The organism is Pseudomonas sp. Marseille-Q7302 (genome assembly GCF_965111925.1).
Genome location: NZ_CBCOPK010000002.1, coordinates 167225 through 210775 on the forward strand (window position 1 = coordinate 167225; position 43551 = coordinate 210775).

The 43551-nt window shown below is 63.8% G+C and carries 39 protein-coding genes and 1 pseudogene (1 of these 40 running past the window's edge); 17 read left to right on the forward strand and 23 right to left on the reverse strand.

Translation table 11 applies throughout. From position 1 onward, the window contains the following. Positions 1-931, reverse strand: the 5' portion of a protein-coding gene (locus ACWPW1_RS21845; RefSeq protein WP_231357402.1) for a TolC family protein. The gene continues 317 nt to the left of window position 1, outside the view; only the first 931 of its 1248 coding nucleotides appear in the window; it begins with the start codon at positions 929-931; its stop codon lies off the left edge, out of view. A 220-nt stretch (positions 932-1151) separates the two neighbouring features. On the opposite strand from ACWPW1_RS21845, the gene ACWPW1_RS21850 reads away from it, so the two are divergent. The 6 genes from ACWPW1_RS21850 (at position 1152) to tcuC (ending at position 8650) form a co-directional block, all read left to right on the forward strand. Beyond that, entirely contained in the window at positions 1152-1826 is a 675-nt protein-coding gene (locus ACWPW1_RS21850) for a heavy metal response regulator transcription factor (RefSeq protein ID WP_026083573.1), read from the forward strand. Positions 1827-1831: 5 nt separating this feature from the next. Further along, a complete protein-coding gene (locus ACWPW1_RS21855; RefSeq protein ID WP_169854974.1) occupies positions 1832-3238 on the forward strand; it encodes a heavy metal sensor histidine kinase in 1407 nt (468 codons plus the stop codon). Positions 3239-3639: 401 nt separating this feature from the next. Then, complete coding sequence (locus ACWPW1_RS21860) at positions 3640-4581, forward strand: LysR family transcriptional regulator (RefSeq protein WP_377711152.1); 942 nt, start codon at positions 3640-3642, stop codon at positions 4579-4581. A gap of 105 nt (positions 4582-4686) precedes the next feature. After that, on the forward strand, positions 4687-6141 hold the full coding sequence (gene tcuA, locus ACWPW1_RS21865) for an FAD-dependent tricarballylate dehydrogenase TcuA (RefSeq protein ID WP_454254044.1): 1455 nt from the start codon (positions 4687-4689) through the stop codon (positions 6139-6141). Next, positions 6122-7303 carry a tricarballylate utilization 4Fe-4S protein TcuB gene (gene tcuB / locus ACWPW1_RS21870; RefSeq protein WP_454254010.1) on the forward strand — a complete coding sequence of 394 codons (1182 nt, stop codon included), beginning with the start codon at positions 6122-6124 and terminating at the stop codon, positions 7301-7303. The genes tcuA and tcuB overlap by 20 nt, the downstream gene beginning before the upstream one ends. Positions 7304-7342: 39 nt before the next feature. Next, the gene (gene tcuC / locus ACWPW1_RS21875) at positions 7343-8650 is read left to right on the forward strand and encodes a tricarballylate/proton symporter TcuC (protein WP_454254011.1); all 1308 of its coding nucleotides are present in this window, start codon (positions 7343-7345) and stop codon (positions 8648-8650) included. Between the two features lie 236 nt (positions 8651-8886). Here tcuC and ACWPW1_RS21880 read toward each other — a convergent pair whose 3' ends face one another. Genes ACWPW1_RS21880 through ACWPW1_RS21890 form a run of 3 tightly spaced genes read right to left on the reverse strand, consistent with a single transcriptional unit; the run spans position 8887 to position 10345 of the window. Continuing rightward, the gene (locus ACWPW1_RS21880) at positions 8887-9300 is read right to left on the reverse strand and encodes a CopD family protein (protein ID WP_454254012.1); all 414 of its coding nucleotides are present in this window, start codon (positions 9298-9300) and stop codon (positions 8887-8889) included. Next, the gene (locus tag ACWPW1_RS21885) at positions 9297-9608 is read right to left on the reverse strand and encodes a DUF3817 domain-containing protein (RefSeq protein ID WP_454254013.1); all 312 of its coding nucleotides are present in this window, start codon (positions 9606-9608) and stop codon (positions 9297-9299) included. Before ACWPW1_RS21885 ends, ACWPW1_RS21880 begins: the two co-directional genes overlap by 4 nt. A gap of 23 nt (positions 9609-9631) precedes the next feature. Beyond that, entirely contained in the window at positions 9632-10345 is a 714-nt protein-coding gene (locus ACWPW1_RS21890; RefSeq protein ID WP_454254014.1) for a DJ-1/PfpI family protein, read from the reverse strand. 92 nt (positions 10346-10437) lie between these two features. Here ACWPW1_RS21890 and ACWPW1_RS21895 point away from each other — a divergent pair, with 92 nt between their 5' ends. The 8 genes from ACWPW1_RS21895 (at position 10438) to ACWPW1_RS21930 (ending at position 17518) form a co-directional block, all read left to right on the forward strand. After that, on the forward strand, positions 10438-11409 hold the full coding sequence (locus tag ACWPW1_RS21895) for a GlxA family transcriptional regulator (protein ID WP_454254015.1): 972 nt from the start codon (positions 10438-10440) through the stop codon (positions 11407-11409). Positions 11410-12175: 766 nt separating this feature from the next. After that, the gene (locus ACWPW1_RS21900) at positions 12176-12541 is read left to right on the forward strand and encodes a hypothetical protein (protein WP_454254016.1); all 366 of its coding nucleotides are present in this window, start codon (positions 12176-12178) and stop codon (positions 12539-12541) included. 40 nt (positions 12542-12581) lie between these two features. After that, complete coding sequence (locus ACWPW1_RS21905) at positions 12582-12815, forward strand: hypothetical protein (RefSeq protein ID WP_414206506.1); 234 nt, start codon at positions 12582-12584, stop codon at positions 12813-12815. 321 nt (positions 12816-13136) lie between these two features. Then, positions 13137-13562 (forward strand): VOC family protein, encoded by a 426-nt coding sequence (locus ACWPW1_RS21910; RefSeq protein WP_074584882.1) that lies wholly within the window; start codon positions 13137-13139, stop codon positions 13560-13562. 96 nt (positions 13563-13658) lie between these two features. Next, positions 13659-14420, forward strand: coding sequence for a 5-oxoprolinase subunit PxpB (pxpB, locus tag ACWPW1_RS21915; protein ID WP_454254017.1), 762 nt, complete (start codon positions 13659-13661; stop codon positions 14418-14420). Further along, positions 14417-15358 (forward strand): 5-oxoprolinase subunit C family protein, encoded by a 942-nt coding sequence (locus ACWPW1_RS21920; protein ID WP_454254018.1) that lies wholly within the window; start codon positions 14417-14419, stop codon positions 15356-15358. The genes pxpB and ACWPW1_RS21920 overlap by 4 nt, the downstream gene beginning before the upstream one ends. 88 nt (positions 15359-15446) lie before the next feature. Then, the gene (locus ACWPW1_RS21925) at positions 15447-16766 is read left to right on the forward strand and encodes an MFS transporter (RefSeq protein ID WP_454254019.1); all 1320 of its coding nucleotides are present in this window, start codon (positions 15447-15449) and stop codon (positions 16764-16766) included. Between the two features lie 17 nt (positions 16767-16783). Continuing rightward, the gene (locus ACWPW1_RS21930) at positions 16784-17518 is read left to right on the forward strand and encodes a D-glutamate cyclase family protein (RefSeq protein WP_454254020.1); all 735 of its coding nucleotides are present in this window, start codon (positions 16784-16786) and stop codon (positions 17516-17518) included. A gap of 194 nt (positions 17519-17712) precedes the next feature. Here the strand turns inward: ACWPW1_RS21930 and ACWPW1_RS21935 are convergent, their stop codons facing one another. The 15 genes and pseudogenes from ACWPW1_RS21935 to ACWPW1_RS22005 all read right to left on the reverse strand — a co-directional run bounded on the left by ACWPW1_RS21935 (position 17713) and on the right by ACWPW1_RS22005 (position 35894). Further along, positions 17713-18123 (reverse strand): type II toxin-antitoxin system VapC family toxin, encoded by a 411-nt coding sequence (locus ACWPW1_RS21935; protein ID WP_454254021.1) that lies wholly within the window; start codon positions 18121-18123, stop codon positions 17713-17715. Next, positions 18120-18350, reverse strand: a complete 231-nt coding sequence (gene vapB, locus ACWPW1_RS21940; RefSeq protein ID WP_454254022.1) for a type II toxin-antitoxin system VapB family antitoxin — start codon at positions 18348-18350, stop codon at positions 18120-18122. Before vapB ends, ACWPW1_RS21935 begins: the two co-directional genes overlap by 4 nt. Before the next feature lie 242 nt (positions 18351-18592). Beyond that, positions 18593-19679: pseudogene (locus tag ACWPW1_RS21945) on the reverse strand (Gfo/Idh/MocA family protein). 174 nt (positions 19680-19853) lie between these two features. Next, positions 19854-20867 carry an ABC transporter permease gene (locus tag ACWPW1_RS21950; RefSeq protein WP_454254023.1) on the reverse strand — a complete coding sequence of 338 codons (1014 nt, stop codon included), beginning with the start codon at positions 20865-20867 and terminating at the stop codon, positions 19854-19856. A 62-nt stretch (positions 20868-20929) separates the two neighbouring features. Continuing rightward, complete coding sequence (locus tag ACWPW1_RS21955; protein ID WP_454254024.1) at positions 20930-22483, reverse strand: sugar ABC transporter ATP-binding protein; 1554 nt, start codon at positions 22481-22483, stop codon at positions 20930-20932. Positions 22484-22530: 47 nt separating this feature from the next. Continuing rightward, positions 22531-23478, reverse strand: coding sequence for a sugar ABC transporter substrate-binding protein (locus ACWPW1_RS21960; protein ID WP_454254025.1), 948 nt, complete (start codon positions 23476-23478; stop codon positions 22531-22533). A 295-nt stretch (positions 23479-23773) separates the two neighbouring features. Then, positions 23774-25000: a carbohydrate porin gene (locus ACWPW1_RS21965; protein WP_454254045.1), complete on the reverse strand. Its 1227-nt coding sequence runs from the start codon at positions 24998-25000 to the stop codon at positions 23774-23776. Between the two features lie 171 nt (positions 25001-25171). Next, positions 25172-26098 (reverse strand): sugar ABC transporter substrate-binding protein, encoded by a 927-nt coding sequence (locus ACWPW1_RS21970; protein WP_454254026.1) that lies wholly within the window; start codon positions 26096-26098, stop codon positions 25172-25174. 652 nt (positions 26099-26750) lie between these two features. Next, positions 26751-27761 (reverse strand): Gfo/Idh/MocA family protein, encoded by a 1011-nt coding sequence (locus tag ACWPW1_RS21975; RefSeq protein ID WP_454254027.1) that lies wholly within the window; start codon positions 27759-27761, stop codon positions 26751-26753. Between the two features lie 43 nt (positions 27762-27804). After that, on the reverse strand, positions 27805-29742 hold the full coding sequence (iolD, locus tag ACWPW1_RS21980; protein WP_454254028.1) for a 3D-(3,5/4)-trihydroxycyclohexane-1,2-dione acylhydrolase (decyclizing): 1938 nt from the start codon (positions 29740-29742) through the stop codon (positions 27805-27807). Between the two features lie 49 nt (positions 29743-29791). Further along, positions 29792-30628, reverse strand: coding sequence for a TIM barrel protein (locus tag ACWPW1_RS21985; protein WP_454254029.1), 837 nt, complete (start codon positions 30626-30628; stop codon positions 29792-29794). A 25-nt stretch (positions 30629-30653) separates the two neighbouring features. Beyond that, positions 30654-32153 (reverse strand): CoA-acylating methylmalonate-semialdehyde dehydrogenase, encoded by a 1500-nt coding sequence (locus tag ACWPW1_RS21990; protein WP_454254030.1) that lies wholly within the window; start codon positions 32151-32153, stop codon positions 30654-30656. Positions 32154-32204: 51 nt separating this feature from the next. After that, positions 32205-33020: a 5-deoxy-glucuronate isomerase gene (gene iolB, locus ACWPW1_RS21995; RefSeq protein WP_454254031.1), complete on the reverse strand. Its 816-nt coding sequence runs from the start codon at positions 33018-33020 to the stop codon at positions 32205-32207. Between the two features lie 11 nt (positions 33021-33031). Beyond that, positions 33032-33931: a myo-inosose-2 dehydratase gene (gene iolE, locus ACWPW1_RS22000; protein WP_454254032.1), complete on the reverse strand. Its 900-nt coding sequence runs from the start codon at positions 33929-33931 to the stop codon at positions 33032-33034. Positions 33932-33956: 25 nt separating this feature from the next. Beyond that, positions 33957-35894, reverse strand: a complete 1938-nt coding sequence (locus ACWPW1_RS22005) for a bifunctional 5-dehydro-2-deoxygluconokinase/5-dehydro-2-deoxyphosphogluconate aldolase (RefSeq protein WP_454254033.1) — start codon at positions 35892-35894, stop codon at positions 33957-33959. A 232-nt stretch (positions 35895-36126) separates the two neighbouring features. Here ACWPW1_RS22005 and ACWPW1_RS22010 point away from each other — a divergent pair, with 232 nt between their 5' ends. Together ACWPW1_RS22010 and ACWPW1_RS22015 are read left to right on the forward strand one after the other, a co-directional pair. Further along, positions 36127-37041, forward strand: coding sequence for a MurR/RpiR family transcriptional regulator (locus tag ACWPW1_RS22010; protein ID WP_454254034.1), 915 nt, complete (start codon positions 36127-36129; stop codon positions 37039-37041). A 150-nt stretch (positions 37042-37191) separates the two neighbouring features. Next, positions 37192-38604, forward strand: a complete 1413-nt coding sequence (locus tag ACWPW1_RS22015; RefSeq protein WP_454254035.1) for a sugar porter family MFS transporter — start codon at positions 37192-37194, stop codon at positions 38602-38604. A 67-nt stretch (positions 38605-38671) separates the two neighbouring features. Here the strand turns inward: ACWPW1_RS22015 and ACWPW1_RS22020 are convergent, their stop codons facing one another. The 3 genes from ACWPW1_RS22020 to ACWPW1_RS22030 all read right to left on the reverse strand — a co-directional run bounded on the left by ACWPW1_RS22020 (position 38672) and on the right by ACWPW1_RS22030 (position 41801). Next, positions 38672-39577, reverse strand: a complete 906-nt coding sequence (locus ACWPW1_RS22020; RefSeq protein ID WP_454254036.1) for a sugar phosphate isomerase/epimerase family protein — start codon at positions 39575-39577, stop codon at positions 38672-38674. Between the two features lie 112 nt (positions 39578-39689). Next, positions 39690-40859, reverse strand: coding sequence for a Gfo/Idh/MocA family protein (locus ACWPW1_RS22025; protein ID WP_454254037.1), 1170 nt, complete (start codon positions 40857-40859; stop codon positions 39690-39692). Between the two features lie 15 nt (positions 40860-40874). Continuing rightward, a complete protein-coding gene (locus ACWPW1_RS22030) occupies positions 40875-41801 on the reverse strand; it encodes a sugar phosphate isomerase/epimerase family protein (RefSeq protein WP_454254038.1) in 927 nt (308 codons plus the stop codon). Positions 41802-41968: 167 nt separating this feature from the next. On the opposite strand from ACWPW1_RS22030, the gene ACWPW1_RS22035 reads away from it, so the two are divergent. Then, on the forward strand, positions 41969-42982 hold the full coding sequence (locus ACWPW1_RS22035; protein WP_454254039.1) for a LacI family DNA-binding transcriptional regulator: 1014 nt from the start codon (positions 41969-41971) through the stop codon (positions 42980-42982). 268 nt (positions 42983-43250) lie between these two features. Here the strand turns inward: ACWPW1_RS22035 and ACWPW1_RS22040 are convergent. After that, a partial coding sequence (locus ACWPW1_RS22040) for a CopD family protein (protein ID WP_454254040.1) occupies positions 43251-43551 on the reverse strand: 301 nt, incomplete at its 5' end.

The following is a 43551-nucleotide window of genomic DNA, read 5'->3' on the forward strand; positions in this document are numbered from 1 at the left end:
GGCTGGAGGCGGCGAGCAGGTTGCCCTGGTTGCGATCGAAGAGCGGTAGCGGGAGCGAGAAGCCCACCAGATTCACCCGCTCCCCCTCGAGCTCGTCGTATTGGCTGCCCAGGCTCACCCGCACGTCCGGATAGCGCTGGCTGCGCTGCAGATCGACGTCGGCATCCCCGGCGGCTACCTGCTGCCGCGCCTTGAGCATCGCCGGTGTCTGGCGGATCGCCTGCAGCAGCCGGGCTTCGCCGGGAGGTTCGGGCAGACGATCCAGGTCACCGACCGGCTCACCGAGTTCGATCACTGAGACACCCAGTTGGCGGGCAAGACTTACCCGCGCGTTGTCACGCTGCTGCAGTGCGCGTCTCAGCTCCAGCCGCTGGGTGACCTGTTCCACCTCCGCGCGGGTACCCGATACCGGTGAAAGCTTGCCCGCTCGAATCTGCGCCCCCGAGCTGTCCAGGCTGCGCTGGGCCAGCGCCTGCGATTGCTTGGCGAGCCGCACCGCTTCTTCTGCCAAGAGCAACTCGTAAAAGCCCTGGATGATGTCCGCACGGAGGGCATAACGGCGCGCCTCGAGGTCCGCGTCGACCACGCCAGCGTTGGCCTCGGCCACCGCCACCCGTGCGGCGCGCTTGCCGCCCAGCTCAAAGGGCTGGGTGAGCGTGATGCTACGGGTCTGACTGGCAGAGCGAGTGTCCTCGACCTCGAAGGCGAGTTCCGGGTTGGGCAGGAGGCCTGCCTGCTGCCGTGCACCTGCGGCCGCGGCGGTCTCCTGGCGGGCCGCCAGGTAGTCGGGATTGTCGCGCAGGGCCTGGGCCAGCGCCTGCTCCAGGGTCAGCGCTGAGGCCTGGGCCGATCCGCCGGCGAGCAGCAGGCCCAGCCCCAGCACCATCAGGTGCCATAGGGCGGGATGTCGACAAGAAAAGAATAGCGGCACGACAGCGGCTCCTGTGCAGAAGGCGCGACGCTCGAAGGGAGCGACGCTCGATAGCGAAGCCGACTCTAGGGAGCGCCACCTATCGCTCCGGTGACACCAACATTACAAAGCTGCAAGGAAGTTGCCGCCGGGCAAGGATAGCGGCAGGCTTGGTCGCTTGACCCTCTACTGGCTACAGGCTGCAGCCTGCGTCGCCCTCTCGACACGACCGACACCGACGATGCGCTTACTGATAGTGGAAGACGAAGCCCGGGCTGCGGATTATCTGCAGCAGGGCCTCACGGAGAATGGCTATGTGGTCGATCGGGCCGCGACCGGAATCGATGGCTTGCATCTGGCCCTCCAGCAGGACTACGACCTGATCCTGCTGGACATCAATCTGCCGACGATGGATGGCCTGGAAGTCCTGGAATTGCTGCGCCGACGCAAGCAGACCCGGGTGATGCTGCTGACGGGGCAGAGCCGCACCAGCGAACGCGTCCGTGGACTGGACGCCGGCGCTGACGACTATCTGACCAAGCCTTTCGAATTTCCGGAGTTGCTCGCCCGCATCCGCGCGCTGCTCAGGCGCGGCGAGACGCGAGTGCTCAGCGAGACCCTGCAACTGGCCGACCTCGAACTGCATCCCTTTCGCCATCGGGCCTTTCGCGGCGACCAACGCATCGACCTGACCAGCAAGGAATTTGCGCTGCTTCATCTGCTCATGCAGCGCCAGGGCGAAGTGCTCTCCCGCACCGAGATCATCTCGCGGGTCTGGGACATGAATTTCGACTGCGACACCAACGTGGTGGAGGTTGCGATTCGACGCTTGCGGATGAAGGTCGATGAGCCCTTCGGGGAAGCCCTTATCCATACCGTAAGAGGCGTTGGCTACGTGATGGAGCGTCGTTCGTGAGGCCCATGAGCCTGGCCCTGCGCCTGGGGCTGATGGTCACGGGCGTGGGCTTGCTGTTGGCCATCCTGCTGGTCGTCATGGTGTACAGCGTTCTGGATCGAGAGCTGGGCAGGCGCGCTGCCGACCAGCTGCAAGCCAAATTGGGTCAGATCCAGCACAGCCTGGAAGAGCGTCCCACGGATCCAAAGGCGCCCTGGCAGCACAGCTTGGCTGATACGCTGCTCGGCCACGAGGAGCTGTCAGTCACGGTGCTGTCGGCCACCGGGGACACTCCCCTGTACGGGCTGGGCTCCCATGCCTATGCCGACGAGCTCCGGCCAGAACGCTGGCCGGATGCCCAGACCTTGGCCTGGCACTCCGATGACGGTCATGACCTTTTGACTGCCCGAGCCAACCTGACCATTCCAGGGCTACCGCCACTGCAGCTACTGCTGAGCCAGGATCGCAGCAACGACAGCTTCCTCCTGGACGCCTTCCTCCGCGCGGCCCTAATCAGTCTGCCGATTCTGCTGCTGCTGATCGGCGCCGCAGCGTGGTGGACGGGCTATCAGGGCCTTGCACCCTTGCGGCGCTTCCGCCGTACCGCACGGTCGATCACTACCCGACAGCTCACCTTGCGGGTCGACGACACCAACCTGCCTGCAGAAGTGGCTGAGCTGGCCACTGCGCTGAATACCATGCTGGAGCGCCTCAACGCCGGGGTGCAGTTGCTCGACCGCTTCGCCGACGACGTTGCCCACGAGTTGCGTACGCCGCTCGGGATCCTCATTGGGCGTACGCAGATGATACTCAGCCGGAAGCGTGACGAGACCGCGTATCAACAGGCCCTGGAGGAATCCCTGGACGAGTTGGATCGCCTGAGCCGAATCGTCACGGACATGCTGCTGCTGGCCCGCCTGGACAGTCACGAACCGCTGAGTTCATTGGGCAAGGTGGCTGTCGAGCACGAGGCGCTCAGGGTCTGCAGCCTGTTCGAAGCCTATGCCGAGGCGCGCGAACTCGAGCTGGCCGTCGAGGGGCAGCTGCTGGTCGAGGGCGACACGCTAATGATCCAGCGTGCCATCTCGAACGTGCTATCGAACGCCATTCGACATGCTTATCCCGGGACTGAGGTGACGGTGACGTTGTTTAGGCGAGAAGACGGCGTCGGGTGCGTGGCGGTTACCAACCAAGGCCCCCCGATCGCTACCGAGGAGCTGCCCAGGCTCTTCGAGCGCTTCTACCGTGGCAGTGACCGCCATACCGCCGGCAATGGGTTGGGGCTGGCGATCGTACGCGCGATCATGGCTTATCATGGAGGTGGGGCATGCGTGGAATGTTCAGAAGGGCAGACACGCTTTCTACTAAAGTTTCCACCTTCGTCTTATCTGCTGCCGCCATTGGCAGTCAACGGCAGTAACGGTGCTCAATAGCTCAAGTAGATTAGGTTTGTAGTGCGTAAAGTAGTGCTCAGCGGCACAAAATAGCAGAGCGCGGTAGAAATTTGTCAATGTCGCAGTAGACGAAATGAGCAAGGCTTTTTTCTCACTATATTCCCCTTCCCTTCTGCCGCGCTGAGGTGGACGTCAGTTCAAATATGGGGCTAGTAGCTCGCTCCCTTCCTGCTTTTCCTTCTATCGCGCGCGGGGCGCGGGCGGATAGAGGGTGGAGCCCGGGCGGAGGGGGTGCAGGGGGTGGGTTGGAGTGAGGGGCTTGTGCAGGGGTGGTATAGTTTTAAACGTGGTGCACTTAGACGGGGTCGTAGGGTGTCCTGCTGAGTGCTGATATCGGAGCACAATGGAGCCTTTGAACTGTACTCAGCGGTGACGCCAATATGGAACTTCGTCAGCTACGCTACTTCGCCAAGGTCGTCGAAATGGGCAGCCTCGGGCGCGCCGCGCTGGAGCTGGGCGTCGGCGCCTCGGCTCTGAGTCAGCAGCTCACCCGATTGGAGCAGGAACTGAGCATCCGCCTGCTCAACCGGACCTCCCTGGGCGCTACGCCCACGCCAGCCGGCCTGGCTTTCCTTCATCATGCCCAGCTCACTCTGCGCCAGGCTGACTATGCCGTGCAGGCCGCTCAGCGCGACCGGCTGCGCGGCTATGTCAGCGTCGGATTGCCGCCGACCGTGGCCAGCGTGCTGGCCTTGCCTCTGATCGAGACGCTGCAGCAGCGCTATCCTGATATCCAGCTGCACCTGGTGGAGATGCTGTCAGGCTATCTGGGGGCTCAGCTCAATGCCCGGCAACTGGATCTCGCCGTCGTCTTTCAGCCGGATCCGGGCAGGCGCTGGACGTTGCATCCCTTGCTCGATGAGGCCCTGATCCTGCTGCATGCGCCAGGCCTGCCGGGCGTTCCAGCGACCGCCAGCCTGTCGCTCGCCGCCCTGGGCCGACTGCCGTTGGTGCTCCCGAGCATGCAGCACGGCCTGCGCAGCGGTCTGGCAGCCGCCATGGAGACCCTCGGACTGGACATCAATGTGGTCATGGAGATCGATGGCCTGGCGACCCTGATGAAGGTGGTCCGCCAGGGTCTCGCCGCGACCATCCAGCCCGGCTCGGCCGCGGCCCACGCCTACGCCGAAGGCCTGGGCACCATTCCCTTGCGCGATCACCCGCTGCAGCGCCGCAACTTGCTCGCCAGCCTGGCGGATGACGAACTTTCCCCGGCCGCCCTGGCGACGCGGGTGGTGATCCTCGAGGTGGTCCGCCGACTGGTCGGCGAAGGCCGCTGGCCGGGCGCCAGCCTGCTGGATGCCAGCGCCCCGACCCTTTAGCAAAGCTAAAGCCCTACCCCCGGTCGGCCCCTGTCGGCCACCTCCCCCTCTTGGCTAAGGTCCGCGGCAAACAAGGCCGCTGTGGCCAGCCAATGAGGATTTATGATGATCGATGTCCTGGTGGTCGGGGGTGGCAACGCCGCTCTCTGCGCCGCGCTGATGGCCAGGGAAGCCGGAGCCAGCGTCCTGCTGCTGGAAGGCTCGCCACGCGCCTGGCGCGGTGGAAATTCCCAGCACACTCGTAACCTGCGGTGCATGCACGAAGCGCCGCAGGACGTGCTGGTGGAGGCCTATCCCGAAGAGGAATACTGGCAGGATCTGCTCAAGGTCACTGGGGGTCTCACCAACGAAGCCCTGGCCCGCCTGGTGATCCGTGCCTCCGCCACCTGTCGCGACTGGATGCGCCGCCACGGCGTGCATTTCCAGCCTCCGCTTTCGGGTGCACTCCATGTCGCCCGCACCAACGCCTTCTTCATGGGCGGCGGCAAGGCGCTGGTGAATGCCTACTACCGCAGCGCGGCCCGGCTGGGGGTTGCCATCCGCTACGACGCCCCGGTGTCCCACATCGAACTGCAGGACGGCCGCTTCGTCGCCGCCCATTTAGCTGCCCGCGAAGTGAGCGGCGTCACCCTACCGGCCGAACGCATCGAGGCCCGGACCTGCGTGCTGGCGGCCGGCGGCTTCGAATCCAATCGCGACTGGCTACGCGAAGCCTGGGGGCAAAACGCGCGTGGTGAATGGCCGGCGGACAACTTCCTGATCCGGGGCACCCGCTTCAACCAGGGGGTACTGCTCAAGCAGTTGCTGGCCGAGGGCGCCGATGCCATCGGCGATCCCACCCAGGCGCACATGGTCGCCATCGATGCACGAGCGCCGCTCTACGACGGCGGCATCTGCACCCGCATCGACTGCGTGTCCTTGGGCGTGGTGGTCAACCGTGAGGGCGAGCGCTTCTATGACGAGGGCGAGGATTTCTGGCCTAAGCGCTATGCCATCTGGGGTCGGCTGGTGGCCGGGCAACCCGGGCAGGTCGCCTACTCCATCATCGACCGCAAGGCCATCGGTCGCTTCATGCCGCCAGTCTTTCCCGGCACCCTGGCCGGTAGCCTGGAAGAACTCGCCAGCAAGCTCGAACTACCGGTCGAGGCCTTTCTCGCCACAGTTTCCGGCTACAACAACGCCTGCCAGCCTGGTCACTTCGATCACACCACACTCGACGACTGCCATACCCAAGGCATCAGCCCAGGCAAGAGCCATTGGGCGCTTCCCCTGGATACGCCGCCCTACTACGCCTATGCCCTGCGCCCTGGAGTGACTTTCACGTATCTGGGACTCAAGACCGACGCCAGTACCGCAGTGCATTTCGCCGGGCAGCCCAGCCCCAACTTGTTCGTCGCCGGCGAGATGATGGCTGGCAACGTGCTGGGCAAGGGCTACACCGCTGGCGTGGGCATGAGCATTGGCACCGCCTTCGGCCGCATCGCCGGCGCGCGCGCTGCTGCCGCCGCCGGCCATCCCTCCAACTTCGTCGAACGGGGCTATGACCATGCAGCCGCTTGATACCCGCCCACTCGAGGACCAGGCTCCGCAACTCATTGACCTCCTTACCCTCGAGGAGAGCGAGGTCGATCGGCAGCTGCACATCTGCAATGCCTGCCGTTATTGCGAGGGCTTCTGCGCCGTGTTTCCGGCCATGACGCGGCGCCTGGAATTCGCCCGTGCGGACGTTCATTACCTGGCCAACCTCTGCCATAACTGCGGCGCCTGCCTGCACGCCTGCCAATATGCGCCGCCCCACGAATTCGCCGTGAACATCCCCCAGGCCATGGCCAAGGTACGCGGCCAGACCTACGCCCACTTCGCCTGGCCGGCGGCCTTCGGTCGGCTCTACCAGCGCAACGGCCTGACCCTGGCCAGTGCCACGGCCGGCGGGCTGGCGCTGTTCCTGCTGCTCGCCCTGGCGGTCCGCGGCACCCTATTCCCCGGTCCGCTGGCGGGCAACTTCTATGCGATCTTTCCCCACAACCTGCTGGCCCTGATGTTCGGTGGCGTCTTCGCCCTGGTGGTCCTGGCCCTGGCGATCGGAGTTGGCCGCTTCTGGCGCGGCATCAGTCCGCCTACGGCGCCACGCGATCCCGTGTCGCCGCTGGCAGCGGGTGCGGAGACAGTGGATGCGGTGCTGCGCCTGAAATACCTCGACGGAGGCCATGGCCAGGGCTGCAACAACGAAAGCGACAGGTTCACGCTGTGGCGCCGGCGCTGCCACCACCTGACCTTCTACGGCTTTCTGCTGTGCTTCGCCGCCACCTCGGTGGCCACGCTCTATCACTACCTGCTGGCATGGGAGGCCCCCTACCCGCTGTTCAGCGCGCCGGTCCTGCTTGGTACCGTCGGTGGTCTCGGCCTGGTGATAGGCCCGCTCGGCCTGCTGTGGCTCGGCCTGCGGCGCGATCCGCAGCAGGGCGACGTGGCCCAGCGCCCCATGGATCGGGCCTTCATCCTGCTCCTGCTGCTGGTCAGCCTCAGTGGCCTGGCCCTGCTGGCCGGGCGCGACAGTGGCGCCATGGCCGCCCTGCTGGCCATCCACCTGGGCGCCGTCATGGCGTTCTTCCTCACCATGCCCTACGGCAAATTCGCCCACGGTATCTTCCGCAGCGCGGCGCTGCTCAAGCACGCCATCGAGAAACGCCAGCCCGATCGCCTGCGCCTCGGCGCTGACTGATCCGCTCGTCCCCACGACAACAACAAAGATGGAGCACCGATGAAGCCCTCAGATACCTCACCCAACCCCTCGAAGGTCGGCGCCATCCTGCGCGTCACCAGCGGCAACTTCCTAGAGCAGTTCGATTTCTTCTTGTTCGGCTTCTATGCCACCTACGTCGCCCGGGTGTTCTTTCCGTCCGACAGCGAATTCGCCTCGCTGATGATGACCTTCGCCGTCTTCGGTTCGGGCTTTCTGATGCGACCGTTGGGTGCCATCGTCCTGGGCGCCTACATCGACCAGGTGGGTCGGCGCCGCGGCCTGATCGTTACCCTGGCGATCATGGCCAGCGGCACCGTCCTCATCGCGCTGGTGCCAGGCTATGCCCAGATCGGCCTCTGGGCGCCCGCCCTGGTGCTGCTCGGCAGACTGCTGCAGGGCTTCTCGGCCGGCGCCGAACTCGGCGGCGTCTCGGTATACCTCTCGGAGATCGCCACACCCGGACGGCGCGGCTTCTATACCAGTTGGCAATCAGCCAGCCAGCAGGTAGCCATCGTGGTCGCTGCGGGGCTGGGTTATGCCCTCAATGCCAGTCTCAGCGCTGAGCAGCTTACCGCCTGGGGCTGGCGACTGCCCTTCGTGGTCGGCTGCCTGATCGTTCCCTTCATCTTTTTCATCCGGCGCTCGCTGGCGGAAACCGAGGATTTCAAGAAACGCCGGCATCACCCCAGCGCCCGCGAGGTGTTTCGCTCGATGCGGCAGAACTGGGTGCTGGTCGTGGCCGGTGGTCTGCTGGCCTCCATGACCACCACCACCTTCTACCTCATCACCGTCTACACACCGACCTTCGGTCGCACCGTGCTGCACCTGAGCGCAAGCGACAGCCTGATCGTCACCCTGTTCGTCGGGGTCTCCAACTTCATCTGGCTACCCATCGGCGGAAGCGTTTCCGATCGCATCGGTCGCAGGCCGCTGCTGCTGGGTATCGCCAGCCTGGCCCTGCTCACGGCCTATCCGGCCATGGCCTGGCTGGCCGCCGCGCCCAGCTTCGAGCGGATGCTGGCGGTGCTGCTGTACTTCTCGATGTTCTTCGGCTGCTACAACGGCGCAATGGTAGCGGCGCTGACCGAGGTCATGCCCGCGGAAGTGCGCGTCGCCGGCTTCTCGCTATCCTTCAGCCTGGCCACGGCGCTGTTTGGCGGCTTCACCCCGGCGGTCTCGACCTTCCTGGTCAACGCAACCGGCGACAAAGCCTCGCCGGCCTACTGGCTGATGTTCGCAGCGCTCTGCGGGCTGGGTGCGACCCTAGTCCTTTACCGGCGTCGCCAGACCCAGGCCGGACTGCAAGAGGCGCCAGCCGCTCCCTGAACCGGGACTTACCACCAGGTCCCTGCAGGTCGACTGCCGGGACCTGGCAAGAGCTCGCAAAGTGCCCCACCTTCGCGCTAGCGGCGTGCTCAAGATTGCCGCCGCCAGCAGACGCCTGCGCCGACTGCGCTACCAGCGCAGCGGGGAGGCGGAAATGGGCGTACTGATGATCGGTGCGTACGACGAGCTCGCTCAGCCTACTTCCGACCTCATCAAGGGATTTGCATCCGCGTTTTCTACTTCCATGGCTTCAGCACCGCCAGGACAGCAATCATGATGGCAATCGCAAGGACTATAGGTGCCAGGGACCTGCTAGCCCCTGAAGTCTGATTTTCAGCCCGTCTTAGTCGCCCTGACTGAACGCCATGTAAGCCCGACAAAATGACGACGAGCACCAGCTTGGCCTGGAGCCAGTGGTCGGCAAGCCAATGAGCCGTCATGGCGAGCATGAAGCCCAATACCCAGACCAGCAGCATCGCCGGAGTGGTGACTGCCCGATCCCAGCGCCGCACCCTGGCAATGGCGACCGTGCCGGGTGCGATCCGAATCGCATCGAGCACGATCGTGAGGGCCAGCACCCCACCCACAAACATTAGGGCGGCAGCTATGTGCAGTGCTTTGAACCAGAGGTACAGTTCGGCGAGGCTCATTCGGGCTCCCCAACACGTAACTCGGCAGCCTTGAGGGCCAAGAAAGGTCTATTAAGAAAGCCGCCGAGCGGGACGAACGCGACCGCGATCATTCGGGCGACCTCGATAGGGCGCCACCGCCCACCCGAGACGGTCTGGAGCGTCGCCCAGACATAGGCGATGAACGCAATACCGTGTACCGGTCCCATCAGTTGAACCCCAAGCCGCCATTCGCCAAGGTGCTTCAGCGGTACGGCTATGCCGACAAGCACCAGCAGCGTGGTCGCCTCGATCATGGAGATGATTTCGAGGCGACGGAGCTGCGCCAATTCCTCTCGCTGGTATCGATCCATCAGGCTGGCGAAGGCACCCGGCGCTCTTGTGCCAACTGCACCCCCTCACGGATTGCGTCATGTCCCATGAGGTTTAGGGCCAGTTCAGTCAGCTCGAGGCCGGCTGTACGTGGATGCCCAGTATCGAAGGGCGGCTGTGGGTCATATTCCATCATTAGCTGCGTCAGCTTGGCGACGTGCTCGCCGCGGAGTTCAGCCAGCAACGTAAGGCCGAAATCGATACCTGCCGTCACACCTCCACCGGTGAGTCGATTGCGATCGGCAACGACGCGCTCGCGCCCCGCGTCGATCCCAAGCGCTTCCAGTACGTCATACAGCGCCCAATGAGTGGCAGCGCGATAGCCATCGAGCAGACCAGCCATCCCGAGCAGCAGGGATCCCGAACAAACCGAGGTTATGTAGCGTGCACGTCGGCCGGCAGTCATCAGAAAGTCGATGATCGCCTCGTCCTTCATGGCCTCGTTGGTGCCGAAGCCGCCTGGCACGAACAGCACATCCAGATCTTGGAGTACGTCTGCGAAGGTGTGCGTCGGATTCAGTGAAATACCGCTGTCCGTCGGTACCGCTTCCATGGTCTTCCAGAACAGCCGGGTCTCACTGTGCATCCCCAGCGCGGATTGAGGACCTGCGAGATCGAGGAGGGTGAATCCGGGATACAGGAGCATGCCGATCTTGAGCGGCTTTAGGGAGGAAGCGGGCATATGAGTGGTCATGAGGTATCTCTGCGGTGAGGAAGTGCCAAGGTTATTAACAACGGCGGTCGTGCGTGAGTGGCAGAAATGCCAGGTAGCGGTTATAAACGGCCATGCTCAAAAAAATTCCTGCCGTACATGACATCGCCGTTCTCGTCTTGAATGGCGCGACGCCGTTCGATCTCGGCATCGCCTGCGAGGTGTTCACCCATGTGCGCCTGGAGGACGGGACGGCTCCCTACCGTGTCCGGGTCTGCGGCGAGACGGCTCAGGTGGACGCCGGGGCGTTCATCCTCACCGCGCCCTACGCGCTCGACAGCCTGCTGGAGGCCGACACGGTGGTGGTGGTCGGCATCGCCAACCCGTCGATGGAGGTGGCCGCTCCGGTGACGACGGCAATCCGCCGTGCATGGGAAAACGGGGCGCGACTGGCGTCGATCTGCACCGGTGCCTTCGTGCTCGGGGCGACCGGACTACTGGACGGGCGGCGGGCGACGACCCATTGGCGGGCCGCTTCCGCCCTGGCGAAACGCTATCCGGCGCTTACTGTCGAGCCAGACGTCCTGTTCGTTGACGAAGGCCGGATCCTCACCTCGGCTGGAGCCTCGGCAGGGTTGGACATGTGCCTGCACCTGGTCGCGCGTGATCACGGACAGGCCGTCGCCGCCGAAGCTGCACGCCTCGCCGTTACCCCCCTTTTCCGTGACGGCGGCCAGGCCCAGTTCGTTCGGCAAGAGGCCCCCGTTTCTCCGACCAGCCTTACGTCACTCATTGACTGGGCGCTGGATAACCTTCATCAACCACTGTGCATCGGCACTCTCGCCGAACGTGCCAACATGAGCCCGCGCACCTTTGCCCGGCGGTTCCGCGAACAACTGGGGGTGACCCCGATCCAGTGGCTCCTTACGGCGCGCATTCGCCGGGCGCAGGAGCTGCTTGAAACCAGCACTATCGCTATCGAAGGTATCGCGGCCGCGGTCGGCTTCGATGCACCCGTCACCTTCCGCGCCCGTTTCAAGCGGATCGTGGGTGTAAATCCAACCACTTATCGGCAGCGCTTTGCCTCTGTTGAATTTGGAGCTTGATGGAGGAAGGGCCTACAGCAGTCACAAGCTTCGCTGTTGCATCACGCGTTATTGAGGTGCTGTAAGAAATCTTCATGAACCTCCCCTGCGGCTACGCCAAGGCGCATACGCATCTCTGGACTCTCTCAACAGCACTGCTGCTGGCTGCGGGGGTTGGCACTAGCTAATGCGTCGGCTGACCCTACCTACCAAGTCCTATTTTGCGAACTGAGCGGACCTACCAAAGCTTTGACTAGCACTTTTGCCGGATTGCTAGTTCAGCTATGGGGGCCGGTCGCTCTTTTCTTTCCTTCCTTTCCCTTCTGACGCGCGGTGGCGCGGTCGGATAGGGGATGGAATCTGGGCGGAGGGGGCAGAGGATTGTGGAGGTGAAGGGTTATGTGCAGGGGTTATATATTTTTCATGCCGGCTGGCTGGCCTTGCATTTCACCAGCAGCGCATACGCTACAGCTAGATCTCTCGCCTGGGCCCCGGGCACGGCGACGATAGGAAATTCCGCTGCGTGCGGACCGCATGCTCGCCCGGCTATCAGCCATCTGCCCCATGGAAGTGATCCCGACCTAACTCAAACTGCCCTGCTGCTGTAGTTGAGATTGCTCGAATGACAGACCGACCGCCAAATGTGCGCAAGCAGTACCGGGCTATCGCGGAGGTAGTCCGCTAATACACGGAAAAGCAAATCAAAGAGGCGCCCGAGATAATCGGCGCCGTCGTCGACCACCACCTGATCAGATACGACAGCATCGACCATAACGCCCTCAAGAAAATGGAGGAGTGGTCAAGCAGTGACTTTCGCAAGCAGTGGCGCGATGTGCCAAGACGAGGTAGAGGGCATCCAAAGGCGATCAGCCTATCGCTCTGGCACGATCAGACGTTGTGCGGCCTGTGCTTTGCCACTCCGAAAAAGAGCAAGGTCCGCATCAAGCTGATGTTGCTTGAGGGGCACCCTGATGAGCAGCATCCGCTCAAGGGGCTGGTGGCTTCCCTGATGCTCGTGGCGGTCGAAAACTATGCCAGGCTCATCGGTCTGGAGAAGATCCTGATACCAGAACCGCTGCCCGGCGCCGTGCCGCTCTACAAGGAGCTTGGCTTCGACTACGATGCGGACAATCAACTTGTCAAGGCTGTCTAACCGTCTTAGCATGAATGACAACGCCCCCTTGGAGGTGCAAATGTCCAAATCCGATAAAGTCGAATCCGGCAACGCTGCTCACGACAAGCGCTTGTCTGCGATTTGGGAGCTGGCCAGTTCGCGTCTTGGCTCCAAGCTCTCGGTCTCGCAGCGTCGGATGCTCGCTGTCGCCGTCACCCGTGGTGCTGAACTCGAGCCCAGTGGCGCCCTGGCTGGCCCGGTGAACGCAAAAAAGAAAAAAGCGCCAGCAAGTGAGCGTAGGCACTCAGCCTGAGCATTCCCATCAGAAAAGCCGCCTTCGGGCGGTTTTTTTGTGCCTGTCTTCCGTGGAAGCGATCAGGTCCCTCCCGTCGACGCCAATGGCCAGTGGTAAACGACGCTCGAGCCCGGTGGCCAGCCCAGGGCACCGGCGTCAGCGCCGCGGGGTGGTGATTGAGAACTCCCACCACCAGGTCGAGCTGATTTGAGTCCCCGGCATTGGTCAGCGGGCAGCGAAGCAACAAAATTTCTGTCGCTCGCGGGCAAGAATATACGCTTTTGATGAAAGAAAACATGGGGTGAGATGAGGGCGCACCTTCTCACGAGGATTCCACCCATGGCGCTGTCCCCTTTTCACCTGGCGATTCCGGTCTACGACCTGGCGGCCGCACGGCACTTCTACGGTGATGTCTTTGGCCTTGCCGAGGGACGCTCCAGTGAGCACTGGGTCGACTTCGACTTCTACGGCCACCAGCTGGTGATCCACGAGCATCCCAAGACCACCTCGCAGGAAGCGGCCCACACCAACGCGGTCGACGGCCACGATGTGCCGGTACCGCACTTCGGCATAATCCTGGGCTGGGACGAGTGGGAAGCCCTGGCCGATCGCCTGCGAGCGCGTGAAACCAAGTTCGTCATCGAGCCCTATATCCGCTTCCAGGGCCAGGTGGGCGAGCAGGCCACCATGTTTCTCTTCGACCCCTGCGGCAATGCCCTGGAGTTCAAGGCCTTCAAGGACATGAGCCAGCTGTTCGCCAAATAATGCCGGGCGGCCCTGGCCGCTCGTGATGTCCCCGCGACCGGAGCCTCGAGAATTCCGGCGCGCCCTCCGTGATGTCTTCGCCTGCCGGTAACTCCTGTGAAAACTGCGAGCACTACTGCGCCCCTCTCTTCTGCGACATTCGAATGGCGGATCCGTCCGGTCGGCGAGCGTCTGCTGGTGATCGAAGCCGGCGCAGCCCCGTCCGCAGCGCTGAGCCGTCGCCTCGGCGCACTCGCCGCCTACTTGGGCGAACGCCAAACCCAAGGCGCCCTATCCGGAGTGAGTGATATCGTGCCGGCGCTGGCCAGCGTCGGCGTGCACTATCGCCCCTGGCAGGTAGTGGAGCATCTGAGGTACCCGACGCCGTTCGCGGCCCTGGCCGCCCAGCTGCAGCTCCTGCTCGACGACAGCGACAAGGTCGAATCCCACCCGGCGCGGCTGATCGAGATCCCCGTCTGCTACGGCGGCGAATTCGGCCCGGACCTCGCCGGAGCCGCCGCGGACTGCGGCATCTCTGAAGAGGAGCTCATCGCGCTGCATGGCGCCGAGGTCACGGTGCTGATGCTTGGGTTCGCACCTGGACATCCTTACCTCGGCCACTATGACGAGCGCCTCGCGCTGCCACGCCGCCGCATGCCCCGTACCCGGGTGCCGGCCGGCAGCCTGGGCCTGGCCAATCGGCAGAGCGTCATCTACCCCCAGACGCTCCCGGGCGGCTGGTCGCTGATTGGCCGTACGCCTTGGCGTCTGTTCGATCCCCATGCAGAACAGGCCTGCCGGCTGCGCGCCGGCGATCGGGTCCGCTGCGTGCCGATTGATGCGGCCACCTTTGCCAGCCTGCAGGAGGTACGGCCATGACCCTGGAAGTCCTGACTCCCGGCTTGGCCACCACCTTCCAGGACCTCGGCCGCCATGGCCACCAGCAATGGGGCGTGCCGGTGGGCGGCCCAATGGATGAGGTATCCCATCGCCTAGCCAACGCCCTGCTCGGCAATGCGCCGGACGCACCGGTGCTCGAGATCACCCTGCTCGGGCCAACGCTGCATTGCCATGGTCGCTGCCGTCTTGCCCTGACCGGTGCGGACCTCGGCGCGTCGCTGAATGGCCAGCCTTGGCCACCCGGCCAGATGCGGACCTTGCGAGAGGGCGACCAGGTCAGCTTCGGTCGCCGTCGCAGCGGTGCCCGGGCCTACCTGGCCGTGGTCGGCGGCTTCCGCCTGGAACAGGTGCTGGGCAGTCGCACCACCAACCTGCGCGCCGGCTTTGGTGGCTGGCATGGCCGCCGGCTGGAGAAGGGTGATCTGCTGCCCCTGATGGGCAGCTTTGCCAATCCCCCGCGCCTGCTAATACCGGACAGCCTAGCGCACGTGATCGGCGCCGCCCCACTGCGGCTATTACCAGGTCGCGACTGGACCGCCTTTACCGGTGCTGCCCAGGCCACCCTGCGTGAAAGCCCCTTCACCGTCACTCCACAGTCGGATCGCATGGGCTATCGCCTGCAGGGCCCAACCCTGCAACTGACAGCGCCCCATGAATGCCTGTCCGAAGCGGTCGCGTTCGGCACTGTGCAGGTACCCCCGGATGGCCAGCCCATCGTGCTCATGGCCGACCGCCAGACCACGGGCGGCTATCCCTGCATCGCCCAGGTCGCCCACGTCGACCTTCCACGCCTGGCGCAGTGTATGCCCGGCGATGTTCTCGCCTTCACCTTCATCGACCTGGCTGAAGCGCAGCGCCTGGATCTTGCCCGCGAGCGTCTGCTGGCGGCGCTGGAACGTAACGCCAGCGTTGCCTGACGCCACCCGGATCGGCGCGACAGACGCCGACCGTTCTCACCTTGCCCCACCCTGCTGAGCAACGTTCCCATCACAGAAGGATACGTCCATGTCTCGCGTGCTCTCTTCCACTCCTCTCACGGCTTCCGCATCCCGGGCCGACACCGAACGCCTGGCGCGCCGCGCGGCCACTGCTGCGGCCACTGGTACCGCCATCGAGTACTACGAATTTGGCGTCTACGGCTTCATGGCCGCCTTCCTAGGACCGCTGTTCTTTCCCGGTGACGATCCCACTGCGGCGCTGCTTGCGGTGCTGGCGGTCTTCGGCAGTGCTTTCTTGGTTCGCCCCTTGGGCGGGGTGCTCCTCGGACGTCTGGGGGACCGGCACGGCCGGCGCCTGGTGCTGCTGGTCACCGTGATCGGCATGGGGCTGGCCACTGCCGGTATCGGACTACTACCGACTACCGCCCAAGCTGGCTTTCTGGCGCCGGTGCTGCTGGTCGCATTGCGCCTGGTGCAGGGCTTCTTCGCCGGCGGCGAGGTGATCGGCGCCGCTGCCTTCGTCGCCGAGTCGGCACCTGAAGGCCGGCGGGGCTTCTTCGGCGCCTTCACCCCAGTGGGCGTTGCCCTAGGCGGCTCGCTGGCCGCTATCGTCTGTGGCGTCACCACCACCCTCGCCGGCGCGGAAGCGATGCAGGCCTGGGGCTGGCGTGTGCCCTTCCTGCTGGCTCTGCCGCTGGTGGCACTGTCCGCTGTGCTACGGCACAACGTCGAGGAGACGCCAGCGTTCCAGCGCTTCCTGGCCCAATCTCAGCCACCCAAGGCGCCGGTGCGTGAAGTGCTGGCCGAGCAGCGCCCGGCGGTCTTCAAGGTCATGCTGCTGGCCCTGGGGCAGAATGCCGGCTACTGGGTCGGCCTGATCTTCATGAACCTCTATCTGACCACTCACCTTGGCTATCCTAAGGCGCAGGTGTACTGGATCATGGCCGGCGTCAGCCTGTGCGCTGCGCTGATGATGCCGTTCTGGGGTGGGCTGTCGGATCGACTCGGCCGGCGGCGGGTGCTGACCCTGGGCTTCACCGCCTATGTGGTTCTGGTGATCCCCATGATGCTACTCATGGCCCAGGGCAACATCTGGCTCGCGGCCCTGGCGGTGCTGGTGGCCGCGCTACCGATGCCCATCGTGCAGTCGGTGGGCTATCCCACCTATGCCGAGCAGTTTCCCACCCGGGTGCGCTATACCGGCATGGCGATCGCCATCAACCTGGGCGCCATCCTCGGCGGGGGGCTCACGCCTTATCTGGCAACCTGGCTCATGGCCAAGAGCGGCAACCTGCTGATGCCGGGTTTCCTGCTGGTCACCGCTGCAGTCATCGCCCTGGTGACGCTGCGCCTGGTACGCGAAACCTCGAAGGAGGCACTGCAGTGACGCCGGCCGAGTTGCGTTTGCAGATTGCCCGGGACGAATGGACCACGCCCACCGCCGGCGTGCTCGATGATTACCAGCAGGCCAACCTGGTGATCGTGCCGCAGGCCCAGGCCTATGCGCTGCTGCTGTTCTGTCTGCGCAACCCTAAGACCTGTCCGATTCTGGCGGTGGGCGATGCCGGGGATCCTTGGGTGCCCTTACCCGGGGCGGCCATCGACATCCGGACCATGCTGCCGCGGTATCGCGTTTGGCAGCATGGCCACCTGGTGGCGGAGCCGACGGACATCGAAGCCTATTGGCGGGAGGATTCCGTGCTCATCTTGCTGGGCTGCAGCCACACCTTCGACGCGCCATTGCGCCGCGCCGGCATCGCGGTCAGCAGCGCAGCACCGCCGGTCTACACCACCACGGTACTCAACGCGCCGGCCGGCGCCATGGGCGGGACGCTGGTGGTGAGCATGCGACCGGTCCCCCGCTCGCTAGTCAGTCAGGCAGTGCTGGTGACCGCGCGCTATCCCAGCGGGCATGGTGCGCCTGTCCATATCGGCGATCCTGAGGCGCTCGGCATCACTGACCTGCAGGCGCCAGACTTTGGCGTGGTGCCGCCTATGGGCCCAGACGACGTGCCGCTGTTCTGGGCGTGCGGGGTGACGCCACAGCAAGTCCTGCCTCAGCTGCGAAGCGCCTACTGCATATCCCACTATCCCGGGCACATGTTGGTGTTGGACCAACGGCCGGAGGTGTTCGGATAGGCTTGACGCCGCAGCGCGCTATGTTGGCGCTCTGGGTGCGTTGCAGGTCCCTTATCGTTGTGCTGTGCGACGGTGACGATCTCCGCCAGGCTGCAGGAGATGTCTTCAGCAACCGGGATCTGTCCATCAATTGCGTTGGCAAGCTGCCAGTTCAAGTGACGACAACCATCGCCAATTGCATTACGTCACACCTATCAGGCCCAGTCTTCGTACACGAGGCCGGGGGCCCGGCTGAACTCACGCACGTTATTGGTCACCAGGGTGCAGCCGATGGCAATTGCATGCCCAGCAATGGCCGTGTCGTTCGGCCCGATTGGTGTACCCGCGGCATTGAGCTGGCGCATGACCTCAACCGTCGCATCGACCGCGCACAAGTCCCAGGCGATCACCGCGTCCAGTCGCCGAACGAACTCGTCCACCAGAACCTTGTGCTTGGGTGAGGCCCTCTTGCCGATCTGGCCGTAACGCATTTCCGCGTAGGTGATAGCCGAAATTACGATGCGGTTACCGCGCTCAACCTCAGCAGCAAGGCGTCTGATCACAGCATCTGGATGCTCCCGCATGATGAACGAACAAATGCAGGTATCGAGCATGTAGATGGTCACAGAGTGAACCTGCCTTCATCACTGGCCACTGCGGTGCGCTCCTGCAGGAAGTCAGCGTCCGCCTTAGGCAATTCCGCCAGAGAAGTCCAGGATGGACGAGCAGGCCGCAGGGTGATGACGTCACCCTCCTTCGAGATTTCAAGCTCGCCAATGCCAACAAAAGCCATGTCCTGGGGCAGCCGGACTGCTTGATTCCTGCCATTCATGAAAATCGATACGGTACGCATGATTCGCTCCTTTGGCATATGCATGACATAGGCCAAAGTAGCGCACTTTTAAGGGATATACAACGCATATGCCTTAAAGCAATGGGGGTGCCTACCTAGGCCAGACAGTAGAGCACCGCCGCCAGGAACAGCAGCAGCGCGATGAGCTTCATGCGCCGGACCGGGGTGAGGCCGTCGCCGGAGAGTGTGTCATGGAAAAGGGACAATCCTCGCGCGGGATGATCCCGGCATCCTACCCCAGACTAGAGTCTGACCCAGCGCTCCTCCCATGCCGATTGCCGCGCGGCCTGGGCCAGGCGTTCCACTTCCCAGGCTTCCTGGAAGTCGACGCCGGTATGGCCGGGGTTGCCGCCCAGGGCTTCCAGCAGCGAGCGGACCTCCAGGGTCTTGAGTTCGTTGTAGCCGAGCTGGTGACCGGGCGCCGGGCAGAAGGCGGCGTAGTCCGCCAGGTGCGGACCAGCCAGCAGGGTACGGAAACCGCCCAGGCCCGGACGATCGCCGACCTGGTAGAGGCGCAGTTCGTTGAGGCGCTCCTGGTCGAAGCTGAGGGTGCCGCGGGTGCCGCAGACCTCGAAGGCCAGGCGATTCTTGCGCCCGTGCTTGAGCCAGCTGGTGGTCAGGGTGCCACGGGCGCCATTAGCGAAGCGCAGCAGCAGATGGGCCTGGTCGTCGATCTCCACCGCGCGGGTGCCGCCCTGGTGGGGGCGCTGGCCATGGGCGGTGTGCAGATCGGCGCACAGGGCCGCCACCGGGCCGAGCAGGAAGCGCGCCAGCGACAGGATATGGCTGCCCAGGTCGGCCAGGGCGTCGCCGGCCTGGCGGGTCTCGCAGCGCCAGGTGAAGGGCCCCTGGGGATCGCCCATGAAGTCTTCGCTGAATTCGCCGCTGAAGCTGACGATCTCGCCCAGCTCGCCGCTCTGGATCAATTCGCGCGCCTGCTTGAGTATAGGATTCTGCAGGTAGTTGTAGCCGACCCGGTTGACCACCCCGGCCTGGCGCGCGGCGTCGCGCTTCCGCGTCGCCTCCTCCAGGCTCACCGCCAGGGGCTTCTCGCAGTAGACCGCCTTGCCCGCCGCCAGAGCGGCCAGGGCCATGGGCGCGTGCAGCAGGTGGGCGTGGTGATGGCCACCAGCTCGACCTGGCGATCAGGCGCTCCCAGTCGCAGCTGCGGACGAAGCCCCAGGCGTCGGCGCAGCGGGCGGCGCGCTCCGGATCGGCGTCGGCCAGGGCCACCAGCCGCGCACGGACCGGCAGGCTGAAACTGCTCGCCGCGTGATGGAAGGCCTGGGCATGGGCATGTCCCATGAAGCCGGTGCCGATGTCGCGCATGTCGTTCTCCGTGAGGGTTGTAGAAAGACCCGGCCGGCCAAGCCAGTAGCCGGCCGGGTAAAAGGAAGGGTGGGTGCAGGCTCGCCCTCACCCCAGCCCTCTCCCAAAGGGAGAGGGAGAAAAGCGCTCGGATATTGGGTCGCCCTCTTTAGGGAAAGGGGGAACGCGCCAGCCCTAGCGCTTGGCCTTGCGCTTGTTGCGGTACTGGTCGATGACCACTGCGACCACGATGATCAGGCCCTTGATGATGTCCTGGACGTAGGCGTCCACCCCGAGAAAGGTGAAGCCGCTGGCCATGGTGCCGAGGATCAGGGCGCCGATCACGGTGCCGGTGATGCGCCCTACCCCGCCTGCCAGGCTGGTGCCGCCGATCACCGCCGCGGCGATGGCGTCCAGTTCGTAGGACATGCCCATGCCCGCCTGGCCGGTGGCGGCGCGGGCCGAGGCCACGACCCCGGCCAGGCCCGCCAGCAGGCCGGCGATGCTGTAGACGATGATCAGGTGCTTCTTGACGTTGATGCCGGAGATGCGCGCGGCCTGCATGTTGCCGCCGATGGCATAGGTGTACTTGCCGTACTTGGTGTAGCGCAGGGCGACGTGGAAGATCACCGCCACCACCAGGAAGATGATCACCGGCATGGCCCCGGCGCCGATGGCGGTGTAGTTGTCGGACAGCATGCTGATCGGCTGGCCTTCGGTGTAGTAGCGCGCCAGGCCGCGGGCCGAGACCATCATGCCGAGGGTGGCGATGAAGGGCGGGATGCCGGTGACGGCGATGATGCTGCCGTTGATGGCGCCGGCCAGCAGCCCGACCCCGAGGCCGGCCATGACCGGCACCCAGACCGGCAGGTCGGTCAGCGAGGGAAACACCGCCCGGCCGAAGTCCGAGCCCTGGGCCAGACTCGCCGCCACCATGGCCGACAGCGCCAGCACCGAACCGGAGGAGAGGTCGATGCCGGTGGTGATGATCACCTGGGTCACGGCGATGGCCAGCAGGCCGATGATCGAGACCTGCAGGATCATCAGCACCAGACGCTGGGAATTCATCAGGAAGCTCTGGTCGCGCAGCATCCAGCCGAAGGCCTCAAAAACCAGACCGATGCCCAGCAGCACCAGCAGAATGCCCAGCTCGGTGGGGATACGGTGCCGCGGGCGAGCGGCTGAAGGTTCTGTAATTTTTTTGTCCAAGAGAGCACTCACTTTGTTCTACCTCGTTATAAGCGAAGGCAGCGGGGAATACCCGCGGCATGCTAGTGCAATACTGGATTACCAGAAGCCAGGTGCATGACCCGCTCCTGGGTGGCTTCGCCGCGATCGAGAAAGCCGGTGACAGTACCTTCGTGCATCACCATCACCCGGTCGCTCATGCCCAGGACCTCGGGCAGTTCGGAAGAAATCATGATCACCGCCAGGCCCTCGGCGGCCAGCTTGGCGATCAGCCGGTAGATCTCGGCCTTGGCGCCGACGTCGATGCCGCGGGTGGGCTCGTCGAGGATGAGGATGCGCGGGCGGGTCATCAGCCAGCGGGCGATCAGCGCCTTCTGCTGGTTGCCGCCGGAGAGGTTGGCGATGCACTGGTCCAGCGAGGGGGTCTTCACCCGCAGTTGCTGACGCATCTCCTCGCAGAGCTGGTCGAGGCGCTGCTGCTGCACGAAGCCGCCGCTGGCGAAGCCGTTCAGCACCGCCACCTCCATGTTTTCCCCCACCGACAGGCAGGGAAAGATGCCGGTGTCCTTGCGGTCTTCGGTGAGCAGCGCCAGGCCTTTCTGGATCGCCAGATGAGGATCGCTCATGCGTATCGGTTGACCGTCGATGCGGATCTCGCCGGCGGTGGCCGGGGTCACCCCGAACAGCGTCTCGGCGACATTGGTACGCCCCGAGCCCATCAGTCCGGCGATGCCCAGCACCTCGCCGGCGCGCAGGTCGAAGGAGACGCCGGAGAACACCCCGTCCAGGCCCAGGTCGCGTACCGACAGCAGCACCTCGGCGCGCGGCGCGGTGCGCTCCGGGAACAGCTGGGTCAGTTCGCGCCCCACCATCATGGCGATCAGGCCGTCGCCGTTCAGGCTGTCGGCGGGCTGCAGACCGATGTACTGGCCGTCGCGGAACACCGCGACCTCGTCGGCGATCTGGAATACCTCGTCCATCTTGTGGGTGATGTAGACGATGCCCTTACCCTGGGCCTTGAGGTCGGCGATGATGGAAAACAGATGCGCCACCTCGGTCTCGGTGATGGCCGAGGTGGGTTCGTCCATGATCAGCACATCGCTGTCGTAGGACACCGCCTTGGCGATCTCCACCATCTGCCGCCCGGCGATGGACAGACTGCCCACGCTGTCTTCCGGGTCCAGGGCGATGCGCAGCCGGTCCAGCAATGCCTGGGTCTGGCGCCGCATCTTGCCGTGGTCCACCAGATGCAGGGCATTGAGCGGTTCGCGACCCAGCCAGATGTTCTCGGCGATGGTCATGAAGGGCATCAGGTTGAGTTCCTGGTGGATCATGGCGATCCCCGACTGCAGCGCCTGCAGCGGCGTCTCGAAGCGCACCGGCACCCCGCGCAGCCGCACCTCGCCAGCGTCGGGCTGGTAGATGCCGGCGATGATCTTCATCAGTGTTGACTTGCCCGCGCCGTTCTCGCCCATCAGCGCCAGCACGGTGCCGGGACGCACCCGCAGCTGCACGTGGGACAACGCCTTGACGCCGGGAAACTCCTTGGTGACATCGACGATTTCCAGCAGGTATTCGCTGGGTGCAACCGTGGCCGCAGGGGCGGGAGCTGTGGCAGGGGTGGCGGAACTGAGCATGATCACGATCTCCTCGCCGGCCGTGCTGAGCCGGCCGGCGGTTTAGGTCATTGATGCTGGAACTGCTGATAGTTGTCCGGGGTAACGAGATGCACCGGGATCCAGAGATCACCCTGTAGCGCCTGGTGCTGGGCAAGCTTGACGGCAGCGTCCACGGCGCCGTTGCCCATGGCCACAGGATCACGCAGCACCGTCACGGTAAGCTGCTTGCGCGCGATGGCGGCGAGACCATCGGGAGTGCCGTCGATACCGCCCACGGGAATGTCCTGACGGCCAGCGCGTTGTAGGGCCATGGCCGCGCCAATGCCCATCTCGTCGTTGTTGGCCGCCACGGCGTCGATCTCGCGTCCGCCCAGCAGCCAATTGTTCATCAGGTCCAGCCCCTTCTCGCGCTGCCAGTCGCCGGATTGCTCCTCCACCACCTTGATATCCGGGTACTTGGCCAGTACGTCCTTGACGCCGGCAGTGCGCTTGCGGGTGTCGTCATGGGCCAGGCGGCCAAGAAGGATGGCGAGGTGACCCTTGCCGCCCATCAGCTTGGCCAGATACTCCATCTGCAGCTGGCCAATGGCGCGCTCGTCGGTGCCGACGAACACCACCCCGGCGGGGAAGTTCTCCACCTCCGGGCGGCTGTTGAGGTAGACCAGGGGGATGCCGGCGGCGGTGGCACGCTGGGTGATCTTGCGGGTAGCGGCGGTATCGGCCGGATTGACGATGAGCACATCAACCTTCTGGGCGATGAAATTTTCGACATGGCCCAGCTGCCGGACCACATCACTGGCGGAGTCTTCGATCTGCAGGGTGGCGCCGCCCTCTACCTGTTTGGCCCGGTCCTGCATGGCGCGGACCAGGTAGGCGATGTAATTGTCGAGATTGCCGACGGTGACGCCGATGCGCAACTCGGCCGCGGCGACACCGCTGTAGGTCAATAGCAGGCCAAAGCAGCAGGCGAGAGGAATGCGGACAAGCAGTGACGCCAGCGAAGCGAACGACATGATCACACCTTCTTATTCTTGTAGAGGCGAGTGCAGACGACCGCCTCATGGCTCTAGCCAGTGACCCGACTTTGATTGGAATATATTTTCCAGTCAATATATTTTTGGAATTTTTTACCGTAAGAGCCAATCAAAAAAAAAGCGTATCTCGTCGGACTAGAGCCGTCTGCGGCTACTTTATTGCCAGCTCCCTTTCATTTCGCGATCTCTAAGCAAAAAACGCCACGTTCTCTACCCGAGAACGTGGCGTTTCTGTCAGACGCCCGGGTTATGACCCGGTGGTACTCGACCAGGCCTACCACCACTGCTCGATCTGGAAGCCAACGTTGGATCCATGCAGATCGTTGCCGAAGCTACCGGTGCTCGACAGCGCGGAGCCGGCGTCGAATTCATCGGCTGCCTGCTGAGCTGCCCGGTTCCAGGCGGCATAGGTGTAGAACAAGCGGAATTCGGGACGCGACTTGAATTCCGGACCTTTAGGCGACCAGGTCGGTGCCAGGGTCAGCTTAGTCAGCTTGCGGGTGCCGCCGGGAGCCTGCACCTGGTCATGACCCAGTTCGGTGGAGAACTTGAACTGGTCGGTGATACCGTAGACCACGCGGCCGCCCAGCGAGGTCCAGCGCAGGTCGTTGCCATTGGGACGCTCGTCCTTCTGGTACACCGCGGCGATCTGGCCACCCCAGTAACGGCTGATCTGCCAGTCGAAGTAGTCAACGACACGATAGGAGACGTCGGCACTGCTCAAGGTGGGGTCGCCTGTGCTGCCCAGGGCAGTGCCCGGACCCTGGCCGCGCTGTACGGCAAAGGTGTTCACGCCACCCCAGCCCATGAAGTTGGCCTGCTTGTGCTGCAGCGTCACCGCGACACCACTGTTGGCGTTGGGCTGGTTGCTTGGCTTGTCTAGATAGCTGACGCCAATCTCCAGGGAGCCACTGGGGTTGGTGTTGAAGCCCGCGACGTTGAAGTCAATGCGGTTTTGGAAGTCCTTCTGGTTCTGGTTGTCCTTGCGGGAGAAGGCAAGGCTGTACTTGAGACCGCCGATATTAACGTCCTCGATACCGCCGCCGGTGGCGCTCTGGTTCCAGTAGAAGAAGTCGTTGATATGGATGTCGTTCCGTTTGTAGTAACGACGGCCGGCCCAGAGGCTGCCGCCGTTTAGGGCAGCGATGTTGTTCCAGTAGGCATAGGCCTGGGGCAGTCTGATTTCGCCGTTGTCGCCATTGAAAGTCGGCGTGCGGTCGTAACGGTTATTAAAACTGACCATGCCGTAGGCCCCTATCGCCGAGCCGTCATCAAGGGTCAAGAAGTCCTGCTTGGCCGAAAATTCGCCATACTGTTCGCATTCATTGCCCAATCGGTACTTGGCTTGTGCGCCTTGCAGTTTGAAACACCGCATGGAATCGGAACCGCTAGAGTCACCGAAACCTCCCCGTAGATATCCAGTGGTTTCCACAGCGTAGGCAGAGGTCTGTATGACCGCTATGACCCCGGCCAGACTGATAACCTTCTTCGCAAAGCTCATATTTTTCGCTCCATGATCGATATTGTTTTTATGGCGGGTGCAGCGCGGCGTAACGGCCACGCGCACGCTCGCCGCAACCAAGGCGGTTGCGACCGAACGGCGGGTGTAGAGATCTAGGGGACTGCGAGGATATTTCTGAGGCCGATAGCCCGGCCTCAGAGGTGCGGGGTACTACTTGAGCATGGCCTGAAATTCGGCCACGTTTTCCGGAGTAATGAGGCGGTAGGGAATGGTCACGTTCTGCTCAACGCTTTCCTTCTTCGCTAATTTCTCGGCCGCGTTAATCGCACCTTCTGCCTGACCGCGAGCATCTTGGTACACCGAGACACTCATCAAGCCACGCTTGATCGCTGCAAGTGCATCGGGCGTGCCATCCACGCCGCCGACCAGTACGCCCTTCTTGCCGGCCTGCTTAAGCGCCATGGCTGCACCAATAGCCATTTCATCGTTGTTCGACAGGATGCCATCGATCTCCTTGCCTGCCAGCAGCCAGTTGCTGGTCAGATCCATGCCCTTGTCGCGCAACCACAGGCCGGTCTGCTCTTCGATAATCTTGATACCAGGGTACTTACCGAGGATTTCCTTGAAGCCGGCGGTCCGCACCTGGGTCGAGTTGTTGGACAGCTCACCGAGTAGAATGGTGACCTGACCCTTACCACCCAATTTATCGGCGATATATTGGGCCTGGAGATGCCCCGCTTCCCGATCATTGGATGTCACCGTCACCACGCCGGCGGGTAGCTTGGGATCGTCCGGCTTTCGGTTGACGAAGACGAGGGGAATGCCGGCCTTAGTCGCCGACTCGATCAAATTACGGGTGGCCGCTGTATCCACCGGGTTTACGATCACCGCATCGACGTTCTGGCTGATGAAGCTCTGTACTTGGTTGAGCTGCTTGACCACATCGTTACGGGCATCCTCAAACTGCAAGGAAATCCCGTCCTGCTTGGCTTTCTTGCTCATGTTCTCGCGCAGGTAGGTGAGATAGTTATCGTCGAAGGTGGGCATGCTCACGCCAATCTTCATATCGGCGAGCACAGAGGTGCTGGCCAGGAGCAAAGACACGGCTAGGGCGGCGAGGCGAGGTTTGCAAGGCATGGACAACACTCCGTTCTGGGGCTGGATGAAAGAAAGATTGCGCTGGACCGTAGCAAGGCTCTCCGACTGTCCAGGCCGACCGAAGTCGGTATCGCCGGGCGGAGTGAGCTCACAGTCGAATCAGCCGCGGGTCACTTGAGTCGATAGAGGACAGGTGCGCCGGGCATGGCGCCAATCACTGCATCCGCTTGCTCGTGGCTGCACAGCCGGAGCAGCCAACCCAGGATGGCCGGGAGGGGCGGGGATGATTGGACCGCAGAGGGGGAACTGACCGCAGGAGATAGGGACGTTTTCATAAGAAGGCACCTGATCTTGTTCTTGTTGGTGACGCCTTGGCCAAGCGGCTTAAGGTCGTATTCGTACAGCTACCTGGGAGCACTCTATTGGAATTTTATTTCCAATACAAACCATTTAGAAAATATATACAGATTGGCTTGATAGGGTTAGATAACCGTCCCAGAGGCGTTCTTCCAGATATGGGCCGCGCTCGTTTGGCGTCTGACCGCCAACTGCCGAGCGCCACGCTGGAACGTACCTGGACCACTTACTTTAGGGCACGTCTTGGCGCTAGCACGCAGAAGCACTTCTGACGGTGATGGCCGATTTCAGTGTCCGAAGTACCCTGCCCCGGTAGGATCGCCATCGGTTTCGCTCAGCTATAGAACACCGGCCGGCTGGGCAGACTGATGGGCTCGATGGCGCCGCTGTCCTGGGCCCGGATACAGGCATCGGCGGTTACCGCGGCGATGTAGCCGTCCCAGGACGACGGGCCGGTCAGCTGGCCGGCGGCGAGGTCGTCGATGAAGGCCTGCAGCTCCACGTCGTAGGCGGCGATGAATCTGTCCTTCCAGTCCATGAGGATCTCGTTGGACAGCCGCGCCTCGCTGCGCAACTGCACCGAAGTCGGCTCCGGCAGGCGGGCGATGCCGCGCTCGCCGACGATCTCGCACTGGATGTCGTAGCCGTACTGGCAATTGACGAACACCTCGACGTCGATGCGCACGCCCTTGGCCGTTTCCAGCAGCACCACCTGGGGATCGCGCAGGTGCTCGCGCGCGGCGGGCGCCTTGCGCGGAAAGACCACCTGGGCGGAGACGTAGTGATCGTCCAGCAGCCAGGCCAGCACGTTGATCTCGTGGATCAGGGTGTCGGTGATGGCCATGTCGGTGCTGTAGTGCTCGCTCACCGTGGGATTGCGGTGAGCGGCGTGGATCATCAGCGGCGCGCCGATGCGATCGGCGTCGACCACCGCCTTGAGCCGGCGATAGCCGGCGTCGTAGGGCCGCATGAAGCCAACCTGCACCAGGCGCCTGCCGTGGGCCTGCTCGGCTTCGACGATGCGCCGGCAGCCCTCGGCGGTGGTCGCCAGGGGCTTTTCGCAGAACACCGGCTTGCCGGCGGCGATGGCCGCCAACACGTATTCCTCGTGGGTCGGGCCCCAGGAAGCGACCAGCACCGCCTGGACGTCCGCCGCGGCGATCAGCGCATGGCCGTCGGCATAGACCTCCGCGGTGATGCCCAGCTCCTGGACCACCCGGGCGGCCTGTTCGGCGTTGATATCGGTCACCGCCACCACGCGACTGCCCAGCAGGGTGTGGCTCAGGCGGCGGATGTGTTCGCGGCCGATGGCGCCGGTCCCGATGACACCGATGTTCAAGGTCATGACTTCATTCTCCGATTTGGACTTGTTGTGGAGTGAGCGGCGATCAGTACTGGCGGGCCTGGGCGGTCTTCTCCTTGAGCATCCGCGAGACGGCGGCGATCTTTTCGCTGGTGGAGACCTCGGCGCCCCCCACCCGCCACCAGGACAGGTACTTGTGGATCATGGTCTTAGGCAGCACCTTGATGTCGATCAGGGTGGAGACGGTCTGCTGGCGGGCATCGGCCAGGGCGGCATCGAGTTCCTCCAGGGTCTTCACGCGATAGGTCTTGCAGCCGTAGGCGGCGGCGCTCATGGCGAAGTCCACCGGCACGAAGTCGCCGTCGAGCCGGCCGGTCTCCGGATTGCGGTAGCGGAATTCGGTGCCGAAGCTGCCCATGCCGTGTTCCATCTGCAGGTTGTTGATGCAACCAAAGGTCATGTTGTCGAGCAGCACCACGTTGATCTTGCGCCGCTCCTGGATGGAGGTGGCCAGCTCCGAGTGCAGCATCTGGTAGGAGCCGTCGCCGACCAGGGCATAGACCTCGAGCTCCGGCTCGGCCAGCTTCACGCCCAAGGCGGCGTTGATCTCGTAGCCCATGCAGGAATAGCCGTATTCCAGGTGGTAGGTGTTGACCCCCTTGCTGTGCCAGGCGCGCTGCAGGTCACCCGGCAGGCTGCCGGCGGCGGCGACGATGATGGCGTCGTCGGCCAGGCGCTCGTTGAGCCGGCCCAGCACCTGGCTCTGGGTGAGGCAGGAACCGGTCAGGCGGACGAATTCCTCCAGCACCGCGCGCGGCAGGTCGTCGTCGATCTCCGGGACGAAGTCGGCGCCGGTGTAGCCGGCCGCATAGACCCGCGCCACCTCCTGGTGGTACTGCTCGCGGGCATCGCCCACCTGCATCCCCCAGCCGGCGCGATAACCCGTGGCGCCCAGCGCCTCGGTCAGGGCAGTGAGCGCCTCGCGGGCATCGGCTACCACGGCCAGGCCGTCGAGCTTGCCAGCGTCGAAGGCGGCCACGTTGAGGTTGAGGAATTCCACCTCGGGATGCTGGTAGAGCCATTTCGAGGAGGTGGTGAAATCGGTGTAGCGGGTGCCGACGCCGATGATCAGATCCGCCTCCTTGGCCAGCAGGTTGGCGGCCAGGCAGCCGGTCTCGCCGATGCCGCCGACATTGAGTTCGTGGCTGGAGACGACCGCGCTCTTGCCCGCCTGGGTCTCGGCGAAGGGAATCTCGAAGCGCTCGGCGAAGCGCTGCAGGGCCTCGGCGGCGCCGGAGTACTTCACGCCACCGCCGCAGATCAGCAGCGGCTTGCGCTTGCGCCCGAGCAACTGCACCGCCTCTTCGATGGCGGCGGCCACCGGCGGTCGGCGATCCAGGCGGTGCACTCGCTTGGCGAAGAAGTAGTCGGGATAGTCGTAGGCCTCGCCCTGCACATCCTGGGGCAGCGCCAGGGTCACGGCGCCGGTCTCGGCCGGATCGGTCAGCACGCGCATGGCGTTGATCGCCGCGCTCATCAGTTGCTCGGGGCGGTTGATGCGATCCCAGTACTTGCTTACCGCGCGGAAGGCATCGTTGGTGCTGATCGACAGGTCGTGGAATTGCTCGATCTGCTGCAGCACCGGATCGGGCTGGCGACTGGCATAGACGTCGCCGGGCAACAGCAGCAGCGGGATGCGGTTAGCGGTGGCGGTGGCCGCGGCGGTCAGCATGTTGGCCGCGCCCGGACCCACCGAGGAGGTGCAGGCGTATATCTGCCGGCGCAGCTTCTGCTTGGCAAAACCGGTGGCGGCGTGGGCCATGCCCTGCTCGTTGCGGCCCTGGTGCACCACCAGGTCACCGGCGTCCTGCTCCAGCGCCTGGCCCAGGCCGAGCACATTGCCGTGGCCGAAGATGGTGAAGACGCCGGCGACGAACTTGGTCTCGACGCCATCGACGCTGAGGTACTGGTTGTCGAGAAATTTCACCAGGGCCTGGGCCATGGTCAGACGTTGGGTGCTCATGGATTCACCTTTTGTTATGAGAGTCGCGGGCGGTGGCGGTGCGGCAGGCTCACGCCGACGCCGCGGTGCAGCTTAGCCGCTCCTGCAACAGGCGCATGCTCTGCGCCAGCGCCGGCGCGACATCGGGTAGCGCGTGGACACTGGCGGCGAAGGGTTCGAAGGACAGCGCACCGCGATAGCCATCGTCCAGCAGGCGCTCGAGCTGGGCCGCATTGCCCAGGCGGTCGACCGCCTCGACCAGCACCCGATGCGCATCGCGCAGTTGCGCGACCGGCACCTGGGCGGCTACCCCGGAAAGATGCACCAGTCCGGTCAGCTCGGCGAAGTACTCGGTCTCGCCGGCCAGGTGGTGATGGAAGGTATCGTGTACCAGGCGGAAGACGTCGAGTCCGCCGATGGCGCGGATGGCCTCCACCGCCTGGCGCTTGAGGCGCAATGCGCTCTCCGGAAAACCCAGCGGCTCGACGAAGCCCAGCACGCCGTGGTCGCGCAGGATCGGCGCCAACTCGCTCAGGGCGGTGCGCAGCTCGCGGGCGCGCTGGGCGGCGTCGCGGTGATCACCACTATCGTTGAGCGGGCAGAGCACCAGTCCCTCAGCGCCGCAGTCCCGGGCATAGGCGGCCAGCCGCAGCGCCTGGGCGCGGCGTTCGTCGTTCCAGACGTCGAAGGGATAGAGCGCATTGATCGACAGGATGCGCAGGCCCGCGGCCTGGCACAGCGCCCGCACCTCGGTCGCCGGGGTGCCATCTTCCAACTCGACGCCGGGGAGATCGTTGCGGATCTCCACGGCATCGCAGCCCAGCTGCCGCGCCAGTTGGAGGAAGGCCGGCAGCGCGAGGGACGGCGCCACCATGCGGTTGAGGGCGAAACGCAGGGGTCGATTCATGGCAGCTCCGGCAGTGTGGATGGAATTACTTGGCAGTGGGCATGCTGAATTCGGCGCCCTTGGCGATGCTGTCGGGCCAGCGCTGCATTACGCTCTTGTAGCGGGTGTAGAAGCGCAGGCCTTCCTCGCCATAGGCGTGGTGATCGCCGAACAGCGATCGCTTCCAGCCACCGAAGGAATGCCAGGCCATGGGCACCGGGATGGGCACGTTGATGCCGACCATGCCCACCTTGATGGTGCGGGCGAAGGCGCGGGCGATGCCGCCGTCACGGGTGAAGCAGGAGACGCCGTTGCCGAATTCGTGGGCGTTGATCAGTTCCACCGCGCTGGCGAAGTCCGGTACCCGCACGATGCCCAGCACCGGGCCGAAGATCTCTTCCTTATAGATGGTCATGTCCGGGGTCACGCCGTCGAACAGGGTGGCGCCGACGAAAAAGCCATTCTCGGCGCCGGGCACCTTGAAGTTGCGGCCATCGACCAGCAGCCTGGCGCCCTCTTCCACGCCCTTGGTGATGTAGCCCTCGACCTTGGCCTTGTGCTGGCCGGTCACCAGCGGGCCCATGTCGGCATCGGCGTCCACGCCGTTGCGTACCCGCAGGGCGTCGATGCGCGGCAGCAGTTTCTCGATCAGGGCATCGCCCACCTCACCCACCGCCACGGCGATGGAGATGGCCATGCAGCGCTCGCCGGCCGAGCCGAAACCGGCACCGATCAGGGCGTCGGCGGCCTGGTCCAGGTCGGCGTCGGGCATCACGATCATATGGTTCTTGGCACCGCCAAGGGCCTGGACGCGCTTGCCGCGGCGGGTGCCTTCCTGGTGGATGTATTCGGCGATGGGGGTGGAGCCGACAAAGGAGATGGCCTCCACGTCCGGGTGCTGCAACAACGCATCCACCGCCACCTTGTCACCCTGGACCACGTTGAACACGCCATCGGGCAAACCGGCCTGCTTGAGCAGCTCGGCCAGCAGCAGGCTGGCGGAGGGATCGCGCTCGGAGGGCTTGAGGATGAAGGTGTTGCCGGTGGCCAGCGCCATGGGAATCATCCACAGCGGCACCATCACCGGGAAGTTGAAGGGGGTGATGCCGGCGCACACGCCCAGCGGCTGGCGCAGGTTCCAGTTGTCGATGCCGCCGCCGATGTTGTCGCTGTAGCTGGTCTTGGCCAGGTGTGGCGCGCCGCAGGCGAATTCCACCACCTCGATGCCGCGCGTCACCTCGCCCATGGCGTCGGACAGCACCTTGCCGTGCTCGCGGGTGATCAGCGCCGCCAGTTCCCGGTGGTGCTGGTCGAGCAGCTCCTTGAAGCGGAACAGGATGCGCGCCCGGCGCAGCGCCGATTGCTCGGACCACTCGGGAAAGGCCGCCTTGGCCGCCGCCACCGCCTGGTCCACGGTCTGCGCCGTGGCCTGGGCGACCCGCCCCTGGACCACGCCCTCGGCCGGGTTGAAGACGTCGCTGAAACGCTCGGCCCGGGTCGAGACCGCGCCGTTGATGTAGTGCCCGATGACGGGGGTGTCGCTCATGTCCTGAATCCTCGTGTCCTGGGGTCGCCGCCACGGCGAATGCGAAAGGGGTTAGCGAGTCAGCAGCCACTCGTGCTGCGGATCGTTGTGGAATTTCCAGACGCGCCGGGGGCCGGCCATCACGTTGAGGTAATAGGACTCGTAGCCATAGGGCACGCTGACCGGGTGATAGCCGCGCGGCACCAGCACCACGTCGTGGTCTTCCACCGCCATGGCCTGGTCCAGGTCACGCTCGTCGGTGTAGACGCGCTGGAAGACGAAGCCCTGGCCCGGATCGATGCGGTGGTAGTAGGACTCCTCCAGCAGACTCTCCGCCGGCAGGTTGTCGCGGTCATGGCGATGGGGTGGATAGCTGGAGGAGTGCCCGGACGGGGTGCGCACCTCCACCACCAGCAGCGAATGGGCCGCCGCCGTGTCCGGCAGGATGTCGCAGACATAGCGGGTATTGGCACCCTTGCCGCGGGTGGATCGCTGCATGCTCGCCGGCTCGATCAGCCGCGGTGGCAGCCGGTCCGCCACCAGCGGATTGCCGGGCGAGGTGCAGATGGCGATTTCGGCGGTGCTGTCGGCGGTCACCCGCGCCTCGCTGCCGGGCGGCAGGTAGGCGGCATAGGGCGAGACGTCTTCGAAGACGCTCTGGCGACCGGCCAGCCCACGCCAGGCGAAGGCGCCCAGCTGCGGATGCCCGCCCTCGATACTGGCGCCGCCGCTGAGCAGCACGATGCAGACCTCCAGATCACCCGCCAGCACCGGCAGGGACCCCCCCGGTTGCAGGCGATGGGCGGCGAAGCCGACATAGTCCAGGGCGCCGGCCGGGACGCTGACGATGTCGCGGGCGCTACGGTCGGCTTTGACGAGCAGATTCATCGGATTCCTCCTCAGGCAGTGGCCTGCGCCACCAGCTGGCGCAGATGGTCGTAGCCCTTCTTGGCGTATTCGTAGGCCGGCGCCACGGCCGGGTCCTGCTCGGCTTCCACCACCAGCCAGCCTGAGTAGCCGGCGGCCACCAGCACCTTGAGCAACGCCGAGAAATCGATGTCGCCGTCACCCGGCACGGTGAAGGTGCCGTTGAGGATGCAGTCCGGAAAGCTCCACTGGTTGTTGCGCGCCAGCTGCACCACCGCCTTGCGCACGTCCTTGAAGTGCACGTGGCAGACCCGGTCGATATGTTGCTGCAGCACGCTCAGGGGATCGCCACCGCCCATGTAGCAATGGCCGGCATCGAACAGCAGGCCGACGTCCGGAGAGGTCAGCGCCATCAGCCGGGCGATGTCCTCGGGCGCTTCCACATAGGCGCCCATGTGGTGGTGATAGGCCAGGCGCAGGCCCTGGCTCAGGGTAAAGGCGGCCAGGCGATCGAGCTTCTCGGCATAGGCCTGCCAGGCGGCGTCGCTGTGGAAGCGCGGCCGTTCGATCAGCGGCCGGCGCTGCCCCTGGATGGAGCCGGCCACCTCGCCGTAGACCAGCACCCTGGCGCCGTTCTCGGCCAGCAGCCGGCAATGCGGACGGATCGCCTCGATCTCGGCCTCGACATCCCGGTGCGCCAGGCCGCTGGAATACCAGCCGGACACCAGCTCCAGGTCATGCTGGCCGAGTACCTCGCCCAGCGCCTTGGGCTCGCTGGGAAACTTGCCGCCCAGTTCGAAGCCCTGGAAGCCGATTTCCTTGCCCTCGCGCAGGATGGTCGCAAGCGGGGTGTCGCCGCCCAGGGCCGGCAGGTCGTCGTTGGCCCAGGAGATGGGGTTGATGCCGATCTTGAGTTGTTGTTGTGCGGTCATGTCAGCCTTGCTCGTCAGGAGGCGATCAGGCGCGGGCGTCGCGCCAGGCCTGGATCAGGAATTCGAAGTTGCTGCGGATCTGCGCGATCAGCGCGCGGTCGTCGATCTCGCCGGCCAGCCAGGCCCGACTCGGCTGGGCGAAGATGGTCCGGCCCACGGCGAAACCCTGGCAGCGCTGGCTGGCGCTGGCCTGCCGAAAGCCTTCGGCCAGCTCCTCGGCCGGGGCGTTGAGGCCCAGCAGCACCACGCCCTGGCAATGGGGATCGCGTTCGGCGATCAACTGGTCGAGTTGTCTCCAGACGGCGGCCGGCTGCGCCTCGATCTTCCACCACTCGGGATAGATGCCCAGGTTGTACAGCCGCTTGATGGCGCGATAGAGCACGTCGGGCCGGCTGGACGCATGGTTCTTCGGCGGGATGACCTCCAGCAGGAGTTCATGACCGCTGGCCTGGGCCGCCTGGTACAGCCCCTTGAGCTGGGCCTCCTGCTCAAGGCGCAGCAGCGGCTCGTCATCGGGGTGAAATTGCACCAGGCACTTGATGATCTGCTCCTTCGGCCAGCTCAGCAGGGTGCTGCCCACCGAACGGCCGTGCTCGAAGGCCAGCGGCCGCGAATTCTGCAATTCCACCGGCCGGGCGATCCACCAGCCACGGCCGCTGGCGGCATTCAGGGCGTCCTGGCCGAAGCGCTCGTCGGCCAGCAGCCCAACATCCGCCGCCACGCCCTGCCCCGCCAGCGCCTGCTCGACCTCGGCGATGGCCTGGACGAACAGTTGCTTGAGCGCCGGGATCCGCGCCGGATCGGCCCCAACCTGCTGGGCGCTTTCCACCAGCTGGTAGCGGTGGTCGAAGGCGAAGATGAACAGTGGGCGCCAGTCCCGCTGCAGGGTGCCGACCCGATGCAGGCGATTGAGCGTGGCATCCAGATCCGGCCGGGTGATGGGCACCGGGCTGGCGAACAGATAGTCCAGCTCCGCCAGGGTCGGCATGGCCGGGGCGCAGGCATGGCGCGACACCACCAGTCCGCCGCAGGCATTGGCCAGCCGGCAGCATTCGGCATCGTCGCCGCCGGTGAGCCAGCCGCGCAGGAAGCCGGACATGAAGGCATCGCCGGCGCCCAGCACATTGAGTACCTCGACGCGGATGCCTCGATGGATCTCGCCGTCCTCGAGACGCGCCGGGATGGCGCCGTGGAGCACCGTGCAGCCCTGGGCGCCGAGCTTGACCACCAGGGTCGCCGCGGTCACCTCGCGGACCCGGCGCAGGGCGGTGAGCAGGTCTTCGCTGCCCCCGGCGATCTGGAATTCCTCCTCGGTGCCCACCACCAGGTCGAAGCGCGGCAGGATGCGCTGCACATGGGCGCTGACCTCGGCACTGGCGATGAAACGGGTCTCGCCATCGGCCTTGCCGGTCAGCCCCCAGAGCACCGGGCGGTAATCGATGTCCAGCACCCGCTTCACGCCATTGCGCTCGGCGTAGTCCAGCGCCCGGCTGCTGGCCTGGAACACGCCTTCGGTGGAGAAGTGGGTGCCGGTGATCAACAGCGCCTTGCTGCTGGCGATGAAGGCCTCGTCGATGTCGTCCGCGCCCAGCGCCATGTCGGCGCAATTCTCGCGATAGAACACCAGGGGAAAGGTCTCGCGGTCCTTGATGCCCAGCAACACCAGGGCGGTCAGCCGCTCGCGATCCACGGTGATGCCGCGGGTGTCGCAGCCTTCGCGTTGGAGGGCACGGGTCAGGAAGCGCCCCATGTGGTCGTCGCCGACCCGGGTCAGCATCGCCGACTTCAGCCCCAGGCGCGCGGTGCCGAAGGCGATGTTGGCGGAGGATCCCCCCAGGTACTTGGCGAAGCTGCTGACATCCTCCAGCGGCGCCCCGATCTGCTGCGCATAGAGATCGACCCCCAGCCGTCCGAGGCAGATCACGTCCAACTGGCGCCCGCTGGCGAAGAATTGGTCACCCATGGGTGGCTCCTGCTTATTGTTATCGCCGCGATCGCCGTACCAGGATCGCCGCTGTTCGGAATGAACCCAGGCTAAAACGCAAAAATTTAAAAATCAATAAAATTTTTTCAAAAGATAAGGTGATAGAATTTTTTTTCTACACGCGTATCCTGCGCCCTTCTTATTTAGGTCTTCGACGATTTTGGGGGAATGCGCTACCTTGCCGACAGTACAGAGACAAGAGAATCCAGCGATGTCATCCGAGGCACTCCCTGACAACGTGGTCGCGGGCGGTTCAAACGCCGAACCGCCCGTGAGCGTCGAAATGCTGTTGGCGGCCATCGCCAATGACTATGAGGCCTTACCACGCCAGCTGAAGCGGGTAGCCGTATACGTCAGCGAGCAAAGTGATCGGGTGATGGTGGACCGCATCAGCCACATTGCGAGCCAATGCGAGGTGCACCCCTCGGCTATCGTCCGATTTTGCCAACGATTCGGATTTAAGGGTTTCAGCGAGATGCAGGCGCTGTTTCGCGAGGCCTACACCCACAAGACCACGCCGGTGCAGAACTACCAGCAGCGTATTCGTACTCTCATAGTCAACAAGAGCAAGAACGAAAGCGGAAGCGATCTCGCCCGTGCATGCATCGCCGCTACACGCAGCGGCATAGAGCTGCTTGGGGAGGAGCTGGACGACGCGGCCTTTGATCGAGCTATCGACCTTTTGGTTGATGCGGAGAATATTTATGTTGTGGGAGTGCGCCGCTCTTTCGCGGTAGCTGACTACCTTGTCTACAATCTCCAGCACACCAAGAAGCGCATCCACCTCATCACCGGCCTGGGCGGCGGCTATCGCGAGCAGATGCGCAGCATCGCTCAAGGCGATCTGCTGATCGCTATCAGCTTCAGCCCCTATGGCAAGGAAAGCCAGCAGTGCGTGCGCATCGCCCAGCACCACAAGGCCAAGACACTGATCATCACTGACAGCACCCTCTCTCCCCTGGCCAAGCGCGCCGACGGCCTGCTGTTGGTTAACGAGGGGAGCGCTTTCGCATTCCGCTCGCTGACCGCCACCCTGTGCCTGTGCCAGGCGCTGTTCCTCGCCCTTGCCTATCGTCTCGAGCTGAAGATGGACGATATCAAACTGGCACAGGATGACGAGGACTGAGGGCCTCTAACGCCTTTTCAAGATATGGCATAAACCGAAATTTAAAATCCAAATAACAAAAATTTGGAATATTAATTCCATTAACACCTTGGAATCGGTAACCTCTGGCCATCCTCCTCAACAGCACAACGACAAGACAAGGGGTTGGCCATGGATACCACGAGAGCATCCGCCCTTAAGGCGGCACCCGCTGCCGCCACACCAGGCGAAAGCCGACGCAAACTGCAAGTCATTACTACCCTCGCCACCTTCGGTGGCCTACTGTTCGGCTACGACACCGGTGTCATTAACGGCGCCCTGCCCTATCTCAACCAAGATTTCCAGCTCACGCCCCTCACCGAGAGTCTGGTGGTCTCCGCCCTGGTGTTCGGTGCGGCCATCGGCTCGTTGGCTTGTGGCAAGATCTCGGACCGGCACGGCCGTCGGCGCATCATCCTGCTGCTCTCGGTGATCTTCATCTTCGGCACCCTGGGTTGTACCTTCGCGCCGACCATGGAGGTAATGGTCGCGGCCCGCTTCGTGCTCGGCCTGGCGGTCGGGGGCGCCTCGATCACCGTTCCCGTCTACCTAGCGGAAATGTCACCCAAGCAGCTACGCGGCCAATTGGTCACCCGGCAGGACTTCATGGTGGTCACCGGTCAGTTGCTGGCCTTCACCAGCAACGCCGCCATCGCGCACTTCTATCAGGGCGAGCACACTTGGCGCTGGATGCTGGTGGTCGCCACCCTGCCGGCGGTGGTCCTCTGGCTCGGCATGCTGGTGATGCCCGAATCACCGCGTTGGCTGGCCTCCAAAGGACATTTCGGTGAGATGCTGCGTACCTTGCGTCAGGTCCGTGAAGCCCATCTGGTGCACGCTGAGGCCGAAGAAGTCAGGCAACAGGCAGAAGAGGACGCCAAACAGCAGGAGGGCGGCTGGCAAGACTTGAAGACGCCTTGGATCCGGCGCGTGTTTTTGCTCGGGCTCGGGCTGGCTGCGGTCCAGCAGATCACCGGGGTCAATTCCATCATGTACTACGGCACACAGATCCTCACCGAGTCGGGCTTCGATACCCAGGGTGCCCTGATCGCCAACATCGCTAACGGCGCCATCTCGGTCGTCGCCGCGCTCTTCGGCATTTGGCTGCTCGGCCGCGTCAACCGTCGCCCCATGCTGCTGATCGGCCTGCTCGGCACCACCGTATCGCTGCTGCTCATCGGCGTACTCTCCCTGCTGCTGCCGCCCGGACTGGTGCGTGGCTTCACCATCCTATCGCTGACCGTGGCCTTCCTGGCCTTCCAGCAAGCGGCCATCTCGCCGGTAACCTGGCTGATGCTCTCGGAGATCTTCCCCATGCGCATCCGCGGTTTCGCCCTGGGCATGTCGGGCTGCATGCTCTGGCTGGTGAATTTCCTGGTCGGCTTCTTCTTCCTGCAACTGGTGGCCTGGTTCAGCATCTCCACCACCTTCTTCATCTTCTTCGCCCTAGGCATCCTCGCCCTGCTGTTCGTCCATCGCTACCTGCCGGAAACCCGCGGCCACTCCCTGGAGTCGCTGGAGCGCTATTTCCAACAGCAACGCTAAAGGCCCTAGCCAAGCAAAAGCCCGGCCTGCAACTGCAGGCCGGGCTTTTTCGTTACACCACGGAGGGTCAGCGTGGCCAGTACTTGTCCACGTACTTCTGGATCTCTTGGCGCATGAAACGACTGGACTCGTCAGCTCGCTCCTCCCAGCCGAACACGCAGGAGGTGACGATGCCGTCGAAGCCCACCTGCGCCAGGGAAGAGAAGAACAAATCCCAGTCGATCTCGCCCTGGTACATGTCCATGTGCTGATGCACGGTGACCTGAGCACCGGGCGGATTGATGATGTAGCGCAATCCGGACGACGCCTTATGATTCCAGGTATCGGCGACATGGACATGATTGATGAGCGTGCCAGCATCCTTAATCATCTGCGCCATGTCGTCACCGAAGTAGAAGGTATGGGGCGCACAGTAGAGAAACTTGACGTTGTCCGAGCCGATGCTCTTGAGCATGTCGACGGCCGGATGCAGGGTCTCGCACCAATCTTCGGGATGGGGTTCCACGTTCAGGGTAATGCCCTCCCGCTCGAAGATGGGCACCAGCTCCTCCATGGAGCGCCACCAGGCTGCCTCGCTGGTTTCGTGGCTGTGGCTACCGCCGCAACAACTGATTCGATGACCCCGCTCGGGTGAAGGACCGCGGCCGAACTCCGAATTCATTGTGTCGCAGCCCATCTCTACGGCCACCTGGATCGCTTCCTTCCAATACCCTACGGCAGCCTGCCGCTCGTCCTCATGGGGGCTCGCCCAACGGTACATGGGCAGCAGCGAAGCCAATTGCACACCATGGTCCTTGAGCGCCTTCTTGAACTCGGCGACACGCTCCCGGTGTGCGCGCGGTCGTTTCCACCAGGGCAGAAAATCATCCCGCGGCGCCAGCTCGATATAGTCGAAACCCGCTTCCGCGACATGGCGGCAGGTCTCTGCTAGGCTCAGGTTGCGGAACATGTAGGGATCTATGGCTATTTTCATTGTGTTTTCCCCTTGTCTTGAAACTCGTGGAATAGAAGACCGGCCCCAAAGCGGAACCGGTCTTGGGCGCTAGGCGCTGTCGGCAGCTGACCTTTGCTCGGCTACCTTCGGCCTAGTAGTCGATCCACACCCCGCCGCGATCGGCCGACTCCACACAACGCTCCACCCAGCGAACCCCCTCGACACCGGCATGGATGTCCGGATAGCGGATCTGCGCCAGTGCCGCGGTATCGCCACGGTTGGCGGCATCCATCGCCAGGGCGAAGCGGTAATAGAGGTTGGACCAGGCCTCGAACAGGCCTTCCGGATGTCCGGCGCCGATGCGGTCGTCCAGCAGGGCGCTGGCGTGCAGATAGCCCATGCCACGCTCGAGCACCTGGGCCGGCTGCCCCTGCACCTCGAAGCTCAGCTGGTTGGGTCGCTCGTCCCACCACTCCAGGCTGGCCAGGGAGCCGATCACCCGCACCTTCTGACCGTGCATGGAGCCGGCATTGACCGCGCTGGACCAGACCCAGCCCATGGCACCGCCCTCGTATTCCATCAGGGTGTAGGCGTTGTCCTCCAGTGGCGCGCGGCTCTTGACGAAGCTCTGCCGGTTGCATTGCAGCCGCTTGATCTTAAGCTCCGGCAGCATGGTTTCGGCGATGTACAGCGGATGAGTGCCGACGTCGCCCAGCACATAGCTAGGCCCGGCCAGGCGCGGATCGACCCGCCACTTGGTGGCCTCGCTCTGCGCCTCCACCGGCGCACTGTGGAAACCGTGGGCGAATTGCATGTGCACCATGCGGATCTCGCCGAGCTGGCCCGCGGCGATCATCTCCCGCGCCTGCTCGATGAGCTGGTGGCCGGCATAGCCATAGGTCACGCCGACGATGCGGTTGTGCGCCTGAGCGATCTCGCGCAGAGTCTCGGCTTGCGCCAGGGTGAAGCACAGCGGCTTCTCGCAGACGACATGGAGGCCCGCCTCCAGGGCGGCCTTGGTGATGGCGAAGTGAGTGCCATTGGGAGTTGCCACGGAAATCGCCTCGACACCATCCTCGCGCTCGGCTTCCCCAGCGATGAGGCTCTGGTAGTCCGCGTAGCAACGCTCGGGGGCGACGCCCAGAGTTTCGCCGAAGGCCTGCCCGCGGGCGGGATCTATGTCGAAGGCGCCTGCAACTAGGACGAAATTCTGGTCACGCAGGGCGGCGGAGCGGTGGATATAGCCGATCTGGCTGTTCATACCACCACCGACCATGGCCCAGCGTATGGGGCGGGAAAGACGCTTGCTGCCGTTGATCATTTTGGTGAGTCCTTGTTATTGGAAACCGGCACGGGTGAGATAGGCGCGGCTCTCAGCCACGTCCTCCAGGCTCCCCTTGGCGTTGCGCGGATCGCGCTCCTGTTCCACGGTGATGTAGCCCTGATAGCCCAGCTCATCGATCAGCGTCCGCAGCGCGGGATAGTCGATGACACCCCGCCCGATAGGGCACATGACGCCCTGGGCACAGGCCTCGAAGAAGCGAATGCGTTCGTTCAGCACTTGATCGAACACTCCTTGGTCGATGTCCTTGAAGTGCAGGTAATCCAGGCGCGAGGCGTACTGCCTCAGGGTGGCGGCTGGGTCCATGCCGGCGTAGTAGAGATGACCGGTATCCAGGCAGAGGCCGGCGATTTCGTCTGGAATATCGTCCACCAGCCGCGCCAGCTCGTCGGCGAACTCGATATACCCACCCGCATGAGGATGGATCACCGCCCGCACGCCATACTCGCGCCAGGACAGGGTGGCGATGGCACGGATGTGCGCCATCATGGTGTTCCAGGCCGCATCGTCCAACCGCGGCGCGCGATCGGAATGACCAGCAGAATAGTCACGCTCGTCGTGGCCCCAGTCCATCACCACCAGATAGGGCATCGGAAAGCGTTGCCCGGCTTCCTGGTGCACCGCCGGCAACTGCTTGAGCAGGGCGCAGATGTTGTGGGTCTGGGTCAGCAAGGAGGGCAGATTGGCCGGATCGACCAGGTCATCGAAGATGGTGCCGGCCACCACGTGCAGGCCATTGTCACTCAAGGCCTGGCCGACCTCGGCGGCATCCAGTGGTAGGTACCCATAGGGTCCCAGTTCGATGCCGCGGTAGCCGGCCTGGCCCGCCTCGCGGAGCACTTGGCGCCAGGGCGGCAGGAAGGGATTCTTGACGTCATCGACGCCCCAGCAGCAGGGCGCGGTGGAGATGTGAATAGCCATGGAAAGACTCGCTGTTGTTGTTGTAGCGCCGGAGATAAGCGTGGTTCCGATGCTAAGACCGGCTCTTCGAGGCTGCTATAGTGCCGGTCGCGAACCTGTCAAAACCCCTCAGCTTCAAGTTGGGAGCCTTTCATTTCATGTCAGATTCCATTGGGCGTCGGCCTACTATGGCCGACGTCGCTCGAGAGGCCGGCGTTAGCCTTTCAACGGTCGATAGGGTGCTCAACCTGCGCGCAGGCGTGCGGGCAGATACCGCGCAACGCATCGCCCGCGCCGCGGCCAAACTCGGTTTCCATGCCCAGGGCGTCATCGAGCAGAGGCTCCGGCACGACAGACCGACGATCCGCCTCGGCTTCCTTTTGCAGAAAAGCGGGGTGGCCTTCTACCAAGGCCTGGCCCAAGCCCTAGCTGAAGCGGCTGCGGCGACTGCACGTGCCCGGGTACGGTTGATGATCGGATATCTCGACGATTTGGACCCGCTAGTGGTGGCTAGGCGCATCGAGGCGCAGCGCGGCGAAGTCGATGCACTCGGCGTAGTAGCGGTCGATCATGTGGCTGTGCGCGAAGCAGTGTCTGATTTGTGCTTAAACGGTATGCCCGTACTAGCGATGATTTCAGAGTTAGCTAGTCGCGCTGGCGTGGGTTACATAGGGGTTGACAACCGACGGATGGGGCGGGTAGCTGGCTGGTTTATTACTCATCTTGCGAGCAAGCCAGGATCAGTAGCGGTCATGGTCGGGAGTCAACGATTCCAGTGTCAGGAACTCTGCGAACTTAGCTTTCGTAGCTACATGGCCAGTTCGGCCGAAGAATGGGAACCATTGGCTTCGCGTCTTACATTGGAGGACGAGCACTATGCACATGCGAACACTTTAGATTTAATTAGCGCTTATCCAGATCTTGTTGGACTCTATGTTGCTGGCGGTGGCATTGAAGGTGTTATCCGAGCTTTAGAAGAATTGCGAAGTATTAAAATCAAGTTGCCTATCGTCGTATGCCACGATCTTACGCCTGTCACACGCGCTGCGTTGACTCAAGGTCTAGTCCAAGCAGTCATATCTCATCCGGTAGAAACGTTAGCACGCAGAGCTATCGATGCTTTAGTAACCTCGGCGCTTGAAAAAGAGCAGCCAGGCTACAATTTGTTGCCTTTGCAAATTGATGTTCCTGAATCGCACTAAATTAATTAGACAGGAGCTTCCCACCAGGTCCCTGCAGATCGACCGCCGGGGCCTTGCAATAGCTCGTATCGTCATGCCAGCGGCGTGGTCAGGGGAGCCGCCTGCAGCAGACATCTACGCCAGCTACGCCAACCGCGCATCGGGAGGCGGAAATGCGCGTACTGGTAATCTGTTAAACGCATCGAGCACTGACCACCTACTCGAAACAAGACCGCCAAGCATGCTAAGCCTGACTCCGACCTCATCCAAGGATTTGGATCCGCGCGTGCTACTTCCAAGGCTTCAGTACCGCAAAGACAGCAATCGTCATAGAAATCGCAAGGACTATAGGTGCTAGGGATCTGCCAGCTCCCAGAGTCTGATTTTCAGCCCGTCTTAGTCGCCCCGACTGAACGCCATGTAAGCTGGACAAAATGACGATGAGCACCAGCTTGGCCTGGAGCCAGTGGTCGGCAAGCCAATGAGCCGTCATGGCGAGCATGAAGCCCAATACCCAGACCAGCAGCATCGCCGGAGTGGTGACTGCCCGATCCCAGCGCCGCACCCTGGCAATGGCGACCGTGCCGGGT

What these genes read in the sequence shown, in the direction of transcription:
- tcuA (WP_454254044.1), top strand. Translation starts at nt 4,687, where the DNA reads ATGATCGATGTCCTGGTGGTCGGGGGTGGCAACGCCGCTCTCTGCGCC.
- ACWPW1_RS21975 (WP_454254027.1), bottom strand. Translation starts at nt 27,761, where the DNA reads ATGACCTTGAACATCGGTGTCATCGGGACCGGCGCCATCGGCCGCGAA.
- ACWPW1_RS21855 (WP_169854974.1), top strand. Translation starts at nt 1,832, where the DNA reads ATGAGCCTGGCCCTGCGCCTGGGGCTGATGGTCACGGGCGTGGGCTTG.
- ACWPW1_RS21860 (WP_377711152.1), top strand. Translation starts at nt 3,640, where the DNA reads ATGGAACTTCGTCAGCTACGCTACTTCGCCAAGGTCGTCGAAATGGGC.
- tcuB (WP_454254010.1), top strand. Translation starts at nt 6,122, where the DNA reads ATGACCATGCAGCCGCTTGATACCCGCCCACTCGAGGACCAGGCTCCG.
- ACWPW1_RS22030 (WP_454254038.1), bottom strand. Translation starts at nt 41,801, where the DNA reads ATGGCTATTCACATCTCCACCGCGCCCTGCTGCTGGGGCGTCGATGAC.
- ACWPW1_RS21850 (WP_026083573.1), top strand. Translation starts at nt 1,152, where the DNA reads ATGCGCTTACTGATAGTGGAAGACGAAGCCCGGGCTGCGGATTATCTG.
- ACWPW1_RS22025 (WP_454254037.1), bottom strand. Translation starts at nt 40,859, where the DNA reads ATGATCAACGGCAGCAAGCGTCTTTCCCGCCCCATACGCTGGGCCATG.
- ACWPW1_RS22015 (WP_454254035.1), top strand. Translation starts at nt 37,192, where the DNA reads ATGGATACCACGAGAGCATCCGCCCTTAAGGCGGCACCCGCTGCCGCC.
- ACWPW1_RS22035 (WP_454254039.1), top strand. Translation starts at nt 41,969, where the DNA reads ATGGCCGACGTCGCTCGAGAGGCCGGCGTTAGCCTTTCAACGGTCGAT.
- iolB (WP_454254031.1), bottom strand. Translation starts at nt 33,020, where the DNA reads ATGAATCTGCTCGTCAAAGCCGACCGTAGCGCCCGCGACATCGTCAGC.
- ACWPW1_RS21970 (WP_454254026.1), bottom strand. Translation starts at nt 26,098, where the DNA reads ATGCCTTGCAAACCTCGCCTCGCCGCCCTAGCCGTGTCTTTGCTCCTG.
- ACWPW1_RS21910 (WP_074584882.1), top strand. Translation starts at nt 13,137, where the DNA reads ATGGCGCTGTCCCCTTTTCACCTGGCGATTCCGGTCTACGACCTGGCG.
- ACWPW1_RS21895 (WP_454254015.1), top strand. Translation starts at nt 10,438, where the DNA reads ATGCTCAAAAAAATTCCTGCCGTACATGACATCGCCGTTCTCGTCTTG.
- ACWPW1_RS22005 (WP_454254033.1), bottom strand. Translation starts at nt 35,894, where the DNA reads ATGGGTGACCAATTCTTCGCCAGCGGGCGCCAGTTGGACGTGATCTGC.
- vapB (WP_454254022.1), bottom strand. Translation starts at nt 18,350, where the DNA reads ATGCGTACCGTATCGATTTTCATGAATGGCAGGAATCAAGCAGTCCGG.
- ACWPW1_RS21960 (WP_454254025.1), bottom strand. Translation starts at nt 23,478, where the DNA reads ATGTCGTTCGCTTCGCTGGCGTCACTGCTTGTCCGCATTCCTCTCGCC.
- ACWPW1_RS21990 (WP_454254030.1), bottom strand. Translation starts at nt 32,153, where the DNA reads ATGAGCGACACCCCCGTCATCGGGCACTACATCAACGGCGCGGTCTCG.
- ACWPW1_RS21925 (WP_454254019.1), top strand. Translation starts at nt 15,447, where the DNA reads ATGTCTCGCGTGCTCTCTTCCACTCCTCTCACGGCTTCCGCATCCCGG.
- tcuC (WP_454254011.1), top strand. Translation starts at nt 7,343, where the DNA reads ATGAAGCCCTCAGATACCTCACCCAACCCCTCGAAGGTCGGCGCCATC.
- ACWPW1_RS22020 (WP_454254036.1), bottom strand. Translation starts at nt 39,577, where the DNA reads ATGAAAATAGCCATAGATCCCTACATGTTCCGCAACCTGAGCCTAGCA.
- ACWPW1_RS21920 (WP_454254018.1), top strand. Translation starts at nt 14,417, where the DNA reads ATGACCCTGGAAGTCCTGACTCCCGGCTTGGCCACCACCTTCCAGGAC.
- ACWPW1_RS21985 (WP_454254029.1), bottom strand. Translation starts at nt 30,628, where the DNA reads ATGAATCGACCCCTGCGTTTCGCCCTCAACCGCATGGTGGCGCCGTCC.
- ACWPW1_RS22010 (WP_454254034.1), top strand. Translation starts at nt 36,127, where the DNA reads ATGTCATCCGAGGCACTCCCTGACAACGTGGTCGCGGGCGGTTCAAAC.
- iolD (WP_454254028.1), bottom strand. Translation starts at nt 29,742, where the DNA reads ATGAGCACCCAACGTCTGACCATGGCCCAGGCCCTGGTGAAATTTCTC.
- iolE (WP_454254032.1), bottom strand. Translation starts at nt 33,931, where the DNA reads ATGACCGCACAACAACAACTCAAGATCGGCATCAACCCCATCTCCTGG.
- ACWPW1_RS21965 (WP_454254045.1), bottom strand. Translation starts at nt 25,000, where the DNA reads ATGAGCTTTGCGAAGAAGGTTATCAGTCTGGCCGGGGTCATAGCGGTC.
- ACWPW1_RS21880 (WP_454254012.1), bottom strand. Translation starts at nt 9,300, where the DNA reads ATGAGCCTCGCCGAACTGTACCTCTGGTTCAAAGCACTGCACATAGCT.
- ACWPW1_RS21955 (WP_454254024.1), bottom strand. Translation starts at nt 22,483, where the DNA reads ATGCTCAGTTCCGCCACCCCTGCCACAGCTCCCGCCCCTGCGGCCACG.
- ACWPW1_RS21900 (WP_454254016.1), top strand. Translation starts at nt 12,176, where the DNA reads ATGGAGGAGTGGTCAAGCAGTGACTTTCGCAAGCAGTGGCGCGATGTG.
- ACWPW1_RS21905 (WP_414206506.1), top strand. Translation starts at nt 12,582, where the DNA reads ATGTCCAAATCCGATAAAGTCGAATCCGGCAACGCTGCTCACGACAAG.
- ACWPW1_RS21890 (WP_454254014.1), bottom strand. Translation starts at nt 10,345, where the DNA reads ATGACCACTCATATGCCCGCTTCCTCCCTAAAGCCGCTCAAGATCGGC.